Here is a 47,994-nt window from a genome sequence, read left to right on the forward strand (position 1 = left end):
GTTCATTAAAAATCACTCCTTTATTTTGTATTTTTGTCATATGCAAAAAATTTATACAAAATAAGGAGTGGTTTAGTATTATAATAAAGATTTTTTATGTTTTAATAGTTTTATATAAACGTCCAATGCATTTCCTAATATGCTTTCATCAAAGTTAAAGTTTACACTATGAAGTCCATTCACAAAACCTTTATCTTCATTTTTAGCACCTAGCATGAAAAATAACCCTGGTATTACTTGTTGATAGAATGAAAAATCTTCAGATATCATTATAGGTTCTAGTTTTATAAGCTTTTCATTCCCTATAGCTGCTTCAAATTCTTCATACAAAGTTTCATTATTATTAACAGCCGGATAATCATCTCTTATTTCAACATCTATCTTGCAATTATAAGCTACTTCATATCCCTTTGCTAGCTCCCTAACTCGTTCCTTGATAGTTTCATAAACCTCTGGTTTAAAAGCTCTTATAGTTCCTTCTATTCTAATATTTTCAGCTATTATATTTCTTCTAGTACCTCCATACATTTTTCCAACAGTAAGTACTGCATTGTCTAATGGACTAATATTTCTTGATACTATTGTTTGTAAACTTCCTATAAAACTAGAAGCTAATACTATTCCATCTATTCCATTTTGTGGCATAGCTCCATGGCCACTTTTTGCAGTTATATCAATATCTAGTTCACCGACTTGAGCTAAGAAATAATTCGGTCTTGTTCCTACATATCCTTCTGGTATTTCTGGGTATATATGAAGCCCATAAATTTCATCTATATTGTATTTTTCAACTATTCCTGCTTTTATTAATGGTTCCGCTCCTCCAGGACCTTCTTCTGCTGGTTGGAATATAAATACTATATTATCTATTAAGTTTTCCCTTTGTTCATTTAAGTATGTTACTAATCCTAATAATATACTCATATGTCCATCGTGACCGCATAAATGCATAGCTTTCTCCCCCATAGTAAGGGCATCCATATCAGATCTAAAAGCTATAGTTTTAGTAGGATTTTTACCTTTTATAATTCCTACAACTGCTGTATCTAAATATTGTTCAAATTCTACACCTATGTTTTTTAAATAATTTTTTATATAATTACTAGTCTTAAATTCTTTATGCCCAATTTCTGCTAGTACATGTAATTCTTTTCTATTATTTTTCATCGATTCTTTTATATTACATATTTTGTTCATAAAACTCTCCTTTAATAACAATTTGTATATTTTTAATTATACCCAATATATATATACTTGGTATTGTTATTAATGCTTAAGTTTTAAAAAATCATTGCTATTAATGCTTTTTTTGCATAAAAAAAAGATTGGATTAATCCAATCTTTTTTATTATCTATCTTCGTTAGTAACATTGAATACGTAAGGTACGTTTCTATAGTAATCTCCGTAGTTTAATCCATATCCAACAACGAATTTATCTTCTATTTCAAATCCGCAGTAATTAGGAACTAATTCTACTTTTCTTCTACTTGGTTTATCTAAAAGAACACAACATTTTATACTAGCTGGGTTTTTAGTTTTTAAATGACCCATAACAAAGTTCATAGTAAGTGCTGTATCAGTTATATCATCTACAACTAAAACATCATATCCTTCTATATCATCACTTATGTCTGCTACCATATTTACTTGACCAGTACTGTTTTCACCGTGACCATAACTTGAAGTAGTCATAAATCCTATTTTAACAGGTACTGTTATATGTCTTACTAAGTCTGCACAGAATATAAAGCTTCCTTTTAATAAAGATATAACCATTAGTTTTTTACCTTCATAGTCTTTAGATAATTGTGCACCTAACTCTTTTAGTCTTTCTTGTATTTGTTCTTCTGAACATAATACTTCCCATTTTTTAGTTTCTATATCCATCTTGCAACCTCCGTCATTTAATGTTATATCCATTTTATAAGAGATTTCTTAATTTTGCAACGGTTTAGACAGATATTAATTAGCTTTATTCATATCGTCCATTACACTTATTATAACCTTATCTGTTGTAGTCATACCTTTATCACTTACTCTACCTAAGTTTTGTATACTTTGCTCTGCTCCAGTTCCAACTATTCCGTTCATTGGAGGAACTATACAATCTTGTTTAGCTATTATAGCACTTTGTACCGCTGCTGATGCTGCTGATGCAAGTTTTAATGCACATCCAGCTTTAGCTCCATCACATATCATACCACTTAAATTGGCTACCATATTTTCTATTGCACCTTCTATTTGAGTCTCAGTACATCCCATTAACCAAGATAATCCAGATGTAGCTCCTATACTTGCTGCAACTCCACATCCACATACTGCAGATAATCTTCCTGTGTAGTTTTTAACATATGCTGTTAATAGGTGAGATATAGCTAATGATCTAGCTAATCTTTCTTCTGTTTGAGGGAATTTATTGTTATATGCAACTATTGGAAGTATAGCTGTTATACCATGGTTACCACTTCCGTTTGAACTCATAACTGGTAATTTAACTCCTGCCATTCTAGCATCTGATGCAGCTGCTGTTATCATCATTGTATAGTTCATTAAGTCATCACCTAATAATCCAGCTTCCATAGATTTCTTTATACCAAATCCTACCCCTACTCCAACTTTTTCATTTAATCCGTACTTAGCTATCTCTTCATTCATAGTTATTCCATCTAATAAGAATTTAATTTCTTCAAAATCTACAGTTTCCATAGCTTCTACTATTTCTTTTATAGTTATTGTATCTAGTATATTTTCTTTAGGCTCAGATGATGTTGCTGCAACTTCAACTACCTCTTCATTTACTAATACATCTTCATTTTTTTCAACAAGTACTATATTGTCATGCTTAGTTCTTATAACAACTTTAGCAGTATTGTTTTCACCTTCTAATAAAACTTCTATATATACTTTTTCATCTGTATCTATTGGTGATATATTTACTTCATTATTATCCATAAAACTTTCTGCCACTTTAACATCATCAGTAGTTAATGTTTCTAATACTCTTAATCCATTTTCTGATTTTCCACCTATAAGACCCATTGCTGCAGATATTTTTAGTCCTAATCTTTCAGTTCCTGGTATTCCTACGCACATACCGTTTTTGTATACATTTGGGCTAAGTCCTATTGTACATTTTACTACTTCTTCACCTAATGTTTCTTTCGCTTTAGCACATGCTAATGCTACTGCAACTGGCTCTGTACATCCTAATGCTGGTTTAACTTCCGCTCTTAATATATTAACTAATTTTGTTTGTAAATTTTTCATTTTACTCTCCTCCTAGATAACTATAATATTTATACCTTATCTATAAAGCAAAAATCATGCCAAAAATAAATGTTTTTTAAAGCATTGAAAACGCTATATTTTGAAAAAAGTAAATTAATTTTTTATCATTATAATCTCATTTTGAAAAAAAATAGTCTCAAAATGAGATTAAGTATCATTTTGAGACTATTTTATACTTTTCTAGTTTTCTATAGAGTGTAGCTCTAGATATACCTAAAGCTTTTGCTGCTAAATCTTTATCTTTTTTATACTCTTTATATTTTTCTAGTGCTTTTAGTATCTCATGTTTTTCTAATTCATCTAAAGTGTATACATGGTCATTTGAATTTAAGGATATTTCTTCATTCTTATCTATGCTTTTAACTCTGTTTGGTATGTTATCTAATGTTATAGTTTTACCTTCACATCTATTAACACTATATTCTATTATATTTTGTAATTCTCGAATATTTCCAGGCCAACTATAATCGCATAAATATTCTAGAGCTTGAAAATCTACATCTTCAACATTTTTATTTAATTTACTAGAATATTCTTTTATCATATATTCTATAAGCAAATGTATGTCATTTTTTCTTTGTCTTAAAGTAGGTAAAACTACAGGTATTACATTTAATCTATAATATAAATCTTCTCTAAATGTACCTTTTTTAACCATATCCTCTAAATCTTTATTAGTTGCTGCAATTATTCTAACATCTATAGAAACATTATGCTTAGCACCTATTTTGTCTACTTCTTTTTCTTGTAGAACCCTAAGTAATTTAGCTTGTAGATGTAGACTCATATCACCTATCTCATCTAAGAATATGCTTCCTTTATCAGCTAATTCAAATTTTCCTAAACTTCCACCTTTTTTTGCACCTGTAAAAGCTCCCTCTTCATATCCAAACAACTCACTTTCAAGCAAATTATCTGGTATAGCCGCACAGTTAATAGCTATAAAAGGATTTCCTGATCGTTTACTATGGTTATGAATAGCCCTCGCAAATAGTTCTTTACCAGTACCACTTTCTCCCGTTATTAAAACTGTAGAGCTTGTTTTCGATGCCATTAAAGCTTCGTCTTTAGCTTTATTTATAGCATAACTATTTCCAATTATATTATCTAAAAATATCCTATGTGCATTACTTATTTTATTATAGTTTTTTATTGCATCTACTTTATCTATAAAGTCTAGTACATACCCTTTAAGTTCTTCATTCAAAATAATAGGTTTTATATTGTATATTCCTTTAAATTCCTTGTTAGTACCTGTATAACTAAAACTACAAGATTTTTCATTATTTGTATTATTAAAATTATTATCTTTTGCAAAGTTTAACACATCACCTATAAAACTCCCTATTATATCTTTTTTAACCTCAAAAATTTCTTTGAACTTCAGGTTATATTTTTCTATATTTGCATCTTTATCTAAAGATACTACAGCTTTATCCATGTTATCTAATAAAGTTTCTAACTTTTTCTTTTCTAGTTCTACTTCATAAGTTTTTATTTCAGCTTTTAATTTACTAGATATTAAATCTGCCATTTTGTGCAAAAAGTTCATTAAATCTTGTTTCCTAAATTTAATTACATCTGCTTGGTTTTGAGTAAAAGCAATTAATCCAATTACACCATATGCTTTATTATCATATATTATTGGACAACACACTTCAGCAAATTCTTTACAAACATCACTACTATAACACTCATTACATATTTTATTACTTTTTGGATCTTCTATTATTAATTCTCTTTTTGTTGTTAATGAATACTTAAATGCTGAGTATTCTTTTAATTGCTGACCTATTTTATGAAAATAAGTTCCAGTTCCTGCGATTCTTACCAAGTTATAATCTACTATAGTTACATCAATTTCTAAAACAGAAGATATTGCTTCTGCTATGTTTTGTATATCTTTTTTTATAAAGTTTAAATTAATCATGTTTTCCATCCCTTAGTCTATCTTTGTACATAAGTACTTTCATTTCATTAAGAGTTCTATATATTTTATTTAAAGTATACTGTATAGATACCAATATTACAAATAGCATAACCACAATTATCATATTATAATTTATATTCATAAAACTTCCTCCTATAACAAAAGACTAGGCATAACCTAGTCTTCAATAATTTTTTTTCCTATATAAATGTACTTTTCGCTATTCATATTTTCTAAAACCCCTTTAAATTTTGAATGCGAAAGTTTTTCTATAATCTCTTTAGGAGAATAATATTTTATACGCTCTCCACATACTCTTTGTTTAAGACATTTTAACTTAACTTTCAATTTCTCTAAGTTAGGATCTTGTATTATAACTTCTCCATGTGAGTTTAAAACTCTATAAATTTCTTTCAAAGCTTTAGTCTGATTATTAGTATAGTTAAATTGATTTAATACAATCACTTTATCAAAACAATGATCCGAAAAAGGTAACAATTCTAAACATCCTTTAACTACACTACAATTTTCGTTGTGTATTAAAGAATAGCATATGTCATGGTATGCACTATCTTCAAGTATAGTAACATGGACGCCAAGCATCCTTAATTTCTTACCTAGGGTACCTATATTTCCTACCAAAAGTATTCTTTCTCCTATGTCATACCTTGTGATACTTAACATATCTTCTTCGGTATCCTGTGTAAAATAATTAGATTCATAATTCCATTGTACTACGCTTTTCACAGTGCTCCCCCTTCTACTTTTCAGTATGTGTTTTTTACATCATAGAATAGATTATAATCAATCGCGAGCAACTATTCAATAACCATTTTAAAGTATTTCAAAAATTTTTTTTTAATATGGTTTTCCCAGTTCAAATAACTTTTAATTTATATTATTTTCATCTAGTTTTTTTATCTTAGATATAGAAACTTCATAAGCAACTCTTTTCTCTGCACTACCACCTTCAAGCTTCTTTTCATAGTCTCTACTCTGTACCCTTCCCCACATCTGAACTCTATCTCCTACTTCTAAATTCTTCGCAAATTTAGCATTCCTTCCCCATACTATAGATGGTATATAATCAGATTTATTATATGGTCTGTTTATAGCTACTAATAAGTCTGTTATTTCTCTTCCTAAAGGAGTTTTTCTATATATAGGGTCTTTGCATATATATCCATCTAAAAAAATACTATTAGGATCTTTAGCTTCTTCTTCCACTGTTTTTATTTCTCTAACAAAAACAGTTAATACCAACTTATTTCTATTATCTATATTTTTATTATATGATCTCAATTGACCTGAAACATCAACTAAGTTATTTTCGCTTAAATTTACTTCTTGTAATAATCTCTCCGATATAGTTATCGGTAAAACATCATATGTATCGCTTAATCTATGTATCTTTAATTTCGCACTATAAAATTTTTCTCCAAATATTTCATGACTAAGTGTTAATTCCTCTCCAAGTTCTCCTCTTAAATTTACTATGTTAGTGTCTTCTTTTAAATTTATCATATTCTTCCCCCCACATTTGTTAATTACATATTTTATCTTGAATCTATATAATAAATATATTTATAAATACTTACTTTTATTACATCTTTAATAAAATTTAAAACGTTAAGGTACTTTTAATTTAGCAAAAAACAAAAATATGCCGTATCTTCGAAATACGGCATATTTTTATTTTTATTAAATTATAATCTTTAAGCTTTACGAGCTGTAAATGCTTTTTTTAACATAGTTACTGAAGTATATGCTATTACAACTATAACTACCCATCTTAATATCTCCATAGGCATTGATTTAACAAAATATGCAGCTATAATTACACCTATAACTCCACCTATAGTTATAAATAAAGAAGTTTTCTTAGCATATGTTCCTTCTTTTATAAATTTAACACTTGCTGTTGGCATTAATAAAGCACAAGATCCCATCATTATAGGGAACGCTACATCAGGAGACATTCCTAAGAAGTAAACCATAGCCATACATGGAGAATATAATCCAACTCCAGCAGTCATTAATGCACCTAATATAAAGTTTCCAACTATACCTATAATAAGTTTAACTCCTGTTAATCCAGTTGCATTTCCTCCACCAGGCATTAATTCTAATTGAGCTAATAACATTAATACAGCTGTTACTGCTAATGCAAACCCCATTATTATTTGTATTTTTCTCTCATCCATCTTAGATATGATTCCAGCGCCTATGTAAGATCCTGCAACTGCAGCTGCTAATAAGCTTATTAACGTTAATGAATCTACTTTGATAACAGTTGTAAATATAAATGCTTCTAATACAACAGGGATTGTGTGACATACATTTAATGTCCCAGGTATTAATTTATCAGGTATGTTTATTTTTAATGCGTTCATCATTGCTACCGTAGGTGCAAATGAACCAATTCCTAATGTATCAAAAAAGTCTGTTACAAATCCAGTTGTAAAAGGTTTCCATGCAGGAACATTTTCAAACCCATTTGATGCTTTAGCTTTTGATAAATCTTTTACAAAATTGAAACTGAATAATGACACAAAAGCTGCTAATAGTATTCTTACTACGTTTATCATGCTATAATTCCTCCTATTGATTTTGATAAAAAATGTCTTACACAATAAATATGATTAAATACTATATAGTATTTAATCATATTTATTATAAATTAATTTTTAGCATTATACTACTTTAATATAAATCCATATTTTACTGGATCTTGTTCATCTATAACAAATTGATTAAATCCTGTTATATATGCAGCTCCTGTTATTTCAGGTATTATACTTTCATAATCAGCTACTTTATCAGTACCTACTATTCTACCTTTAAATAAAGTTCCTAATATACTTTCATATACGAATAATTCGCCTTCTTTTAATTCACCTTTAGCATGTAGTGTTGCAAGCTTTGCACTTGTTCCTGTTCCACATGGAGATCTATCAACTTGACCTTGTCCAAATATAACTACATTTTTGTAATTAGCTTCTGGATGAGTTGGCTCATCATATATTTCAACTAAGTCTACAGTTTTTATATGAGATAATTCAGGATGTTCTATTTCTATAGTTTCATTTATTATATCTCTCATTTGTAAGCCTATTTCAGTTAATTTTTGAGCATTTTTTGGCTCAACTTTTAACCCTAACTCACTAGCTTTAACTATAGCAAAGAAACTTCCTCCAAAAGATATGTCAAAAGTAACCGTTCCTATTTCAGGCATTTCTATTTGAACATCTCTCTTATATAAAAATGCTGGTACATTTACTATCGAAACTTCTTTAACTCTTTCATTTTCAACTTTAGCTTGTGCTCTTACTATACCAGCTGGAGTATCCATTACAACATGAGTTATAGGTTCTTGCATTTCTACCATTCCAGTTTCTATAGCAGCAGTTACAGCTCCTATTGAACCGTGTCCACACATGTTTAAGTATCCTCCACCGTCCATGAAGATTATTCCAAAGTCTGCTTCTTCATTGCAAGGTTGAGTTATTATAGAACCGAACATATCGTTATGTCCTCTTGGTTCTAACATTATAGCAGTTCTTACATAGTCTAAATTTTCTTCTAAGTAAGCTTTCTTTTCGGCCATTGTTTTCCCTTTTATATTAGGAATTCCGCCAGTTACTATTCTTGTTGGTTCTCCCATTGTATGAGAATCTATCGCATTTATACTTCTTGAAAATTTCATTGTACAGCCCCCTATATATTTTATAGTTTTATTTCTTATTTCTCATTTTTAACTTAAGCAAAGCTAGTGATTTTTTAGCATCTAGCTCATTTACTGTATTTTCGCCGACAACTTCAGTTTCTATCCCCTTATCTGATTTGTTAAAATCTACTATTGTATCCATATATCTATTGGTAACTACAAACTTAGCTTGAGTTCCATTAAATGTAAGTCCAACTACCGGGATATCTCTTTTTCCAATTTCTTCAATAGTATTAGCATAATCTACGTGAGAGTTTCCCCACCCATCACATGATACTATTACACCATCAGCTCTCATAGCTTCTAGCCATGCTGCTGTTCTTTGTCCAACAAATTCTTTATCTTTATTATCTTGTGGCGTTCCTACTACTACTATTCCTAAAAGGTCTACATCTCTATCATTGCCCACAATATCTAAAAGTGGATCTCTAAAATGATGCAAAGATGTTTCTTTAGTTGATGGTCCTATTCCCATATTTTCACCTCATTAAGTCATAGCTCTCAAGGCGCCATCTCTATATTCATTAGGCGATATTATCATAGGTACATTTTTAATATCAATTACAGATGTACCTCCCTCAAATCCACTAGGCTCTTGAGAAAATATCTGATTGTCATACATAGCACCTTGTCCTGCTATTTGTTTTACTATAACAACTTTTTTAGAGTCAGGTCTTATTTTGTCAAAATATTCACGAATTTGAGTAGCATCTCTTCCATCTTGTTGTTTCAAGACTTTTCTTATGCTTTGTATAAATTTATCACAAGCTCTAAAAGCTGCCATTGGAAGTTTTCTTTCATATGGCAATCCACCTTTGACTGTTATATCAACATGTATTATATAATCACTAGTTGATGGAGTTCCTGCTCTACCAAATATCATTTGTTCTGAAAGTAATCCTTCAGAAGATCCAAATTCATGCATTTGTCTACCATCTTCATCTATTCCTGTAAGCATAACATACACACCTGTTAAAGTATGTGTTATACCTTCTCCCAGTCCACCTAATACTTTAGTTGATATTGGTATTACATCCATAATAGTATTAATTTCTCTATTATAATCTCCTGGTTTGATTATATCTACTTTTATATCTGTTATTAATTCTTCTTTTTGAAGAATTTCATTTATATAATTGTTATTTATGGATAGTGTGCCTTTTTCTATCGAGACTTTATCATTGAATTCAACATTATTTATATGAAATGGTTTAATAACTAATCGTCTAATTATTTTCTCTTCCATTTATATCACCTTTTTATATAAGCCCTTCTCTAATAATAGAGAAGGGCTATATTATCTATTATACTTGAGCTACATACTCGTATGGTAATTGTATTATCTTACCAGCAGATGGTATTGCTATTAATTGCTCTAAAGTATCTCTTAATATGTTTGTTTGCATTTCTATGTTATTTGGTTCACCAGCGTTAGCACCCATTGGAACTAATGGAGCAACCGCTCTTGGAGTTCCGTTTTGTCTAACTACTGGAGGAAGAGCTGCTATTATTATAGTTGGTATACCAGCTTCTTCTATTGCTCTCTGCACGATCACGGCAGTTCTATGGCAAGTACCTCAGCCAGCTGTTAGAACTACAGCGTCTACTCCCTCATCTTTTAATCTTTGAGCTATTGCAGGACCAGTTTCTTCAGTGAACTTAGTTTGGTCTCCACCACCACCCATAAATCCTATATGAACTGGTGCTACAGCTTTTATAAATCCAGCTTTAGCTAATTCATGTAATCTATCTATAGGGAACATACAGTTTATATCTTTGTTAACATCAGCGTTATCATATCCTCCGTGAGATACCATCATCTCATCAGTAGTAGCTGTGTCTGGTATTTCTCTAAATGTAAAGTCACCTGCTAAATTAAATCTTTTATCAGATTTTAAGTGTACACCTGACGCTGTAGCTAAAGCTATAGTCATATCCTTAAGTTCTTTAGTTACAGGAGTCCAAACTGGAGGAGGTGTTATTGGAACAAATATTTCAGATTGAAGTCCTTTTATTGTTGTAAGGCTCATAGTTTTTCTCTCCCTTCTATTTATCTAACTCTTCTTGATTTTTTTTATTTCTTTCTATTATGTCAACATACTTTTGATTAGGTTCTGGACTTAATACTTCTGGATAACTTAACATAAATCCAACCTCAAGACCAAGCTTAAGTTCATAGTCAGTTATAAGCATTCTTTTCGGTATTTTAAATTGGCCTAATCTGCCTTTTAAGTCTATAGTGACTCCACCGTCAGTTATCTCCACTATTACTCCTTCATACATTCTTTCAGTTGATATATATTTTAATCTATCCATTTTCCTTCATCCTTCCATAACCGTTGACGTCGTTTACTATTTAGCGTCTTTTTCGTATATATTCTTTCTTTTTTCACTCATTGGTAAAGTTTGCTCATTTTTAACAAGTTCTACTTTTTTACCAGTTTCTTTTTCTATTAATTCAACGTTATTTAATTTAACGTTAGCATTCCATTTTCTTTCAGCAGATTTAACTTCTTCTCCAGCCATTACTGTTTTTAACATTGCTAAAGATCTTATTGCATCTTCTGGGCATAATGTATTATTTGATAATACTTCATTTTCTATACCTTGCTTAGACTTGTTGTTGTCTATCATGTATTTCATGTATTCGTTACCAACAACTAGAGCACCTTGAACAGCAGAGAAACTTACTCCTACTACAGCTACGCCTCTTTTACCTATTTGCTCTATGTGAGAAGCAAAGTCTATATGGTTGTTTCCAAATCCTTCAGTTGTTACTATAGCACCATCAACACCCATAGCTTCTATCATCATACCTAATCTCTTAGATACATAGAATTTCTCAGCATTTACTTGAGGTGATCCTACAAATATAACACCTACTAAATCTATTTCTTCATCATTCATAGCTTCTATTACTAATGGCTCTCTCCAGTAATGTCTAGAGTTTTCTTTAGATGCAGGCCCTATACAAGTTAATGCATGTATTCCACCATCTAATACTTCTATTGGAGATAATACAACTGGTACGTTTCCTAAGTCAACGTTTGGTTTAGCTCCTAATGTTCCAACTGGCTCTACAGGTAATATTAAGTTATCATGCATTGCCCCTTGTCCCATTATCTCTTTAACTACAACAACCTTTTTCTTTCCAGGTCTTCTGTATTGAGTTAATTCTTCAGTGTCAACTACTAAAGAATCATCAGCTTTCTTTAAAGCTTCTCTTATTTCTTGAGTTATATAATCAGATGCACAGTGAGCAGCTAAAGGTCCTGGTCTTTCCATGTTAGTTCCTTCTTTAACTGTTACTTGAGTTTTGATGAATATTTCACCTTTATCAGGAGCACCTGGTCTTCCCCACATTATGTTAGTTTCTAATACACCTTCTGAAGAACCGAATTCACCTATTTGAACTCCATTTTCATCTGTACCAGTTACCATCATTATAACGCCATCTATTACTCTAGTTATACCTTCACCTAATTCGCCTTCTTCTTTAGCAGCTATAGGTTGAACGTCCATTATAGTTTCACTGTATTTGTTGTATTCAGCTGGAGTTATTATTTCAACTTTCATATCAACAACTAACTCTTCTGAAGCTACAGCTTCTTTAGTTAACTCTTCTGGAGTTCTTAAGTATAAAGTAGTTCCTTCTATTTTAGTCTCTTCACCGAAAACTACGTTTTCTATCTTGAAGTGTTTTTTAGTTAAACTTCTTATTGCTTTAGCTTCTTGAACTGGTTCAGCTACAACTTGTACAGCTTCTACCATTTCTTGTGTAGCTGGAGCAACTGGTGCTACACCCATACCTTGAGCTACTGATAGAGGTATTTCTAAGTTTATGTCTCTACCTTCACCTATGTGTATTTTTATAGTTTGTCCATTAGCTGGTGCTACTGGTGCTACTTCTTTAACTTCTTCAACTTTAACTTCTTCTTTAGCTTCTTCAACTACAACTACACCTTCTACACAATCAGATGTTATTGGAGTTAAAGCATCAAGAGTTTTAGTTAATTTAGCTCCTAAAACTTGCTCTATTGTTAAACAATCATCTGCTATTGTTAATAATCCTGAATCCTCTAAATCAGCAAATATTGCTGGATCTTCTAAATTTGATGGTTCTAGTACAGTTCCTGCTTCAAATCTACAGCAGCATACCGCTGGATCTTTTGCATGAGCCTTAGCTGTTTCTACAGTTATTGACATTTCTAATACCTCCTAGCGTTATTTTTTTCTTCTATATAATCTATGTCCTGAAGCTCTTAAAACATGGTCTGTACTATGGTATACGGGCATTCCTAACCTAGGCGCCACTTGCATAACTGTGTTTGTTCAGTCCTCGCAATTACCTATTAATACAGCCTCAGCTCCTTGACTCTTTAACTTAAGCACTTTTTCAGCTTGACCTGGGCATATTCCTGGCAAATCACATCTGAATCTACCATTTACTTCAGTCATTCTCTTACATTTTTCTTCTGCTACAACTTCTGCTCCCATTAAAGATGCAATTTGTTTTAATCTATCTTCTTGAGCTCCACATTCACAAGCTATTATTCCTAATTTTCTTGTTTCTTGTGGTAGTGGCATTGATACTAATATTCCTCCTAGAGTTTTAGTGACAGGGCTTTCCTCTTCACCGTGTCTACCAGTGAAAGGTCCTCCTAATACTATTTCTCCAAATGGTTTTATAAATCCACCACATTTTTCTATATATGTTATTATAGGCATTCCTATTGGAACATCCATAAATACCTTGCCATGATTTTCTGCACCCTCTACTCTTCCTCCAACAGTTACATCTTTAGTTATAAAAGGTTTTCTTTCTTCTATAGCTTCTACTATACGTTTTATTGTTTCAACGTTAGAAACTACAGTTTTAGCTTCTATTGGAAGTTGTCCTGGAACAAGAGTTATTCCTAATAATTCTCTTATTATTACTCTCTCATCACCAGCTGGATACATATCTGGTAAATATTTAATTTCTATATTTGGTTCATCTTTACAAGCTTTTCCTAATGCTATTATAGCTTTTTTATACTTAGGCTTTACTGCTATATAAGCTTTATCAGCTTTAGTTATTCCAAGCATATACTTTAATCCCTTAATTAATATTTCTGGATTATTTTCCATAAGCTCTACATTGTGTCCAAGTACTGGTTCACATTCAGCTGCATTTGCTATAATACAACCACCTGTAAGATCTACATTCAGTTTTATGTGTGTAGGGAAACCAGCTCCTCCTGCACCAACTATACCTGCTTCTTTTATGGCTTCTAAGTTATTTTCTGTATCTTTTATCTTTACATACTCATCTGATTGATTTTCATCAGCTTCTATTATTATAGAAGTTTCTGTTATTTCAACGACTTTACCATAAACACTCGAGTGTATATTAGCGCCTAATCCTTGAGGCTCAGCTATAAGTTGTCCTTTTTTAACTTCGCTACTGACCTCAACTATTGGTTTACATGGAGCACCTACATGTTGTCTTAATTCTATCTTAAGCATCATGGATTCCACCCCCTGACTATTTTATTTAACACTGTTTTATTATAAGCAATTTACATGCCAATTATTTAATTTAGTTATTTTTTTATTACATATTTTTTTATTTGTTTATAAAATAACACCTTTCGACATTTTTCTTGCATTATTTTTGTTTCTTACTATACATTTTAACCTATTTCTCACCAAAAATCATCAACAAATTACGTTTTCCTTTTTAATTAGTCGAATTACTGACACTTTTTAAACTTTAAAACAAGTTAATTTTAGTTATTTTTATCACACCTACTTATATAGCTTGTTTCTTATTTTAAATTCAATTTGTGTCAGTTTTTCGTCTACTGTCTGTTTTTAGACACATCTATTTTATGTTGTTCAATTTTATAATACAAAGTAGTTCTTGGTATATTTAATATTTTAGAAGCTTTAGCTTTATTTCCATTAGCCATATTCAATGCCGTCTTTATAGTCTTCACTTCCAACTGGCTTATCGCTTTATTTAAATCTAGTGGGTAATCTTCATCTATACTATTATTTTTACTTGATTCTACTATATATACAGGAATATCATCTCTTTCTATGGTATCACCTCTTGATAAAACAACTATATTTTCTATAGTATTTTTTAATTCTCTTATATTACCTTTCCAAGTATATCTTTGTAATATATCAGTAGCTTCTTTCGTTATATTTAACTTTTCTCTATTGTTTTGGATACAAATTTCTTTTATAAACTTATCTATTAATAATAATATATCTTCTTTTCTTTCTCTTAATGGGGGCAAATCTACTTCAACTACATTTAATCTATAATATAAATCTTCTCTAAATTTATTAGATTCAACTAAATCCTGTAAGTTTTTATTTGTTGCAGATATAATTCTTGCATCTATTTTTATAGTCTTTTCTCCACCAATTCTTCTTACTTCTTTTTCTTGTAATACCCTAAGTAGCTTTGCTTGCATACTTAAAGGCAAATCTGCTATTTCATCTAAAAATACAGTCCCATTTTTAGCCACTTCAAATATACCCATTTTACCTTTTTTGTTAGCTCCTGTAAAAGCTCCTGCTTCATATCCAAAAAATTCACTTTCAAATAATTCCGAAGGTATTGCGCTACAGTTTACTGGTATAAAAGGTCCTTCTCTTTCACTATAATCATGTATAGCCCTAGCAAAAACTTCTTTTCCTGTTCCACTTTCTCCAAATATAAATATACTACTCGTTGTCTTAGATACTCTTTTAGCAACTTCTTTTGCTCTTTCTAACTTATAGCTTCTTCCTAAAATATTATCAAAACTTCCTTTAGATAAGTTTTTCACTTCATCTTCTAGATATTTTAATCTATCATTTGCTTTATCTAGTTTTTGAGATAAATGTTTTGCTTCTGTTATATCTACTTCTGTACAAACAACTCCTACGAATTCAGAATTTATAAATGTAGGATTTGCATCTACTAACCCAAAAACATCACTATCTTCACTTTTATAAATTCCACTTTCCCTCATCTTAGTTTTTAATACTTTAGACGATACCGTTCCCTTGAGATACATTTCCATGTTTTTCCCAACTATATCCTCTGATTTTATTCCATATCTATTTTCCATAAACTTGTTCCATAGAACTACTTTCCCATCAGTATTAATAGCACAAATACCTTCTTTTATCTCACCTATAATATGTTTTACCGTTATTCCATAGTCTTCTAATTCCATATATAAAAAATCTCTTATATGTTTTTGATTCACTACTCCAACTAATTTATTTTTTTCTAATACTGGTAAAACCCCTATATTGTTTTTCATCATTATATTTCTACATTCATCTAGTTTAGCATTTGTATCTATACATATTAAATTTTTAGTCATAATATTTTTTACTAATTCATTTTTATATTCCTTACATTTCGTAGATAAATTACATATATCTGTCAATGATACTAAACCTTTAATACCACCTTCCCCATTACCTACCATAACTTCTCTTTCATTTTGTTTTATAATTAAATCTATAGCTTGTCCTAGAGTAATATTTTCATCTACACTTATAAATTTTTTACTCATTACATCTTTTACTATCTTAGTTTCTGGTACTGAAAACATTCTAACCTCCCGATTAATACTTATTTATAAAGTATATTATACTATATAGATTTAATTAAATACTTAAGTATTTGATTCAAAATAAAAAAGGATATTTCAAAATAACTATCAACTAGTATTTTGAAATATCCTTTTTTTATTTTACTATAAGTCTTTGTGTTCCCTTAGAATCTATTTCATAACTTTCATTATAAATTAAATCCGATAAGGGTACTAATGTATATTCTTCTTTTAACTTTTTTATTATCATATCTAAATACTGTTCATTATAGTTAACATCCCCATGAAATAAAACGATAGTTCCTGATTTTGTATTTTTCAAAACATTATCTACAACATGATTAACTCCTATTTCTTTCCAATCAAGTGAATCTACATCCCAATTAATAGATTTATATCCTAATTCTTCACATACTTCTAAACTATCTTTATCAAACTCTCCAAATGGAGGTCTGTACATTGTAGTTTTTTCTCCTGTTATAGCCTCTATTTTATCCGATGTAATATTTAATTCATTTATTAAATCTTTTTCGCTTAGTTCTTTCATATTAGCATGTGTATTTGAATGATTTCCTATGTCATGCCCTCTTTTACTTATTTCTTTTACTAATTCCTCATTATTGTCTACCCAATTGCCAACTAAAAAAAATGAAGCTTTTACTTCATACTTATCCAATACATCTAACACATCGTATATATTAGATGTACCTCCTGCTATATCAAAAGTCAGTGATACTTTATTTTCTTTTGTTTCAACTTTATTTATTGGCATTTTTTCTGATTTCATATTTGATCCTATATACTTAACACTATAAACAACACCAAATACAAAAGTAAGCGTAAATACAAAAAATATAAGACTAGATATGAATGATTTTATGCTAGTTAAATTTTTTTTCATATAATCCCTCCATTGATAAATACTCTAGTACAAGTTTATTTTTATTTTTTTCAAAAAATTACTATTAAATTAAATTTATTATTTGGGAAAATTAATTGTAATATTAGAAAGGTGGTGTTTATATTGAATAACTTAAGAAGTGAATTTGGTGTTTTAAAAGGAAAAGCTGAAGATAACGAACAAAGAAGCATAAAATTAAATAGTACCCATTATCTAAGAGAAGCTCATGGAATACAAGAAGGTATAAGAAAAGATAAAAAAATAAAAATAAATAAAAAATTTAAATAATTTTTTTAAAACATGAATATAAATTTTCATATCGGTTAAATTAATATCAACAACCATGTTTTAAACATAGTTGTAAGACATCTAATACTCAAGGAGGAAATTTACTATGTCAACTAAAAAAGCCGTTCCAGAAGCTAAAACAGCATTAAACCAAATGAAATTAGAAATAGCTAACGAATTAGGTTTATCAAACTACGAATCAGTAGATAAAGGAAATTTAACTGCTAGACAAAATGGATATGTAGGTGGCTACATGACTAAAAAGTTAGTAGAAATGGCAGAAAGACAAATGTCTGGAAAGTAAGTAGTAAATTAGACACCCAGGTTTTAGGAAGGCTACCTATTATAGGTAGCCTTTTTAAATAATTACATAGTAAAATTATATAAATGTATTTATGTAAATATCAAATTCTACTTTTATTTTTATATGTTTTAGTTTAATATAATTATATAGAAACATTATACGGAGGATGATATTATGTTTGAAAACTCATCTGAAGAATTAGCTTACCATAAGTTATTAATTTTATATGTGTTAGAAAAGACAAATATGGATTTAACTAATTCTCAAATTACTCAAGTTATACTTGAGACAGAAGTAATGAATTATTTTTCATTGCAGCAATTTCTATCACAACTTATGGATGCTAACTTCTTAACAATATATGAAGATTCAAATAAGGAGTATTATACACTAACTAAAAAGGGTATTGATACTCTAGAATATTTTTTATCTAGAATCCCTGTTCAGATGACAGAAAAATTAGATGAATATATTAAATTAAACAAAGAAAATTTATTAGCAGATACTCAGGTTAAATCTAGTTTTGTTAAGCAAAGTGATAATGAATTTATCGTAAATCTAAGAGTTATTGAAAACCAATCTAACTTGATAGATTTAAATTTAAACGTATCTTCCGAAAAACAAGCTAAACTAATATGTGATAATTGGAAAAAGAATGCATCTTACATGTATGCTGAAGTAATAGACTTGCTTATTTCAAGTAAAAACTAGCCTACGCGAATAATATAGTAGTAGGCTCTTTTCCTACCTTAATTTCATTGATAAGTTCATTATTATTTGTATCATATACTTTTACACTATTGTGATATGTATCTGTTACAAATATGTACTTATTATCTTTTGATAGTTCTAATCCTTGAGGATTTCCATTTACAGTTATACACCCTACTTCTTCATGACTATTATAATCTAATATTTTTATAGCTTTATATCCTAAGTCAGCTATATATATACATCCCTTTACATAATTTATACAAAGTTCTACAGGTATTAATAAATCTTCAATAACATTTATCAATTTCAATTCATGTTTATCTAAAACTATAATTTTTCCATCTAATGTAGATATATATATATGATCTTTATTGTTATCTATTTTTATATGCCATGCTTTGCAGTTCATATCTATTTTATTTTCCACATTTTTACTTATACTATCTATACATAATATAGAATTTATACAAGGTACATATAGTTTATTCGATTTTATATCAAATGCAAATCCATGAGGCATATTGTCAACACTGATTACACAAATAGGCTCTAAAGTGTTTTTATTTAATACATATATGCTATTAGAATCTTCATTAGCTATAAATAACTCTTGTTTACAAAGCAATACTTGACTAAGATTTCCGCCTATAGATACCGAGTCTATTATTTTTTCATTTTTCATATCTAAAACATATAAAACTCCATCAAATGAACTAGGTATATACATTATGTTTTTTTCTTTTTCTATACAAAAATGATGAGGGTATATATCCGGTCCTAGCTTTATTTCACTTTCCACTTTGAAAGTTTTATAATCAATTATGCTTATGCTTTGTGATAAATAGTTAGATGTATATAGCTTCAAAACAAAACCTCCTTACTAATAAATTATACTACCATAGTATATTGCTTCAAATACTTGTCTTATTACTGTTTTTTACACTTGAAATATATCGATATTATTTGATATTATTGACTTAGTATATTTTGGGAGGTTATTTAAATGAAAGTAACAGTTAAACCATCAGGAGTTTGTTGTAAAGAAATAGTTTTTGATATTGACGATAATGATATAGTTACCAGTGTAGACTTCGTTGGAGGATGTCCTGGTAATTTAATAGGACTTAAACATTTAATAGAAGGAAGACCTGCAAATGAAATAGCAGATAAGTTAGAAGGAATACCATGTGGTGTAAAATCTACATCTTGCCCAGATCAATTATCTAAAGCTTTACGTGAGCAATTGTCTAAATAAAAAAAAGTTTGAATTTGAGATTTTAATCTCATTTTCAAACTCTTTTTTTATAAGTTTTTTATTATGCTTCTTACGTTTCCTATCATATATAAAGACCCAGCACTTATTATAACATCATCTTTTTCCGTATTCTGTAATGTATACTCAACAGCTTCATTTATTTTAGGTTTAGAAATTACATCTATATTGTACTCTTCAATTTTTTTCTTAAGTTTATCTGCATCTATTGATCTTGGATTATCTGGAGTTGTAGTTATCACTTTATTAAATCTAGGTATTAATATATCCAATACTGAAGTTATGTCTTTATCCTCAAGCATTCCTATTATAAGGACTTTATTTTTATCTTTAAAATATTTATCCATAGCTTTAGCCAAAGATTCAGCACCTTCTTCATTGTGAGCTCCATCTATTATAAACATAGGATTTTCTTTTATTTTTTCTATTCTGCCTGGCCAACTAGTTTGTGCAAGTCCTTTTCTTATGCATTCTTCAGATATATTTAACCCTAAATTATCATTTATATAATCTATAACATTAAGTGCTAAAACTGAATTTTTCACTTGATGCTCTCCTATAAGTTTTATTTCTAAATCTTTATATTCTTTCTTATTTATAATACAATCATATCTTTGTAAGTTAATATTTGATTGTTTTATATTTATATCATTGAAATTACATTCTATGTATTTAGATCTATTTTCCTTACATATATTTTTTATAACTTGTCCAGCTTCATATTTTTGTGGATATACTATAGTAGTACAATTTTCCTTTATAATCCCACCTTTTTCAAAAGCTATTTTTCCTAGAGTATCACCTAATACACCTATATGATCCATACTTATAGAAGTTATTACACTTACTATAGGTTTTTCTATTACATTAGTAGCATCATATCTACCGCCTAGACCTACTTCTAATGCTACAAAGTCTACATTTTCCTTATAAAAATAATAAAATGCCATCGCTGTTACTATTTCAAACTCTGTAGGGTATGAATAACCTTCGTTAACCATTACTTCTATTTTTTCTTTTATTAAACTCACAATATTTCCCACTTCATCTTCAGGTATATTATCTCCATTAACTCTTATTCTTTCTGTGAATGTTTCTAAAAATGGAGAAGTGTATAATCCTACTTTATATCCACTTTCTTTTAATATTGTCGATATAAAAGAACATGTAGACCCTTTACCGTTAGTTCCTGCTATATGTATTATTTTCAATTTATCTTGTGGATTATCTAGTAATTCCAATAATTTTTTTATATTATCTAACCCTAATCTTATTCCAAATTTATGACTTTCATGTATATACTTTAAAGCTTCATTATAATTCATATTATTCCTCCATCATCCATAATTAAGTGTATTTTCATTTTATTAATTTCGTCAAAATACTTAATTAATCCTTTATAAATACTTTTATTTAAACTATAAATCTAATAATAGACCATATAAACTTTATCATCAATAAAAAATAAAAATCACACTTTAATTAAAGCGTGATTTTTATTTTTTATTAATTATTTATATATTTTTCAAATACCTCAGTAAAATCTTTATTACTATAATTTAATCTTAAAGACTCCATCCAATCTAAATTAAAGTTAGTAATCTCTTTTACTATACTAAGAGCATTACCTTCTAATTTAGATCTTGATATAGCATCATTTGCCATTTGAAGACCCTTAGTTCCATCTTCTATTGAAGTATTGTGCTTACCTTGTATCATTCCAATTTCAACTAAAGTTTTATATAAGTCTTTCAATTGCTCTAATTGTTTTTTATCTACATCTATACTAAATGCTTCATTTCCAAAACTAAACTTTATTTCTATATCTAAATCTACAGTTCCTGCTGTTTCAAGTGTTACTGAATGAACTCTTTCATAATAAAACTCATGTCTTTTTACAGTTCTCTTCTTACTTATAGCATTAGCCCCATCTACATGTAAAAGACCTCTGTTTGTAAATACATACTCATCAGACTTTGATTTTATAACGAAAAATATTTTTTCTCCATCTTCATGCATTATGTAATCATCACCATCAACTTTATCAAAATCCTTTGGCGATATTATCTTCCCTATATCTGATAACCCTAATGTATCTGCTGCCATTCTTCCAAATATATTTCCAGCCATATTTATCCCTCCTGTTTATTAAAATCTTTATTTATATTATATACTATCAGTATATAATTAATAGATATAATTAATTTTAAATTTGAACAAATTAACTTGTTATGATAAAATTTTCCATATTAAAACTCAACAATAGGGAGAATTAGACATGAGTACATTAAGTAAAAATATGAGCGACAGATCAAAAGGAATATTATTTATAATAATTTCAGCTTTAGGATTTGCATTAATGTCTACATTTGTTAAACTGTCAGGTAATCTACCAATTTTTCAAAAGACATTTTTTAGAAATTCAGTTTCATTTATATTTGCATTCTTCATGGTTTACAAACAAAAAGAAAAGTTTTTTGGAAAAAAGGAGAATAGAAGATTACTACTTTTAAGAGCCACTACTGGTACATTTGGTGTTTTATTTAACTTCTATGCTATTAGTAAATTAGTTTTATCAGATGCAAATATGTTAAATCAATTAAGTTCTTTTTTCGCAATAATACTTGCAGCTATATTTTTAAAAGAAAAAGTAAAGATAAACCAAATTATCTCTATAATAATTGCATTTATAGGCGCTCTATTCATAATTAGGCCTCAATTTAACCTAGATATAGTACCTGCTTTAATAGGAGTTCTAGGAGCCATATGTGCAGCTTCTTCTTATACATGCCTTAGAGCTTTAGGTAAAAAAGAACAAGGAGCAACTATAGTATTTATATTTTCACTATTCTCGTTAGTAGTAATATTTCCGTTTATGCTAGAAACTTATAAGCATATGAGTATACTACAATTAATATACTTAATATTATCAGGTGTTTCGGCAACAATAGGACAATTCGGCATAACATGGGCATACAAATACGCTCCAGCTAAAGAAATATCTATTTTTAACTATACAAACGTAATATTTGCAGCAATAATAAGTGTTATATTGTTCAATGTAATCCCTGATGTATTCAGTATAATAGGATATATTATAATTTTCTCATCTGCACTATATATGTTTATGTACAATAAAAAGCTAGATAAATCATGTATATAAAAATTAGGATGTTTCCAAATGTGGAAATTCATTTTGAGATATCCCAATTTTTATATTAAATAGTTATCACAATTCAAAAAGGAGCTAATCTCTAAGAGATAGCTCCTTTTTACTAATTCATTTTAGCTTCTATATTTTCTATTCTTTCAACAACTGATTTAATCATTTCTTCAAATTTTTCTTTTTTAGCTTTTTCTTCATTTACTAAGCTTTCTGGAGCTTTAGCTAAGAAACCTTGATTAGAAAGTTTTCCGTTAACTCTCTTTATCTCACCTTCTAATTTAGCTTTTTCTTTATTCAATCTTTCTAATTCTTTAGTAAAGTCAACTAATTCATCAAGAGGTATAAATATTTTCACTCCATCTATAACAACACTTACTGCATCTTCAGGTATATTAGTTTCATCTTCAACTATTTCAACATTTGATGCTGATGCTAATGTTACGAAGTAATCTAATCCTTCTTCCATAGCTTCTTTCTTTTCAGCTGCTGGAACTATTATAACCTTAGCTTTCTTTGATGGTGGTACATTCATTTCAGCTCTTACATTTCTTATGTTTCTTATACCATCCATTGTTAAGTTCATCATTTCTTCTTCTTTAGCCATATTATCAGACTCATTGTAGTGAGGGAACTGTGCTACAACTATACTTCCTTCTACTGTTGGAAGGTGAGTATATATCTCTTCTGTTATAAATGGCATATATGGATGAAGAAGTTTTAATATTTTCTCTAATACATAAGTTAATGTATATAATGCTGTTTGCTTTGCAGCTTTATCATCAGAGTATAATCTTGGCTTAACTATTTCTATATACCAGTCACAGTACTCTGACCAAGCAAAGTCATATATTTTTTGAGCTGCTATTCCTAAGTCGAATTTATCCATGTTATCAGTAACTTCTTTAACAACATTGTTAGCTCTTGATATTATCCACTTGTCAGCTAAAGTCATATTAGCTTCTACTGATTCTCTAGTTACACCATCCATTATATCTTCATCTATATTCATGAATACAAATCTTGATGCATTCCATAATTTATTAGCAAAGTTTCTAGATGATTCAACTCTTTCCATATAGAATCTCATATCATTTCCTGGAGAGTTTCCAGTAGCTAACATGAATCTTAAAGCATCTGCTCCGTATTGATCTATAACTTCTAATGGGTCTATTCCGTTTCCTAGAGATTTACTCATTTTTCTACCTTCTTCATCTCTAACAAGCCCATGTATTAATACATGTTTAAATGGAGTTTCGTCCATACAGAACATTCCTGCAACTGCCATTCTTAATACCCAGAAAGTTATTATATCGTATCCAGTTACAAGTACACTTGTTGGATAGTAATAATTTAATTCTTCTGTATTATTAGGCCATCCTAATGTTGAGAAAGGCCATAATGCAGAAGAGAACCAAGTATCTAATACATCTTCATCTTGCTTAAAGTGAGTATGTCCACACTTACATTGCTTTGGCATTTCCTTAGCAACTACTACCTCTCCACAATCTTGACAGTAGTAAGCTGGTATTTGATGTCCCCACCATAACTGTCTTGATATACACCAGTCTCTTATATTATCTAACCATTGTAAGTAAGTTTTTTCAAATTTATCTGGTACAAATTCTAGATCTTGTTTCTTTAATATATCTATAGCAGGTTTTGCCAATTCATCCATCTTAACGAACCATTGGTCTGATAATCTTGGCTCAACTACAGTTTTACATCTGTAACAAGACCCTACATTATGATTATGATCTTTTATAGCTATTAAGTATCCAGCTTCATCTAAGTCAGCTATAAGTTGTTTTCTACACTCATATCTGTCCATACCTTCGTACTTACCAGCTAATTTGTTCATAGTTCCATCTTCATTCATTACATTTATCTTTTCAAGATTATGTCTTTGCCCTACTTCAAAGTCATTAGGGTCATGAGCTGGAGTCATTTTTACTGCACCAGTCCCGAAATCTAAATCAACATAATCATCAGCAACTATTATAAGTTCTCTATCTATCATAGGAAGTATTGCATGCTTTCCTACTAAATGAGTATATCTCTCATCTTCTGGATTTACAGCTATACCTGTATCTCCTAACATTGTTTCTGGTCTAGTTGTAGCTATTTCTAGGAACTCATCACTACCAGCTATTGGGTATTTTATATGATAGAACTTTCCATCATGCTCTTCATGCTCAACTTCTGCATCAGATAATGTAGTTTTACAATCTGGACACCAGTTTATTATTCTGTTTCCTTTGTATATTTGACCTTTTTCATATAGTTTCACAAAGAACTCTGTAACTGCTTCATTACATCCTTCATCCATTGTGAATCTTTCTCTATCCCAGTCACAAGAATCTCCTAACTGTTTCATTTGGTCTACTATTTTTCTACCAAACTCATTTCTCCAGTCCATAGCTCTATTTAAGAATTCTTCTCTTCCTAATTCGTACTTAGTTTTTCCTTCTTGCTCTTTTATTCTTTCAACAACCTTAACCTCTGTTGCTATAGAAGCATGGTCTGTTCCTGGTTGCCATAAAGCTTCATACCCGTCCATTCTCTTCCATCTTATAAGTATATCTTGTAATGTATGGTCAAGCGCGTGTCCCATGTGTAATTGGCCTGTTATGTTTGGTGGGGGAAGCATTATTGTAAACGGCTTTTTATTTGGATCTGGCTTAGATTTAAATAATCCTTCTTCTTCCCACTTTGAATATAATCTCGATTCAAAGTCTTTCGGATTATACGTTTTTGGTAAATTAGTATTTTCCATATAGATTCCTCCTATTTGTATTTTATATATTTGAAAATTAAAAAGAGCTCCCCATCCATTTAAGGACGAAGAGCTCGCGTTACCACCTTAATTTTATATATGAATTTAAATCAATTCATATATAACACTTAATAAATTTAACGATTCTCACCGTCTAGGCCTACTACTACTTCAGCTTAGAAACTCCAAAGCTACATTCTGCAATTCATTTCTTAGAAAGTTTTTCAGCCGGTGAACTTTCCTCTCTGTAAGTTGAGTTTGCATACTCCTCTTTTTCTCAGTTTTTAAATATTCTTATTATCTATTAATTATATATAATCACTATTATTATTGTCAATGTTTATAAATATTATATTCAGTTAGTTAAATTTTGTTTCCAATAATTTTTAGGCGTATCTCTTTCATCTATAGGAAGAATTGTATACCCTTTCGATTTTAATACATCTATTATTCCTTGAAGAGCTTTTACACTTTGTTCTTTTTCGTGCATAAGTAAAACTATTTCTTTATGCTGTCCTGAATATTTTGCTACATTATCCACTATGTCTTTAGGTGTTGCTCTCCAGTCTTCTGTATCTAAATTCCAGTCCCATATTTTATACCCAGCATTTACTAGTGCATCATAATCTTCTTTTGAGGCATATGGTTTACTTCCATAAGGTAACCTTATAAGGTTTGATTTTTGATTTGTAATTTCTTCTAATGTCTCTTTACACTTATCAAATTCATTTACTGCTGACTGTGGAGTTTTATACAAAATATTTATATCATGACTTACACTATGAAAACCTAGAGCATGTTTTTGATTAGCCATATTTTTCAATGATTCTTGGTATTTTTTCATATTACCTTCTACCATAAAAAAAGTAGCCTTCACATTGTTTTTGTTTAATATTTTCAGTATATCATTTGTGTATTTTGAAGGACCATCATCTATAGTTATATACGCAATTTTTTCTGGTTTAGGTCTTGGTCCTCTATTGCATATATTACTTGTTTGTATCATAAGTTGTGTCAGTGTTAAATTTTCACTATTTAATAAATTTATCTCTATGTTATTGTTACTATTAACTTTATCATTCGATATTCCAACTATGTTGCCATATGTAATAAATATTAAAACTAAAAGCAATATTACTATAAACATATTTAAAAAAATAGGTTTAATCCTTCTTTTCATCCCCATTTCCCCTTTATATTATTAATAAGCACTATATTAATAATTATTATTGACACTAATTTCAATCTCTATAGCCTTTATTTAATAAATATGTTTATAGTCGTTAAAATATTAGTACAAAAAAATAAAACTACTTATTTTGTAGTTTTATCCAATCTCTATCATATCGCCTTTTAACGCATATATTATATATTCACATATATTTGTAGTGTGATCTCCAATTCTTTCTAAATACCTACCTATAAATAAAATTCTTACACCTTGATCTATATTAACTTCCTTTTGATGCATGATTTTAAGTGTATGGTCTTGTACACACTCGTACAATTCATCTACTAATTCATCTCTTACTGCAATATTATATGCTAATTTTTCATCTCTATTTTCTAATGATTTTTTAGTATCTCTTATCATTTGTATGCAAATTTCTTTCATCTTCGGGATATCAACTAAGTCTTTTATATACTCTTCTTTCCCTATTTTGATAACTTCATCAGCAATATTAACAGCATAATCACCTATTCGTTCTAACTCTAAGCATATGCTTTCTAGTGAATATATAAACCTTAAATCCTTTGCCATTGGTTGTTTTAAAGCCATAAGCTCAATGCTTCTATCCCTTATATAATCTCTAAGAGCATCTATTTCATCATCTTGCTTTGATATTAATTTTGCTTTTTCAACATCCTTTGTTAGCATACATTGTACAGAATCTTCTAAAATTGCTTCACTTTTATCAATCATCTTCAATGTATAGTTTATAAGGGTATTTATATTTAACTCTAAGCTACTGTTGATCATATTAAAACTCCTTTATTGATTGTTTTATAATTTAGTATAAATATAGTTTATCCAAATCTTCCTGTTATATAATCTTCTGTACGCTTATCACTTGGATTTGTAAATATAGTTTTAGTTTCATCGAACTCTACAACCTCTCCTGTTAAGAAAAATGCTGTTTCGTCAGATACACGAGCTGCCTGTTGCATATTATGCGTAACTATTACTATTGTAAATTTATCTTTTAATTCAGCTATTAACTCTTCTACTTTTGATGTAGATATTGGGTCTAATGCAGATGTAGGTTCATCCATTAAAATCACTTCTGGCTTCATAGCTATAGTTCTTGCTATACATATACGCTGCTGTTGACCTCCAGATAGCCCTAGTGCAGATTTATTTAATCTATCTTTTACTTCATCCCAAATAGCTGCTCCCCTTAAGCTTTCTTCTACTATTTTATCTAAAGTAGATTTATCTTTTATTCCATGAATTCTCGGTCCATATGCAACATTATCATATATGCTCATAGGAAATAAGTTCGGCTTTTGAAAAACCATCCCGACTTTTGTACGTAATTTTATAACATCATCAGATTTATATATATCTTCTCCGTCAACAAGTATTTCTCCTTTTATTTTAACCCCTTCTATTAAGTCATTCATCCTATTTAATGTTCTTAAAAAAGTTGATTTACCACAACCTGAGGGACCTATTAACGCAGTAACTTTATTTTCTTTTATTTGCATATCTATGCCTTTTAATGCTTTGTTATCTCCATAAAATAATTCTAGGTTTTTTACATTTATTTTTATATTATTCATTTTAGTAGCTCTCCTTACTAAACTTTTTAACTATAAACTTAGCTAAAGTATTTAAACATAATACTATTACTATTAAAACCACGCCTACACTTGCTGCTGCTTGTATATCTCCTGTTTCCTTAGCTATTAAATATGATTGAACTGTTAATGTTCTCGCACTATCAAATATTGAACCAGGCATTTGAGCAACTGTACCAGCTGTTAGTAATATTGCTGCTGATTCTCCTACAACACGACCTATAGATAATATTATTCCTGATAATATTCCAGGTAATGCACTAGGTATTATAACTTTATATAAAGTTTGGAATTTAGTTGCTCCCATTGCTAAAGATGCTTCTCTATATCCATTAGGCACTGTTTTTAGTGCTTCTTCTGTAGTACGTATTATTACAGGTAAAATTATTATTGCAACAGTTAAAGCTCCTGCGATTATTGAATATCCCATCTTAAGAGTAATAACGAAGAATATACCTCCAAATAGTCCATATACTATAGATGGTATTCCTGCTAAACTCTCTGTTGCAAATCTTACTATATCAACAATCTTTCCTTTTTTAGCGTATTCTTGTAAATATACAGCTGCTAATACGCCAATAGGTGTAGCAACTAAAATTGATAAAAATACTGTGTATAAAGTAGTTACTATCATCGGTAGTATTCCGCCACCGCCACCTGCTGCATAATCACTAGTTAAATAATTTAAATTTATACCTCCAATACCTTTTACAAATATAAATCCAACTATTATAACTAGCATGCCTATAGTAAATACTGCTGACAATAAAACTGCAGCTTTTAATATATTTTCTCTTATTTTTCTCATATTACATGCCTGCCTTATTAGAAAGTTTACTTAATAGTAAATTAAGTATTAGTATAAATGTAAATAGCACTACTCCCGTTGCGAATAACATTTCTTGATGTGTTCCAAATGCATATCCCATTTCTAATGCTATATTTGTCGTTAACGGTCTTACACTATCCATAATAGAATTAGGTATTACAGGAGAGTTACCTGCAACTAGCATAACTGCCATCGTTTCTCCTAAAGCTCTTCCCGTTCCTAATACAACTGCTGCTAATATACCTGATTTAGCTGCAGGTAAAACTACTTTAAATATAGTTTCTATCTTTGATGCCCCTAGTGCTAATGATCCTTCTCTATATGCATCAGGCACAGCTTTTATAGCAGTTTTTGAAACAGCTATGATTGTAGGTAGCATCATTATAGCTAAAACAAATATTACAGCCAATAAACTTTGACCTTTTGGTAAGTTGAATATATCTTGTATTGTTGGAACTATTACTGCTAATCCAAATAATCCATACAATACAGATGGTATTCCAGCTAATAAATCTACACCTGAGCTTATTACTTTCCCTACATTTTTAGGTGCAATCTCTGCAATAAATGCAGCTGTAAGTATTCCTATAGGTGCTCCTATTAGTAATGCTCCTATAGTCGATAATATTGATGCAACTATCATTGGTAAAATTCCATATTGATCCGCACTTGGAACCCAAGAAGTTCCTGTTATAAAATCTATAAAAGAATATCCTTTTGCTATAAATGGTGTAAGACCTTTATAGAAAACAAAACCTATTATAAGCAGCAAGCTTAATACCGCTACTAACGCACTCATCATAAATATATTTTTTGCTACTTTTTCTATAGCATATTTTGTTCTATTATTATTCTTAGAACTAACCAGTTGCTCCTTAGCTAACATAAATACCTCCATTTTAATTACTAAATTTTAGCAATTACTTAACACTTATTAATCCTTCTTCAGTTACTATTTTCTGTCCATCTTCACTTAATACATAATCTATAAATTTCTTTCCATTTTCTGATAATGCATCTTCTTTGTATACTAATAAGAATGGTCTTGATAATTTATATTCTCCATTTTTAGCTTTTTCTGCTGTTGGTTGTATTCCATCTATACCGATTGCATTTATACTATCATCTATGTAACTAAATGATGTAAATCCTATTGCATTTTCATTTCCAGCTACTGTTGATTTTATGTTTCCATTTCCATCACTTATTTGAGCCTCTTTAATTAACTGAGTTGAATCATATCCAACAATCTCTTGGAATGCATCTCTCGTTCCAGATCCATCTTCTCTTGAAACCACAACTATTGGAGCATCTTTTCCGCCAACTTCTTTCCAATTAGTTATCTTTCCTGTATATATATCCTTTATTTGATTCATAGTAAGCGATTTAACTTCATTATTTTTGTGAGTTATTATAGCTATACCATCAAATGCTATTTCAGATTGAGAAAGACCTTCTTTCTTTTCTTCTGGTTTTAAATCTCTAGATGCCATACCTATTTCTGCTACTCCAGTTATTGCATCTTTTATTCCTGCAGATGTTCCTAATTGATTGATCTCTACTGATGTATTTGGACTTACTGATTTAAATCCCGCTGCTTCTTTTTCTATAACTGGCCCTACTGAAGTCGATCCTGATATTGACAATCTAGCTGAATCCGAATCTTTCGATCCACATCCTACAGCCAACATACCTACCATTATAGTACTTGCTATCAGTACTCCTATTTTCTTTTTAAACATCTTATTACCTCCACGGCTCTTTAATAATCTTTGTAAATTTATATCATAATCTTAGTTTATCAACTTTGTTGTCGTTTATTCTTTAAGTTGTATTTACTTTATGTTTTAATAATAAAGCTTTTATGTTAAATATAAATTAGAGTAGGGTTAAGTTAAGGTAAATAAAGTTAAGTGCAAGTAAAACAATGTTAAATATAAGTAAAATCAATTTATTCACAGTTAATTCAATATTTTTTGCATAAAAAAAAGAGAATGTTAATTAACATTCTCTCTCTAATTCATTTACTAAATCTTTAAATATATCTAATGATTTTTCTATAGATTCTTTCTTTTCCATATCAACTCCAGCAGCTCTCAGCTGATTAAGTGGATATTCAGATCCTCCACTTTTCAAGAAATCTAAATATTTCTCAACAGCATTTCCACCTTCGTTTAATATTTTTTCACTTAAAGCACTAGCTGCCGAAAATCCAGTGGCATACTTATAAACATAGAAATTCGAATAGAAGTGTGGTATCCTAGCCCATTCTAATCCTATTTCTTCATCTACTATACAAGATTTTCCATAGTATTTTTTGTTTAAATCATAATAAATATCTGTAAATTCTTTAGCTGTCAGAGGTTCTCCTCCTTCAACTCTTTCATGAGTTATTTTCTCAAATTCTGCAAACATAGTTTGTCTATATACCGTAGTTCTAAATTGCTCTAAATAATAATTCAATAAATATATTCTTTCATCTTTAGATGATGAATTTTCTAGTAAATAATTTACTAGTAATAATTCATTTAAAGTAGATGCAACTTCAGCCACAAATATCTTATATGAAGAATACAAGTATTCTTGGTTATTTCTTGAGTAGTAACTATGCATTGAATGTCCTAATTCATGTACTAATGTAAACAATGAATTTAAATCATCTTTATAACTCATCAATATATATGGAGATGAATCATAACTTCCCCATGAATAAGCTCCACCTTGTTTACCTTCATTTTCATATACATCTATCCATCTTTCACTAAAGGCTTGTTTTACTATACTTAAATATTCTTCACCTAAAGGTTTTAAAGCTTTTAAAATTATTGCTTGAGCTTCTTCATAAGTTACCTTCATATCAAAGTTAGATGTTATAGGTACATATAGGTCATACATATGCATTTCATTTATATTTAAATATTTTTTTCTTAACTCTACATATTTATTTAATGTATCTAAATTTTTATCAACTACATCTATAAGATTGTAATATACATCTACACTTATATCATCTTGAAATAAAGAGCTTTCTATTGCTGATTTATAATTTCTCATTTTAGAATAGAATATTTCGCTTTTTATTCCTCCATATAAAGTAGATGCAAAGGTATTTTTATACTCTCCATATGTAGAATATACAGCTTCGAATGCATCTTTTCTAACTCTGCTATCTTTACTTTTAAGCAATGTAGAGTAATTACCATGTGTAATTCTTATATTTTTTCCATCTTCGCCTTTTATTTCAGGAAACTTTAAATCTGCAAATGAAAACATTTCATATACATTTTCAGCTACTCCACTTAATTCTGACGCTGCAGCTAAAATTTCTTCTTCTTTCTCAGTAAGTGTATGAGGTTTATCTCTTAAAATTTCATCTACATATTTTTTATAGAAATTTAATTTTTCATCACTTAAATATTCTTGTAATTTTTTTTCATCCATAGCTATTATTTCCGGTATTATATACGATGTAGCCATTGATAATTCAGTTGAAATCATAGCTATTTTTGTAGCTCTAGCCTGATTTTCATTATTGCGAGTATCTTCATGTTGTTTCATATGAGTGTATACATATAAGTTTTGAAGGATTCTTGATGCTTTTTCAGAGTCATTTAATACGGTATAAAGGTTTTCTTTGCTAATTGCAATTTTACCTTTATATCCTTTAAGTTCTTCTATTATCCCATTTACCTTATCAATATCTTGTTTAATTGATTCTGAAGTTTGATACATAGTATCAATATTCCATTTAAACTGTTCTTCAATTAAATTTCTATTTACTCCCATAATTTCACTCCTTTTTTGGCTTATAATTTACAGAACTGCTATTAATATAGCTCCTTCTGAAGTATAAGTTCCCATAACTGGTCCTATACTTGATATTATTATGTCCTTATGTTCATAATTTTCTTCTATATGTTTTGCAATTTTATAAGCTTTTTCTTCACAATTTGCATGACCTATTACCAATGTCTTATTTTTTATGTCATGTACATTATTTTTTACTTTTTCAAATAGCTTCTTCATACTATTACTTTCGCCTCTAGCTTTGTCTATAGGTTTAACTTCACCTTCTGCTATTTCTATAATAACCTTAAAGTTAAGCGCATTTATTAATCTACCAGCTATAGGGTTTACTCTACCACCTTTAATAGCGTTCTCAAGTGTGTCTAATACCCCATAAAAAGTTATATCTTTTTTTATGTTTTCTAAGTAATCAACTACCTCTTTTAACGATTTCCCTTGCTCAATTAATTTATTAGCTTTATATACCATTAATCCTACACCTATAGATCCACTTAATGAATCTACAACTGCAATTCTCTTATTGCTTCCAGGATTATGTTCTAAATATATATTTTTAGCTAAAACAGCACTGCTGTACGTACTAGATAACTTAGAAGTTAATGTTATTATTAATATTTCTTCTTCTTCACAATCAAACATTTCTATAAATCTATCAGGAGATGGGCTAGAAGTTTTTGGTAACTCTTTGCATCCCTTCATTTTTTCATAAAACTCTTTTTCACTAATTTCTACTCCACCTATATAATGCTCTTCTCCAAAGGCTATATTTATTCCTACAACCTTCACTCCCATTTCATCTAAAAGTTCTTTTGGGAAATCTGTAGATCCTTCTACTATTACTCTTATGTTTGTCTTCACTTCACACACCTCAACTTTTTTATAGCTATCTTTATTTTATATATTTTAATGTAAATAATCTATACTTATTATGTTTTTTAACTCATTTAATTCTAATATTATCTTTTCTATCATAATTCGTCTATCATAAACAACGAAAAAACTAACTATATAGCAATAATCTCCATTAACTACATCAATATTATTCACCTTTATTTGTGATTTTTCTAATTTATTATACATACACGATATAATATTTATATCATCTACTTGTATCGTTAATATATTTTGTTTTTTTCTAAAAAATACCTTATCTATATTTTTTAATATGTATAAAGTTATTAATACAAAAACCCAGGCTAATATACCAAGTGTATATTGACCATAACCAACAGCAATTCCTATACAGGCGGTCGCCCATATCCCAGCAGCAGTCGTAAGTCCTCTTATACCACTTGAATTTTTCAGTATTGCTCCCGTTCCCAAAAAACCAATTCCAGATAATACTTGAGCGGTTAATCTTGATGGATCTAAGTTTGTTTTACTGCCATAATCTATAAATAATATCACAGATGTTATAGCTGTTATACACGATCCTACAGCTACTAATATATGAGTTCTAAATCCAGCAAATTGATATGACTTTTCTCTTTCAAGCCCTGTTAACCCACCTATGATAAGAGCTACTAATAATCTAGTTATAATTTCTTTAGCACTTATGGCCCTCGCCTCCTATTATAAATATATATAATTATTTATATTTACAATAGGCTAGTCATTATTACGACTATATTAACTTTAAAACTAAAAAATTTTAAATTTTATTTATCAAGATTTAATTTATCTATACGATAAAAAGGGCTTATGTTAAATAGCCCTAAATTTTAATCATTTATATTATTTTTAATAACATTTATATGTGTAGGATACGCTATATTTATTCCATTTTCTCTAAAAGTTATTAAAATTTGAAGTTTGGTATCCTTAAGTGCTACAAAATATTTATGAGACTGAACTACTCCAGTTATAGTGTATTTAGCCCCAATAGGACTTTCTTCTATATCTGTAACTCCATAAACTTTAAATAACCCCGAATTTTCCTTACCTTTCTTCGTCCACAAAATATCTTCATGCCGTTCATTTAATATATCACATACTTGTTCCAATGATTTTATAACATTCATCGGATCTTCTTCATATGAAACTCTTACATTTACAACAACTCTCATATTTGCTCTGCTATAATTTCTAATACTAACTATATTTCCATTAGGAAGAGTAACTCTTCTTAAATCCCAGTCTCTTAAACTAGTACTTCTTAATCCAATTTCTTCTACAGTACCTCTAAATTCTTCATTTAAAATAACAAAATCTCCAACTTGTATCTGTTTTTCAAATATAATAAAAAACCCATTGAAAATATCCTTTAATATACTTTGAGATGCTACTCCAGCTATCAATCCTACTATACTAGCTCCTGTAACTAAAGTTCCAAACTTAGTAACATCAACTATCTTAAACTCTTTTAATAAAAGAATTATAGTAAGTATAAATATAATATAATATGCCATTGAGCATAAAAGACTGCTTAATGTATTTTCATATCTAACATCAAATCTAGTAAGTTCAAATATCTTTTTTAAAAAGTATTGTATTAATTTGAGTAAAACATAAGCACAAACAACTATTATAATTGAATTTATAATTCTTGCTAAAATCATAATTAATCCCTTTCTTTCAACGATTAATATATATTCAATTATAAATTGTTAACTTAATGCTTAAGTCATATACTTATTTACTAAAATATTAAAATTTTTATAAATTCATGTTATAAGGAAATTAAATTTACAAATAAAAAAATTTCATTTCCTTATAACACAAGAAAAGTCTTCCCGTTTATTTAGAAGACTCTTGGTTTAACTTTATATACTTGTTTATCGCTTCATCAATTTTATTGCTAGTACTAACCAGTTCGTCTTTGAATATATCAGGATATTCTATATACGTGTTTATTTCTTCTCTCAAACTTTCTATTTCTTTTTTTAATAAAACCATCTCGTTTTTAGTCATATTACCACCATAGTTACAAATTTATATAGATTTACTTATATTTTAACAATGTTTTCCCTGTTATGTCAACAAACGTTTTACTAATGTATGGCATTTTATTTACCATATATTTAGATGTTATACCTACAAATACCCCCGTAATGACAGATGCAATTAACATATATGGTAAATATCCAAATATCATAGTGTTATCAATAATCAAACTAGCTACTATTAATTGCCCAATATTATGACCTATAGCCCCTATTATACTTACACCTATTAAAGAAAACCATCTAAATTTTAATGCTATTACCATTAATAACAAACTTAAATATCCTCCTGCTATACTAAACATTAAATATGATATTGGTCCTGCAAATATAGATGACATCAAAATCCTTATTGATAATATAACAAAAGTATCTTTTAATCCAAATATAACTAAACACGTTAACGTTATTATATTTGTAAGTCCCAACTTAGCTCCTGGAAATATTGCAATTAATGGATTTGGCATATAGCTCTCTAATATATATAATATCAAACTATATCCAATCATAAGCGCCATATAGGTTAGCTTTTTTGTCTTCATTTATAAAGTCCTCCCCCTTAGTTGTAAATGTATCCCTCAATTACATATTACCATATTAAAATATAGATATTATTTATTTTTCATATATCATTCACTATTTATTGACTTTTTGAATATTAAATGGTATATTTATATTATAATTAATTGAGAATGAAACTCATTAGGAGGTGTTAATGATGACTGTTTACGATTTAAGAGTAGGTCAAAAAGGCATCATAGATAATATATATGGAAACGAAAAATTAGCAAAAAGATTATTAGCTCTTGGCTGTACAAGTGAGACTGAAATAGAAGTGAAAAAAATAGCTCCTCTAGGAGATCCAATTTTAGTTCGTTTTAGAGGATTTGATTTAGCAATAAGAAAAAATGACGCAAAAAATATAAGCTTAAAATAAGGAGGTATCAACTTGATTAATGTTGCATTATTTGGTAACCCAAATGTAGGTAAAACTACAGTGTTTAATATGCTTACTGGTTCGAAGCAGTATGTAGGAAACTGGCCTGGTGTTACTATCGAGAAAAAAGAAGGTTTTATAAGTGAAGATATAAAAATAGTAGATCTTCCTGGGATATATGCTATGGATACTTTTTCAAATGAAGAGAAGGTTTCTAAGCAATTTTTAGAAAGTAATGATGTAGATTTAATATTAAATATAGTAGATGCATCTAGTTTAGATAGAAACTTATACTTAACTACACAGCTTATGCAATACAATAAACCAATCGTATTGCTTCTTAATATGATTGATGTCGCTGAATCTAAAGGTATTCATATAGATGCAAAAAAACTTGAAGCTGAGTTAGGAATTAAAGTTATTCCTATAATAGCAAAGAAAAAAGAAGGTCTAGACAATATAGAAAATGATATAAAATTAGCATTGTCATCTAGTTTTAATTATAGAAAAGACTTTGGAAATGAAATGAATACTTATAAAGAATTAGAAAAAATATTAAGTAAGTCTATGAAATCAGGTTTTAAAAATAAAGAAAGCTTAAGTAGTAAGCTAGATAATATAATTTTAAATCCTATATTAGCTTATCCTATATTTATTGCTGCTTTATTAATACTTTTCAAATTTACATTTGATTGGGTAGGTGGCCCTCTTCAAGGATTGACAGAAACATTAATAGAAAATTATGTAGCTGTTCCTGCTGATGCGCTATTTGCAAATTCTAGCCCATGGTTCCACTCATTAATAGTCGATGGATTAATAGGCGGATTAGGTGGAGCATTACCATTCTTCCCATTAATATTTGTTCTATTCCTAGGTATATCATTCTTTGAAGATAGTGGATACATGGCTAGAACAGCATTCTTAATGGATAACATAATGAAGAAAGTTGGATTATCTGGTAAAGCATTCATACCTATGATAATGGGACTTGGATGTGCTTCTCCAGCTATAATGGCTACTAGAACTTTAGAAAGTGAAAAAGATAGAAAAGTAACTGCACTTATAGCACCTCTTATGACTTGTGGTGCAAAAGTACCAGTATACGCATTATTTGTATCTATATTTTTCCCTAAAAATGCAGCTATAGTAACTACATCTCTTTATTTACTAGGTATAGTAGTTGCCATAATAATAGCATTAGTATTAAATAAAACAGTTTATAAAGCTGATGTTGAGCCTTTTGTACTTGAACTTCCAGAGTATAAATTACCAACACTTAATGCTTTATTTAAAAATACTTGGAATAAAGCTAAAGGATTTTTAGTAAAGGTTTGTACAATAATGTTTGCTATGTCTGTTGTTATATGGGCATTATCATCATTTAATTTCTCAGGATTTACAGATAATATAAATAGTAGTTTTTTAGCTTCATTAGGTGGTTTAATAGCTCCTATATTTGCTCCTTTAGGATTCGGTGATTGGAGAGCTGGAGTTTCTATATTAACAGGTATAAGTGCAAAAGAGGTTGTTATAAGTACAATGGAAATTGTATATGGTAATTTAAATACTGTTTTACCAGAAACATTTACTGTTGTAACAGCTTACGGATTCTTAGTATTCTCTGCATTATATACTCCATGTATAGCAGCACTTTCTACAATGAGAAAAGAATATGGTAATAAAATGATGTTTATATCTGCAACTTATCAATTTGCAATAGCATGGATTGCAGCTTTCATTGTAAAAATAGTAGGTTCATTATTATTTGAAAACGCAGCAATATCTTCATCAATAGAATTGCTTGTAGGTGGAGGAATTATCCTTCTAGCACTATTCATACTTTACAAAAATATGAAATCTAAAAATGCAGGATGTTCGGGATGCTCTGGTTGTTCAAGCCAAAGTTCTTGTCCTAGCAACAAAAGTAAAATTGCAGAATAAAAAAGATGGGATTTAAATCCCATCTTTTTTTATATATTAAAATTTAACATCAATAGTTATATTTTTTCCACCTCTATTTATTACTATCTTTGATTGGTCTCCTACGGAATATTGATATAGAGCTTTGTTTAAATCTGACATTGATGTTATTTTTGTATCTCCTATTTTAGTTATAACATCACCTGCTTGAATTCCTGATTTTTGAGCTGGTGTATTAGCTATAGCCTCAGCTACATATACACCTTCATTTGCTTCTAAATCTGTTCCTGTTGCAGTTTCAAATGTTTGTACATCAATCCCTTTTATACCTAAAGTTACTTTTTCAAATTTACCATCTTTTATTATTTGATCTACTATAGGTTTTGCTGAATTTATTGGTATTGCAAATCCTAATCCTTCTGCCCCAGAAGCTTTAGCTGTATTTATACCTATAACCTGACCCTTATCATTTAGTAATGGACCTCCACTGTTACCAGGGTTTATACTTGCATCAGTTTGTATAAGACCTGTCATACTAGAACCTTTTCCAGTATCTATGCTTCTATCAAGACCACTTATTATCCCTTGTGTTACACTTTTTTGGAATTCAAGCCCTAGCGGATTACCTATTGCTATTGCTATATCTCCAGTTCTTACCTCATCACTATTTCCTAAGTCCGCTACAGGAAGACCTGTTTTGTCTACTTTTACAATAGCCATATCTATAGTTGGATCATTCCATAAAACTTTTCCCTTTGTAGTTGATCCATCATTGAATAATACTGTTACATCAGATGCTTTTCCATCAGATACAACATGTGAATTTGTTAATATATATCCTTTTGAATCAACAATAAATCCTGTTCCTACTCCTTGTGATTCTTGTGGAACTGCGAATAAATTATTTGTATCTATAGTAGTTGTAGTTATACCAACTACTGAAGGCATTGCTTTATCTGTTACCGCATGATATACATTTTGAGTTTTGCCACTATCATTTACTACTATATTTTGTTTATTCTGTTCACTATTTTTTGTTCCTAACTTATCTCCAAATATAAAAACTGTCATGAAACTACCTATCATAGCACTTATTATACTTACTACTATAATCAGTGCTATACTAGTTTTCCTTCCATTATCACTCATGTATTCAGCCCTCCTGATTTTTAGTTTTAACTTTATTAAGTTATACCCAAATTTTAATAATATTATTTGATAATTATCATTTCAATATACTTAAAATAAAAACACTACATAGAAGTGTTCTATATAGTGTTTATTATATTTCAGTATCCTTAATTAAACCTTAACTATTTTAATCTTTTTTCAAGTTCTGCTTTTTCTTTTTCAAATCCTGGCTTGCCTAACAATGCAAACATGTTTTTCTTATATGCTTCAACTCCTGGTTGATTAAAAGGATTTACTCCTAATATATATCCACTTATAGCACAAGCTTTTTCAAAGAAGTATACTAAATATCCAAAATTATACTCATCTAATTGAGGTATATTTACTATTAAATTTGGAACTGACCCATCTGTATGAGCTAGTAGTGTACCTTGGAATGCTTTCTTATTTACAAAATCTACTGTTTGATTTGCTAAATAGTTCAATCCATCTAAATCTACTTTTTCTTCATTTATAGTTATTTCTCTTCTTGTATTTTCAACGTTTAAAACAGTTTCAAATAATATTCTTTTTCCTTCTTGTATATATTGACCCATAGAGTGTAAATCTGTTGAAAAATCTACTGAAGCTGGGTAAATACCTTTATTATCTTTACCTTCACTTTCTCCGTATAGTTGTTTCCACCATTCCCCAACATAATGTAAACCTGGTTCGTAGTTAACCATTAGTTCAACATCTTTACCTTTTCTATGAAGTATGTTTCTAACTACTGCATATTGGTAACTATAATTTTCAGACAGATTAGAATTAGCAAATTCATTCATAGAGTCCTTAGCTCCTTGCATTATAGCATCTATATCTATTCCACAAGCAGCTATAGGTAATAATCCCACTGGCGTTAATACTGAGAATCGCCCTCCTACATCATCTGGTATTATAAATGTCTCATACCCTTCTTCATCTGCTAATACTCTTAATGCTCCTTTTTTAGCATCAGTAGTAGCATATATTCTTTTACTAGCTTCTTCTTTTCCATATTTTTTTTCTAAAAAATCTTTAAATACTCTAAATGCTATTGCAGGCTCTGTTGTAGTTCCTGACTTCGATATAACATTTATAGATACCTCTTTGTCTTTTATAACATCTAATAAATCAAGCATATAAGTAGAACTTATATTTTGACCTACAAAGTATATTTGAGGAGATTTTCTATCTTCTTTAGATAAGTTATTTCTAAAAGAATGTCCTAACATTTCTACAGCAGCTCTTGCCCCTAAGTAAGATCCACCTATTCCTATAACTAATAAAACATCTGAATCATTCTTTATTTTTTCTGCTGCTTTTTTTATTCTATCAAACTCTTTTTTATCATAATTTTCAGGTAGGTTAACCCATCCTAAGAAATCGTTACCCTCTCCTGTTTTATTATGTATCATATCATGTGCAACCTTTACATATTCACTCATACAATCGATTTCTTTTTGATTGAAGAAACCAATAGAATTGCTATAATCAAAACTTAACTTTTTCATGGTATACCTCTTTCTTCTTGTTAAAATTTTATTATACATAGAAATTATATCAAACAATAAACCTTTTTCCAATTAATTATAAATATTTTTTTATAATTTAATTATAATATTTTCATTTAAATGTTTATATATACAAAACTCCTGTATATTTTCTATACAGGAGTTTTGTCGATTATTTAATTATTTTGATTCTATTTTATTAGCTATAACCTGTTGTGCTATATTCACAGCATGATCTGATACTCTTTCTAGATTAGATATTAAATCTAGGAAAATCACTCCACTATCTATACTACATAAATTGTTATTTAATCTATGCATATGATTAGCTCTACATGATTTTTCCATCATATCAACTTGCTCTTCCATTTTTATAACCTTACAAGCTAAGTCTACATCATAATTTTTCATAGCTTCAAGAGAATATGAGTATGTAGCTATAACTTTGCTATATAATTCCTTTATCTCTTCTGTTCCTTGTTCTGATAATTTTAGATCACCATCTATTATATCTTGAGCTAACTCAGCTATATTTTCTGCATGATCTCCTATTCTTTCTATATCATTCACTGTATTAAATAATGAATCTACTATATCTCTAGAATCTCCATCTAAATTAGCTTTCGATAATTTTAATAAATAATTTAATATACCTTTTTGTAATTCATTAACAGTTTTTTCTCTTTTAAGTGTTTTATCTATCTTATCTTGTGATTTCTCTATAAATGCATCTATTGAATAACTTAAACTTTCCTTAGCTTTTTTACCCATTCTTAAAGTTTCTTTAACTGCACTTGCAACTGCTATCGATGGAGTTTCAACCATTCTATCATCTAGATATTTTATAGCCTTATGCTCATCATCTTCTCCTTCTTTATCAGGAACAAGTTTTACTGCAAGTTTTATTATAAACTTAGTAAACGGAAGTAATATTATAACCGATATTATATTAAATAATGTATGCGTGTTTGCTATTTGTCTTGCAACATCACCTGGATCCATATTAGTTACAAAGTTAACTACTGGTTTATTTAATAAAATCAAGAATACCGCTGTACCTAATACATTGAAAATCAAATGCATTACTGCAGCTCTTTTTGCATTACTAGATGCTCCAACACTTGATATTAATGATGTAACACATGTACCTATATTTTGTCCATATAATATTGGTAGTGCTGCACTTAAAGGTATTAAGCCTTGTGATGCTAGTGCTATAAGCATACCCATAGATGCACTTGAACTTTGAACTATAGCCGTTATTCCAAATCCAAGTAAAAGTCCTAATATTGGATGATCTCCAAATGTTATTAATAAATCTGTAAATCCTTTATATTCTGCTAAAGGCTCAACTGCAGCCTTCATAAAATCCATACCAGTAAATAATATACCAAATCCTATAAGTATTTCTGCTATGTTTTTAGTTTTAGGTTTAGACGCAAATAAATATAAAATTATACCAATCCCTAAAGCTACTGGCGCCATCCCATTTAAATCAAAGGATACTAGCTGTGCTGTTATAGTCGTTCCTATATTAGCACCCATTATAACCCCTATTGCTTGTGTTAAATTCATTATACCTGCATTAACAAATCCAACTACCATTACAGTAGTAGCACTACTACTTTGTATAATTGCTGTAACGAAAGCTCCTACTGCTACTCCCATAAATATGTTACTAGTAAGAAGTTCTACTATTTTTTTAAGCTTAGCTCCCGCAGATTTTTCAAGACCTTCAGCCATTAAGTTCATTCCATATAAAAATAAACCCAATCCTCCCATAAGGCTAATTACTATATCCAATTTCATTTCCTCCTTGAAATATTTATAATATTAGTCTACATATATAGCACCTTAACCATTCTATCAAACCAGCAACATATTTTTGTTAAATCTATGTTAAATATTAAAAATATATTAAATATTTATTAAATTTTCGTTAAATATTTTTTTCAGAATATTTAGTAATTATTTTTTCAGCACATTTTATACCATCTACAGCCGCAGTTACTATTCCACCCGCATATCCAGCACCTTCTCCACTAGGATATAGTTCTTTTACATTTATAGATTCTAAAGTTTCATCATCTCTTACGATTCTCACTGGAGCAGATGATCTAGTCTCAACACCTGTTAATACTGCATCATCCATAGCAAATCCATGTAATTTTTTATCTAATAAAAGTAATCCTTCTTTCATCGTTTCACAAACAAATTTAGGTAAACACTCTCTTAAATCTATAAATTTATATCCTGGTTTATATGATGGGTTAACTGAACCTAATGTAGTGCTTACTCTATCATTTAAAAAATCTCCTACTAATTGTATAGGTGCCTTATAATTTCTGCCTCCTAATTCAAAAGCTAATTTTTCATACTTTTCTTGGAAGTGAACTCCAGCTAAAGGATGATTACTTTCAAAGTCTTCAGGCGTAACATTAACCAAAACAGCACTGTTTGCGTTTTCTTTGTCTCTAGCATGTTCACTCATACCATTTGTAACCACATGCCCTTCTTCAGATGCAGAGGCTATCACAGAACCTCCTGGACACATGCAAAACGTATATATAGTTCTTCCATTAGAAGTATGTTCAACCAATCTATAATCAGCTGCTCCTAATCTTGGGTGATCATGAAACTCTTTATACTGAGATTTATTTATTAAAACTTGAGGGTGCTCTATCCTAGCTCCTATAGCAAAAGGTTTTTGAGTAATCTTAACTCCCTTTTCGTAAAGCATTTTATAAGTATCTCTAGCACTATGCCCTATAGCAAGAATAACAACTTCCGTTTTTAATACTTCTGTATTATTTATAGTAACAGATTCTATTTTTTCATTATTTAATTTTATATCAGTTACCTGAGCTTCAAATCTAACCTCTCCACCCAATCTAATAATTTCTTTTCGTATATTTTTAACTACTTCTTTTAAAATATCAGTTCCTACATGTGGCTTATGAGAGTATAAAATTTCCTCGGGAGCTCCAAAGTTCACAAGTTCTTCAAGAACTTTTCTACATCTAATATCTTTTATTCTTGTTGTTAATTTCCCATCAGAAAAAGTACCTGCTCCACCTTCTCCAAACTGCACATTTGATTTGGATTTAAATTGTCCACTTTCCCAAAATTGTTTTATATCTTCAGTTCTTGTATCTACATCTAATCCTCGTTCTAATAAAATAGGATTGTATCCTCTTTGAGCTAAAACTAAAGCAGCAAATAAACCTGCAGGTCCACTACCAATTATAACTGGCTTATTACTTAATTTTTCACTTCCACTTATAACGTCTACGTATTTCTTTTCTTTAACTTCTACAACATCCTTTATTTTAGCTTGTTTTAATAATATTTTTTCATTTTTAAGTTCTACATCGACAGTATAAACAAAATCTATTTTTCCTCTTCTTCTAGCATCTATGGATTCTTTATAAATATTAAAGTTTATTAAATCACTTTCATTTACTTTTAATTTTTTCAATACTAGCTTTTTTATATTATCTAAGCTTTCATTTATGTCTAGCTTTATATTAGAAACTCTTAACATATTAATCTTCCTTTCCTATCTATAAATTTAATTATATTAAAAATAAAAGCTAGGCTTTATAGGGCCTAGCTTTTATGGTTAAATTCTAATTGTATTGTTACTTAATCTCTATGAGTAATTAACCCTCTTATAACTTTCATGTTATTAAATACTTTTTCTAAGAAATTCTCTGCCTCTTCATTATCTAGTAATTCGATTTGAGTTTGTGCATCATCATTTATACCGTTTTGTTTACAGTATTCCTTAGCTACATTTACTAATTCATCTTTTGCACTATTACATAATTCAAACTCTTTATAGTCTATTATTATATATTGCATTGCCTTTTCTAGGCTTTTTTCATTATACCCTATTTCAATATGGTATATTACTGCATATAAATTTTCTGGAGTTTCCTCCCCTTTATATACTGGTACTGCTGGATTAGATTTTATATAACTTGTTGATACAGCAATTGCTTTTCCTAAATTAAGACCCATGTATATACCTCTTTCTGTATATTTAAAATTAAGTTTTATACTACATTTTTAAATCTTTATGTCTTTTACCTAAAGTACTTGGACTTATATCGTATTTTTTAGATATTTGAGATTGCGTTACAGCTTGTCCGTTTTCTTTTTTTACATGATATTCTATAGCTGCAGCCCATCCATTTTCAGAACCTTTTATCTCACTATTGTTTGATTTATAAGTATTCCAAAAATCTAAACATTTTTCTAAAATATCCGCCTCAACTTGAGATTTAAGTAAAGCAGAAACTTTACATTCATCTTCAGCTATCATTTCATTTACTTCTTCTTGCTTTTTAGCATTAACTTCTTTTTGATCTTTAAGATATTCAGCAATTTTTGGATCTAATAATTGTTGAACATACTTATATAATATATGAGTATGATATATCAAGAAAGTTTTTATATCTTTATATAAATCTTCATATTGATTGAAGAAGTGATTTATATCATTTACTACTATATCTTTTACAGCCTCTGATATACTTACTGTAACGTCTAATAATAAGTGTGATTCTCCAACTTCAACTATTCTAGCTATTATGCAATCACCTTGATTAAATCCATTTAATAGATTTATATCTTCAGTATATACTTCATCACCAGTTATAGAATCTTTTAATAGTATTTTATCTTCTAATTTTTCTTTTATAACATATACACTTACATAAGATTCAAATAGGCTTTTTAATATATCTACTTCAGATTTATTTAAGCTACTTTTATTTTCCTCAAAAAAGTCAACTGTTATAACTTTTTTATTATCCATTATATGATCTTGTATAAAGTATGTATTAAAGAAACTTTCAAACTTACTATTTATATTTTCATCATCTAATATATAAAACATTTCTTGTGCTTTTTTATACTCTTCATTAAATTTTGGCTGTCTTGAATATTCGTATAGTTTTGAGTACAGTTGTGAATATTGTTTTTGTGAAAGTACAATTTTTCTACTAGCTCTTCCTGATACAACATCTTTATTTAAACAGCATCTTTTATATTTTTTCCCGCTTCCGCATGGGCATAACTCATTTCTCCCTAACACTGTTACTTTCACTCCTTTATTTCTAAATTTAAATACAATTTATAATTATATCATCTTTTTTTCAATCATTCTATACTATAAGCCCATTTTATTGTTTTTAGATGATTTTTTATTGATTTTATACGTTATTCCATCTAAAATTCCTTCATTATAGTTATTTATCACATCTTTTATAATCAATTCTCTAATTAGCTTATATAATTTACGTTTATCACAATCATATCTTATGCTTAATAGGCTTATCTCCATATTTTGAAAGAAATACTTTTCTAAATTCCCCCTTAATATTTTTATATTTTCTATATTCGAAGGGCTATTTATTATAAAATCTATATATTTTTTCGAATCTATACACTCATTTATATTTTTATATTTATTATTTATCATATAATCATTGTATCCAAATGTATTTCCTTTTAAATATCCATATAAAATCATTTTTTTTCTATCTGCTTTCACTATTTTATATATTTCTTCTGATATTTCTTCTATATTATAAACATCTCTGTAACTTTTCATTATATTTTCTTTAAATTCACCCATTATATGCATTGTCCATAAATGTATATTTATTTTATCTAAATTTGCTCCATATAAATTTTTACATATATTTATATATTTATTATTTACATTTTCAAGAAAATCTTTTTAAATTAAGCTTCTATAACTATTTATGCAAAGTATATCAGTGTTCATTTGTATTCCCCCTTGGAAATTTGTAGAATAAACTCGTTTTAAAGCTATTCTATAAACCTCAAGGAAAACCTTTTTTTATTTAATATATTTTCAATTTAAAATTGCAATCTATATTATTTTCATCCATCATAGAAATATTCATATCTTCTAGAAAAATTTCACTACTTAATTTTTCTATATTTATTAATCTATCTATTAATACAGTTTTTTCTCCACTTAAATGCATTTCTATATCGATAAATTCTTTTTCTATATTTTCACTTTTTATATATTTTACAATACATATATCTTTAAAATAATTTTCTATGTTTATAATTAAATTTTC

47 protein-coding genes, 1 pseudogene and 1 other annotated feature (1 of these 49 cut by a window edge) are annotated in these 47,994 nt (G+C 29.0%); of the genes and pseudogenes, 7 read left to right on the forward strand and 41 right to left on the reverse strand.

Going from position 1 to position 47,994, the window contains the following annotated elements:
* The 17 genes and pseudogenes from ACRCYC_RS15890 to ACRCYC_RS15970 all read right to left on the reverse strand — a co-directional run.
* Positions 1-6: the 5' portion of a small, acid-soluble spore protein, alpha/beta type gene (locus tag ACRCYC_RS15890; RefSeq protein WP_438620078.1), read on the reverse strand. It extends 249 nt beyond the left edge of the window; only the first 6 of its 255 coding nucleotides appear in the window; the start codon lies at positions 4-6; its stop codon lies beyond the left edge, outside the window.
* A gap of 72 nt (positions 7-78) precedes the next feature.
* Entirely contained in the window at positions 79-1,197 is a 1,119-nt protein-coding gene (locus ACRCYC_RS15895; protein ID WP_438620079.1) for an amidohydrolase, read from the reverse strand.
* A 151-nt stretch (positions 1,198-1,348) separates the two neighbouring features.
* Positions 1,349-1,888, reverse strand: coding sequence for a hypoxanthine phosphoribosyltransferase (gene hpt / locus ACRCYC_RS15900; RefSeq protein ID WP_438620080.1), 540 nt, complete (start codon positions 1,886-1,888; stop codon positions 1,349-1,351).
* A 75-nt stretch (positions 1,889-1,963) separates the two neighbouring features.
* Positions 1,964-3,268 carry an L-cysteine desulfidase family protein gene (locus tag ACRCYC_RS15905; protein WP_438620081.1) on the reverse strand — a complete coding sequence of 435 codons (1,305 nt, stop codon included), beginning with the start codon at positions 3,266-3,268 and terminating at the stop codon, positions 1,964-1,966.
* Positions 3,269-3,443: 175 nt separating this feature from the next.
* Entirely contained in the window at positions 3,444-5,219 is a 1,776-nt protein-coding gene (locus tag ACRCYC_RS15910; protein ID WP_438620082.1) for a sigma-54 interaction domain-containing protein, read from the reverse strand.
* A complete protein-coding gene (locus ACRCYC_RS15915; RefSeq protein WP_438620083.1) occupies positions 5,212-5,361 on the reverse strand; it encodes a hypothetical protein in 150 nt (49 codons plus the stop codon). The genes ACRCYC_RS15910 and ACRCYC_RS15915 overlap by 8 nt, the downstream gene beginning before the upstream one ends.
* Before the next feature lie 35 nt (positions 5,362-5,396).
* The gene (locus ACRCYC_RS15920; RefSeq protein WP_438620084.1) at positions 5,397-5,966 is read right to left on the reverse strand and encodes a class I SAM-dependent methyltransferase; all 570 of its coding nucleotides are present in this window, start codon (positions 5,964-5,966) and stop codon (positions 5,397-5,399) included.
* A gap of 141 nt (positions 5,967-6,107) precedes the next feature.
* Positions 6,108-6,743: a single-stranded DNA-binding protein gene (locus ACRCYC_RS15925; RefSeq protein ID WP_438620085.1), complete on the reverse strand. Its 636-nt coding sequence runs from the start codon at positions 6,741-6,743 to the stop codon at positions 6,108-6,110.
* 191 nt (positions 6,744-6,934) lie between these two features.
* On the reverse strand, positions 6,935-7,807 hold the full coding sequence (locus ACRCYC_RS15930; RefSeq protein WP_438620086.1) for a sulfite exporter TauE/SafE family protein: 873 nt from the start codon (positions 7,805-7,807) through the stop codon (positions 6,935-6,937).
* 110 nt (positions 7,808-7,917) lie between these two features.
* Positions 7,918-8,925: a proline racemase gene (locus tag ACRCYC_RS15935; RefSeq protein WP_438620087.1), complete on the reverse strand. Its 1,008-nt coding sequence runs from the start codon at positions 8,923-8,925 to the stop codon at positions 7,918-7,920.
* 28 nt (positions 8,926-8,953) lie between these two features.
* Positions 8,954-10,192, reverse strand: a pseudogene (gene prdD, locus ACRCYC_RS15940) (proline reductase cluster protein PrdD).
* 58 nt (positions 10,193-10,250) lie between these two features.
* Complete coding sequence (prdB, locus tag ACRCYC_RS15945) at positions 10,251-10,976, reverse strand: D-proline reductase (dithiol) protein PrdB (protein WP_438620088.1); 726 nt, start codon at positions 10,974-10,976, stop codon at positions 10,251-10,253.
* Positions 10,977-10,992: 16 nt separating this feature from the next.
* A complete protein-coding gene (locus ACRCYC_RS15950) occupies positions 10,993-11,262 on the reverse strand; it encodes a CBO2463/CBO2479 domain-containing protein (protein WP_438620089.1) in 270 nt (89 codons plus the stop codon).
* A gap of 36 nt (positions 11,263-11,298) precedes the next feature.
* Complete coding sequence (gene prdA / locus ACRCYC_RS15955) at positions 11,299-13,152, reverse strand: D-proline reductase (dithiol) proprotein PrdA (RefSeq protein WP_438620090.1); 1,854 nt, start codon at positions 13,150-13,152, stop codon at positions 11,299-11,301.
* A gap of 18 nt (positions 13,153-13,170) precedes the next feature.
* On the reverse strand, positions 13,171-14,457 hold the full coding sequence (prdC, locus tag ACRCYC_RS15960; RefSeq protein WP_438620091.1) for a proline reductase-associated electron transfer protein PrdC: 1,287 nt from the start codon (positions 14,455-14,457) through the stop codon (positions 13,171-13,173).
* A 332-nt stretch (positions 14,458-14,789) separates the two neighbouring features.
* Positions 14,790-16,553, reverse strand: coding sequence for a sigma-54 dependent transcriptional regulator PrdR (gene prdR / locus ACRCYC_RS15965; RefSeq protein WP_438620092.1), 1,764 nt, complete (start codon positions 16,551-16,553; stop codon positions 14,790-14,792).
* Positions 16,554-16,689: 136 nt separating this feature from the next.
* Entirely contained in the window at positions 16,690-17,454 is a 765-nt protein-coding gene (locus ACRCYC_RS15970; RefSeq protein ID WP_438620093.1) for a polysaccharide deacetylase family protein, read from the reverse strand.
* Between the two features lie 123 nt (positions 17,455-17,577).
* Here ACRCYC_RS15970 and ACRCYC_RS15975 point away from each other — a divergent pair, with 123 nt between their 5' ends.
* From ACRCYC_RS15975 to ACRCYC_RS15985, 3 genes are all read left to right on the forward strand, one after another.
* Positions 17,578-17,742 (forward strand): hypothetical protein, encoded by a 165-nt coding sequence (locus ACRCYC_RS15975; protein WP_438620094.1) that lies wholly within the window; start codon positions 17,578-17,580, stop codon positions 17,740-17,742.
* A gap of 106 nt (positions 17,743-17,848) precedes the next feature.
* Positions 17,849-18,046: a small, acid-soluble spore protein, alpha/beta type gene (locus ACRCYC_RS15980; RefSeq protein WP_438620095.1), complete on the forward strand. Its 198-nt coding sequence runs from the start codon at positions 17,849-17,851 to the stop codon at positions 18,044-18,046.
* A gap of 174 nt (positions 18,047-18,220) precedes the next feature.
* Complete coding sequence (locus ACRCYC_RS15985; RefSeq protein WP_438620096.1) at positions 18,221-18,757, forward strand: DUF4364 family protein; 537 nt, start codon at positions 18,221-18,223, stop codon at positions 18,755-18,757.
* Between the two features lies 1 nt (position 18,758).
* Here ACRCYC_RS15985 and ACRCYC_RS15990 read toward each other — a convergent pair whose 3' ends face one another.
* The gene (locus ACRCYC_RS15990; RefSeq protein ID WP_438620097.1) at positions 18,759-19,625 is read right to left on the reverse strand and encodes a YncE family protein; all 867 of its coding nucleotides are present in this window, start codon (positions 19,623-19,625) and stop codon (positions 18,759-18,761) included.
* Positions 19,626-19,763: 138 nt separating this feature from the next.
* Between ACRCYC_RS15990 and ACRCYC_RS15995 the strand changes: the two genes are divergently transcribed.
* A complete protein-coding gene (locus ACRCYC_RS15995) occupies positions 19,764-20,015 on the forward strand; it encodes a TIGR03905 family TSCPD domain-containing protein (RefSeq protein WP_438620098.1) in 252 nt (83 codons plus the stop codon).
* Positions 20,016-20,062: 47 nt separating this feature from the next.
* On the opposite strand, the gene ACRCYC_RS16000 is transcribed toward ACRCYC_RS15995, so the two are convergent.
* Positions 20,063-21,358 (reverse strand): bifunctional folylpolyglutamate synthase/dihydrofolate synthase, encoded by a 1,296-nt coding sequence (locus tag ACRCYC_RS16000; RefSeq protein ID WP_438620099.1) that lies wholly within the window; start codon positions 21,356-21,358, stop codon positions 20,063-20,065.
* A 181-nt stretch (positions 21,359-21,539) separates the two neighbouring features.
* Positions 21,540-22,163, reverse strand: coding sequence for a PH domain-containing protein (locus ACRCYC_RS16005; protein WP_438620100.1), 624 nt, complete (start codon positions 22,161-22,163; stop codon positions 21,540-21,542).
* A 148-nt stretch (positions 22,164-22,311) separates the two neighbouring features.
* On the opposite strand from ACRCYC_RS16005, the gene ACRCYC_RS16010 reads away from it, so the two are divergent.
* Positions 22,312-23,196, forward strand: a complete 885-nt coding sequence (locus ACRCYC_RS16010) for a DMT family transporter (RefSeq protein WP_438620101.1) — start codon at positions 22,312-22,314, stop codon at positions 23,194-23,196.
* A 112-nt stretch (positions 23,197-23,308) separates the two neighbouring features.
* Here the strand turns inward: ACRCYC_RS16010 and ACRCYC_RS16015 are convergent, their stop codons facing one another.
* The 13 genes from ACRCYC_RS16015 to ACRCYC_RS16075 all read right to left on the reverse strand — a co-directional run bounded on the left by ACRCYC_RS16015 (position 23,309) and on the right by ACRCYC_RS16075 (position 36,894).
* Entirely contained in the window at positions 23,309-25,972 is a 2,664-nt protein-coding gene (locus ACRCYC_RS16015; RefSeq protein WP_438620102.1) for a valine--tRNA ligase, read from the reverse strand.
* A gap of 58 nt (positions 25,973-26,030) precedes the next feature.
* Positions 26,031-26,260, reverse strand: a binding site (T-box leader).
* A gap of 67 nt (positions 26,261-26,327) precedes the next feature.
* Entirely contained in the window at positions 26,328-27,152 is an 825-nt protein-coding gene (locus ACRCYC_RS16020) for a polysaccharide deacetylase family protein (RefSeq protein ID WP_438620103.1), read from the reverse strand.
* A gap of 147 nt (positions 27,153-27,299) precedes the next feature.
* Entirely contained in the window at positions 27,300-27,953 is a 654-nt protein-coding gene (gene phoU, locus ACRCYC_RS16025) for a phosphate signaling complex protein PhoU (RefSeq protein WP_438620104.1), read from the reverse strand.
* 47 nt (positions 27,954-28,000) lie between these two features.
* Positions 28,001-28,756, reverse strand: coding sequence for a phosphate ABC transporter ATP-binding protein PstB (gene pstB / locus ACRCYC_RS16030; protein WP_438620105.1), 756 nt, complete (start codon positions 28,754-28,756; stop codon positions 28,001-28,003).
* A gap of 1 nt (position 28,757) precedes the next feature.
* The gene (gene pstA, locus ACRCYC_RS16035; RefSeq protein ID WP_438620106.1) at positions 28,758-29,582 is read right to left on the reverse strand and encodes a phosphate ABC transporter permease PstA; all 825 of its coding nucleotides are present in this window, start codon (positions 29,580-29,582) and stop codon (positions 28,758-28,760) included.
* A 1-nt stretch (position 29,583) separates the two neighbouring features.
* Positions 29,584-30,489: a phosphate ABC transporter permease subunit PstC gene (pstC, locus tag ACRCYC_RS16040; protein ID WP_438620107.1), complete on the reverse strand. Its 906-nt coding sequence runs from the start codon at positions 30,487-30,489 to the stop codon at positions 29,584-29,586.
* Positions 30,490-30,523: 34 nt separating this feature from the next.
* The gene (locus tag ACRCYC_RS16045) at positions 30,524-31,345 is read right to left on the reverse strand and encodes a phosphate ABC transporter substrate-binding protein (RefSeq protein WP_438620108.1); all 822 of its coding nucleotides are present in this window, start codon (positions 31,343-31,345) and stop codon (positions 30,524-30,526) included.
* 259 nt (positions 31,346-31,604) lie between these two features.
* Positions 31,605-33,389 carry an oligoendopeptidase F gene (gene pepF, locus ACRCYC_RS16050; RefSeq protein WP_438620109.1) on the reverse strand — a complete coding sequence of 595 codons (1,785 nt, stop codon included), beginning with the start codon at positions 33,387-33,389 and terminating at the stop codon, positions 31,605-31,607.
* Between the two features lie 27 nt (positions 33,390-33,416).
* The gene (locus tag ACRCYC_RS16055) at positions 33,417-34,268 is read right to left on the reverse strand and encodes a DegV family protein (RefSeq protein ID WP_438620110.1); all 852 of its coding nucleotides are present in this window, start codon (positions 34,266-34,268) and stop codon (positions 33,417-33,419) included.
* 45 nt (positions 34,269-34,313) lie between these two features.
* The gene (locus ACRCYC_RS16060; protein ID WP_438620123.1) at positions 34,314-34,967 is read right to left on the reverse strand and encodes an MgtC/SapB family protein; all 654 of its coding nucleotides are present in this window, start codon (positions 34,965-34,967) and stop codon (positions 34,314-34,316) included.
* A 164-nt stretch (positions 34,968-35,131) separates the two neighbouring features.
* Entirely contained in the window at positions 35,132-35,968 is an 837-nt protein-coding gene (locus tag ACRCYC_RS16065) for a mechanosensitive ion channel family protein (protein WP_438620111.1), read from the reverse strand.
* A gap of 178 nt (positions 35,969-36,146) precedes the next feature.
* Positions 36,147-36,320, reverse strand: a complete 174-nt coding sequence (locus ACRCYC_RS16070) for an aspartyl-phosphate phosphatase Spo0E family protein (RefSeq protein WP_438620112.1) — start codon at positions 36,318-36,320, stop codon at positions 36,147-36,149.
* 31 nt (positions 36,321-36,351) lie between these two features.
* On the reverse strand, positions 36,352-36,894 hold the full coding sequence (locus tag ACRCYC_RS16075) for a Gx transporter family protein (RefSeq protein WP_438620113.1): 543 nt from the start codon (positions 36,892-36,894) through the stop codon (positions 36,352-36,354).
* Between the two features lie 176 nt (positions 36,895-37,070).
* On the opposite strand from ACRCYC_RS16075, the gene ACRCYC_RS16080 reads away from it, so the two are divergent.
* Positions 37,071-37,289 (forward strand): FeoA family protein, encoded by a 219-nt coding sequence (locus ACRCYC_RS16080; RefSeq protein ID WP_438620124.1) that lies wholly within the window; start codon positions 37,071-37,073, stop codon positions 37,287-37,289.
* Positions 37,290-37,301: 12 nt separating this feature from the next.
* The gene (gene feoB / locus ACRCYC_RS16085; protein WP_438620114.1) at positions 37,302-39,230 is read left to right on the forward strand and encodes a ferrous iron transport protein B; all 1,929 of its coding nucleotides are present in this window, start codon (positions 37,302-37,304) and stop codon (positions 39,228-39,230) included.
* A 36-nt stretch (positions 39,231-39,266) separates the two neighbouring features.
* Here the strand turns inward: feoB and htrA are convergent, their stop codons facing one another.
* From htrA to ACRCYC_RS16125, 8 genes are all read right to left on the reverse strand, one after another.
* Positions 39,267-40,358, reverse strand: a complete 1,092-nt coding sequence (htrA, locus tag ACRCYC_RS16090) for a serine protease HtrA (RefSeq protein ID WP_438620115.1) — start codon at positions 40,356-40,358, stop codon at positions 39,267-39,269.
* Between the two features lie 164 nt (positions 40,359-40,522).
* Positions 40,523-41,872: a glucose-6-phosphate isomerase gene (locus tag ACRCYC_RS16095; RefSeq protein ID WP_438620116.1), complete on the reverse strand. Its 1,350-nt coding sequence runs from the start codon at positions 41,870-41,872 to the stop codon at positions 40,523-40,525.
* 180 nt (positions 41,873-42,052) lie between these two features.
* The gene (locus ACRCYC_RS16100; RefSeq protein WP_438620117.1) at positions 42,053-43,675 is read right to left on the reverse strand and encodes a Na/Pi cotransporter family protein; all 1,623 of its coding nucleotides are present in this window, start codon (positions 43,673-43,675) and stop codon (positions 42,053-42,055) included.
* A gap of 136 nt (positions 43,676-43,811) precedes the next feature.
* Entirely contained in the window at positions 43,812-45,416 is a 1,605-nt protein-coding gene (locus tag ACRCYC_RS16105) for an NAD(P)/FAD-dependent oxidoreductase (protein ID WP_438620118.1), read from the reverse strand.
* 101 nt (positions 45,417-45,517) lie between these two features.
* Positions 45,518-45,895: a hypothetical protein gene (locus tag ACRCYC_RS16110; RefSeq protein WP_438620119.1), complete on the reverse strand. Its 378-nt coding sequence runs from the start codon at positions 45,893-45,895 to the stop codon at positions 45,518-45,520.
* Between the two features lie 40 nt (positions 45,896-45,935).
* Positions 45,936-46,973, reverse strand: a complete 1,038-nt coding sequence (locus ACRCYC_RS16115) for an SEC-C metal-binding domain-containing protein (RefSeq protein WP_438620120.1) — start codon at positions 46,971-46,973, stop codon at positions 45,936-45,938.
* Between the two features lie 75 nt (positions 46,974-47,048).
* Positions 47,049-47,525 (reverse strand): hypothetical protein, encoded by a 477-nt coding sequence (locus tag ACRCYC_RS16120; protein ID WP_438620121.1) that lies wholly within the window; start codon positions 47,523-47,525, stop codon positions 47,049-47,051.
* A gap of 223 nt (positions 47,526-47,748) precedes the next feature.
* Positions 47,749-47,994: hypothetical protein (locus ACRCYC_RS16125; protein ID WP_438620122.1), on the reverse strand; the 246-nt coding region annotated here is incomplete at its 5' end.

Origin of the sequence: Paraclostridium sp., assembly GCF_051657365.1 — a bacterium.
Classification (GTDB): Bacteria; Bacillota; Clostridia; order Peptostreptococcales; family Peptostreptococcaceae; genus Paraclostridium.

Excerpts from the sequence above, each read along its gene's own strand:
- ACRCYC_RS15895 (WP_438620079.1), bottom strand. The coding sequence starts at position 1,197 with ATGAACAAAATATGTAATATAAAAGAATCGATGAAAAATAATAGAAAA.
- htrA (WP_438620115.1), bottom strand. The coding sequence starts at position 40,358 with ATGAGTGATAATGGAAGGAAAACTAGTATAGCACTGATTATAGTAGTA.
- pstC (WP_438620107.1), bottom strand. The coding sequence starts at position 30,489 with ATGTTAGCTAAGGAGCAACTGGTTAGTTCTAAGAATAATAATAGAACA.
- ACRCYC_RS16075 (WP_438620113.1), bottom strand. The coding sequence starts at position 36,894 with ATGAAGACAAAAAAGCTAACCTATATGGCGCTTATGATTGGATATAGT.
- ACRCYC_RS16000 (WP_438620099.1), bottom strand. The coding sequence starts at position 21,358 with ATGAATTATAATGAAGCTTTAAAGTATATACATGAAAGTCATAAATTT.
- ACRCYC_RS16005 (WP_438620100.1), bottom strand. The coding sequence starts at position 22,163 with ATGGCTGGAAATATATTTGGAAGAATGGCAGCAGATACATTAGGGTTA.
- ACRCYC_RS16110 (WP_438620119.1), bottom strand. The coding sequence starts at position 45,895 with ATGGGTCTTAATTTAGGAAAAGCAATTGCTGTATCAACAAGTTATATA.
- ACRCYC_RS15950 (WP_438620089.1), bottom strand. The coding sequence starts at position 11,262 with ATGGATAGATTAAAATATATATCAACTGAAAGAATGTATGAAGGAGTA.
- ACRCYC_RS16065 (WP_438620111.1), bottom strand. The coding sequence starts at position 35,968 with ATGATTTTAGCAAGAATTATAAATTCAATTATAATAGTTGTTTGTGCT.
- ACRCYC_RS16045 (WP_438620108.1), bottom strand. The coding sequence starts at position 31,345 with ATGTTTAAAAAGAAAATAGGAGTACTGATAGCAAGTACTATAATGGTA.
- ACRCYC_RS16010 (WP_438620101.1), top strand. The coding sequence starts at position 22,312 with ATGAGTACATTAAGTAAAAATATGAGCGACAGATCAAAAGGAATATTA.
- ACRCYC_RS15930 (WP_438620086.1), bottom strand. The coding sequence starts at position 7,807 with ATGATAAACGTAGTAAGAATACTATTAGCAGCTTTTGTGTCATTATTC.
- pstB (WP_438620105.1), bottom strand. The coding sequence starts at position 28,756 with ATGAATAATATAAAAATAAATGTAAAAAACCTAGAATTATTTTATGGA.
- pstA (WP_438620106.1), bottom strand. The coding sequence starts at position 29,582 with ATGAGAAAAATAAGAGAAAATATATTAAAAGCTGCAGTTTTATTGTCA.
- hpt (WP_438620080.1), bottom strand. The coding sequence starts at position 1,888 with ATGGATATAGAAACTAAAAAATGGGAAGTATTATGTTCAGAAGAACAA.
- pepF (WP_438620109.1), bottom strand. The coding sequence starts at position 33,389 with ATGGGAGTAAATAGAAATTTAATTGAAGAACAGTTTAAATGGAATATT.
- ACRCYC_RS15985 (WP_438620096.1), top strand. The coding sequence starts at position 18,221 with ATGTTTGAAAACTCATCTGAAGAATTAGCTTACCATAAGTTATTAATT.
- ACRCYC_RS15910 (WP_438620082.1), bottom strand. The coding sequence starts at position 5,219 with ATGATTAATTTAAACTTTATAAAAAAAGATATACAAAACATAGCAGAA.
- ACRCYC_RS16095 (WP_438620116.1), bottom strand. The coding sequence starts at position 41,872 with ATGAAAAAGTTAAGTTTTGATTATAGCAATTCTATTGGTTTCTTCAAT.
- ACRCYC_RS15980 (WP_438620095.1), top strand. The coding sequence starts at position 17,849 with ATGTCAACTAAAAAAGCCGTTCCAGAAGCTAAAACAGCATTAAACCAA.
- phoU (WP_438620104.1), bottom strand. The coding sequence starts at position 27,953 with ATGATCAACAGTAGCTTAGAGTTAAATATAAATACCCTTATAAACTAT.
- ACRCYC_RS15925 (WP_438620085.1), bottom strand. The coding sequence starts at position 6,743 with ATGATAAATTTAAAAGAAGACACTAACATAGTAAATTTAAGAGGAGAA.
- ACRCYC_RS15935 (WP_438620087.1), bottom strand. The coding sequence starts at position 8,925 with ATGAAATTTTCAAGAAGTATAAATGCGATAGATTCTCATACAATGGGA.
- ACRCYC_RS15905 (WP_438620081.1), bottom strand. The coding sequence starts at position 3,268 with ATGAAAAATTTACAAACAAAATTAGTTAATATATTAAGAGCGGAAGTT.
- ACRCYC_RS16105 (WP_438620118.1), bottom strand. The coding sequence starts at position 45,416 with ATGTTAAGAGTTTCTAATATAAAGCTAGACATAAATGAAAGCTTAGAT.
- ACRCYC_RS16070 (WP_438620112.1), bottom strand. The coding sequence starts at position 36,320 with ATGACTAAAAACGAGATGGTTTTATTAAAAAAAGAAATAGAAAGTTTG.
- ACRCYC_RS16015 (WP_438620102.1), bottom strand. The coding sequence starts at position 25,972 with ATGGAAAATACTAATTTACCAAAAACGTATAATCCGAAAGACTTTGAA.
- ACRCYC_RS15970 (WP_438620093.1), bottom strand. The coding sequence starts at position 17,454 with ATGAAAAAAAATTTAACTAGCATAAAATCATTCATATCTAGTCTTATA.
- ACRCYC_RS15915 (WP_438620083.1), bottom strand. The coding sequence starts at position 5,361 with ATGAATATAAATTATAATATGATAATTGTGGTTATGCTATTTGTAATA.
- ACRCYC_RS16020 (WP_438620103.1), bottom strand. The coding sequence starts at position 27,152 with ATGAAAAGAAGGATTAAACCTATTTTTTTAAATATGTTTATAGTAATA.
- prdA (WP_438620090.1), bottom strand. The coding sequence starts at position 13,152 with ATGTCAATAACTGTAGAAACAGCTAAGGCTCATGCAAAAGATCCAGCG.
- ACRCYC_RS16080 (WP_438620124.1), top strand. The coding sequence starts at position 37,071 with ATGACTGTTTACGATTTAAGAGTAGGTCAAAAAGGCATCATAGATAAT.
- prdR (WP_438620092.1), bottom strand. The coding sequence starts at position 16,553 with ATGTTTTCAGTACCAGAAACTAAGATAGTAAAAGATGTAATGAGTAAA.
- ACRCYC_RS15995 (WP_438620098.1), top strand. The coding sequence starts at position 19,764 with ATGAAAGTAACAGTTAAACCATCAGGAGTTTGTTGTAAAGAAATAGTT.
- ACRCYC_RS16120 (WP_438620121.1), bottom strand. The coding sequence starts at position 47,525 with ATGCATATAATGGGTGAATTTAAAGAAAATATAATGAAAAGTTACAGA.